This is a genomic window from Croceivirga sp. ABH4_376, from assembly GCF_056160685.1.
The window spans coordinates 920,466-966,013 of sequence record NZ_JBSWXQ010000002.1 but is presented as its reverse complement, the minus strand read 5'-3'; the positions used below and the strand labels follow the sequence as shown (position 1 = coordinate 966,013).

32 protein-coding genes (1 of these 32 only partly in view) are annotated in these 45,548 nt (G+C 37.5%); 9 read left to right on the top strand and 23 right to left on the bottom strand.

The genetic code is table 11. From position 1 onward, the window contains the following. The 10 genes from ACXAGS_RS08505 to ACXAGS_RS08460 form a co-directional block, all read right to left on the bottom strand. A partial coding sequence (locus tag ACXAGS_RS08505; RefSeq protein ID WP_474906121.1) for an Ig-like domain-containing protein occupies nt 1-8,659 on the bottom strand: 8,659 nt, incomplete at its 3' end. A 369-nt stretch (nt 8,660-9,028) separates the two neighbouring features. Beyond that, the gene (locus ACXAGS_RS08500) at nt 9,029-10,918 is read right to left on the bottom strand and encodes an OmpA family protein (protein ID WP_474906120.1); all 1,890 of its coding nucleotides are present in this window, start codon (nt 10,916-10,918) and stop codon (nt 9,029-9,031) included. A 9-nt stretch (nt 10,919-10,927) separates the two neighbouring features. Beyond that, nucleotides 10,928-11,860, bottom strand: coding sequence for a PorP/SprF family type IX secretion system membrane protein (locus ACXAGS_RS08495; RefSeq protein WP_474906119.1), 933 nt, complete (start codon nt 11,858-11,860; stop codon nt 10,928-10,930). A gap of 3 nt (nt 11,861-11,863) precedes the next feature. After that, entirely contained in the window at nt 11,864-15,889 is a 4,026-nt protein-coding gene (locus ACXAGS_RS08490; RefSeq protein WP_474906118.1) for a DUF7507 domain-containing protein, read from the bottom strand. A gap of 167 nt (nt 15,890-16,056) precedes the next feature. Beyond that, nucleotides 16,057-17,484 (bottom strand): CCA tRNA nucleotidyltransferase, encoded by a 1,428-nt coding sequence (locus ACXAGS_RS08485; protein WP_474906117.1) that lies wholly within the window; start codon nt 17,482-17,484, stop codon nt 16,057-16,059. A gap of 5 nt (nt 17,485-17,489) precedes the next feature. Continuing rightward, complete coding sequence (locus ACXAGS_RS08480) at nt 17,490-18,050, bottom strand: L-threonylcarbamoyladenylate synthase (protein WP_474906116.1); 561 nt, start codon at nt 18,048-18,050, stop codon at nt 17,490-17,492. An 11-nt stretch (nt 18,051-18,061) separates the two neighbouring features. After that, nucleotides 18,062-18,934 (bottom strand): N-acetylneuraminate synthase family protein, encoded by an 873-nt coding sequence (locus ACXAGS_RS08475; protein WP_474906115.1) that lies wholly within the window; start codon nt 18,932-18,934, stop codon nt 18,062-18,064. Beyond that, nucleotides 18,927-20,093: a cytidylyltransferase domain-containing protein gene (locus tag ACXAGS_RS08470; protein WP_474906114.1), complete on the bottom strand. Its 1,167-nt coding sequence runs from the start codon at nt 20,091-20,093 to the stop codon at nt 18,927-18,929. Before ACXAGS_RS08470 ends, ACXAGS_RS08475 begins: the two co-directional genes overlap by 8 nt. A gap of 6 nt (nt 20,094-20,099) precedes the next feature. Beyond that, a complete protein-coding gene (locus ACXAGS_RS08465; protein ID WP_474906113.1) occupies nt 20,100-21,149 on the bottom strand; it encodes a polysialyltransferase family glycosyltransferase in 1,050 nt (349 codons plus the stop codon). Between the two features lie 73 nt (nt 21,150-21,222). Continuing rightward, on the bottom strand, nt 21,223-22,050 hold the full coding sequence (locus tag ACXAGS_RS08460; protein WP_474906112.1) for a glycosyl transferase: 828 nt from the start codon (nt 22,048-22,050) through the stop codon (nt 21,223-21,225). A 137-nt stretch (nt 22,051-22,187) separates the two neighbouring features. On the opposite strand from ACXAGS_RS08460, the gene ACXAGS_RS08455 reads away from it, so the two are divergent. After that, the gene (locus tag ACXAGS_RS08455) at nt 22,188-23,024 is read left to right on the top strand and encodes a glycosyltransferase family 2 protein (protein WP_474906111.1); all 837 of its coding nucleotides are present in this window, start codon (nt 22,188-22,190) and stop codon (nt 23,022-23,024) included. Here the strand turns inward: ACXAGS_RS08455 and ACXAGS_RS08450 are convergent. Both ACXAGS_RS08450 and glf read right to left on the bottom strand, forming a co-directional pair. Next, on the bottom strand, nt 23,021-23,815 hold the full coding sequence (locus ACXAGS_RS08450; RefSeq protein ID WP_474906110.1) for a glycosyltransferase family 2 protein: 795 nt from the start codon (nt 23,813-23,815) through the stop codon (nt 23,021-23,023). The genes ACXAGS_RS08455 and ACXAGS_RS08450 overlap by 4 nt on opposite strands. Before the next feature lie 176 nt (nt 23,816-23,991). Further along, complete coding sequence (gene glf / locus ACXAGS_RS08445; protein WP_474906109.1) at nt 23,992-25,092, bottom strand: UDP-galactopyranose mutase; 1,101 nt, start codon at nt 25,090-25,092, stop codon at nt 23,992-23,994. Between the two features lie 122 nt (nt 25,093-25,214). Between glf and ACXAGS_RS08440 the strand changes: the two genes are divergently transcribed. After that, a complete protein-coding gene (locus ACXAGS_RS08440) occupies nt 25,215-26,252 on the top strand; it encodes a glycosyltransferase (protein WP_474906108.1) in 1,038 nt (345 codons plus the stop codon). Between the two features lie 3 nt (nt 26,253-26,255). Here ACXAGS_RS08440 and ACXAGS_RS08435 read toward each other — a convergent pair whose 3' ends face one another. Further along, a complete protein-coding gene (locus ACXAGS_RS08435; protein ID WP_474906107.1) occupies nt 26,256-27,071 on the bottom strand; it encodes a 2,3,4,5-tetrahydropyridine-2,6-dicarboxylate N-succinyltransferase in 816 nt (271 codons plus the stop codon). A gap of 102 nt (nt 27,072-27,173) precedes the next feature. Here ACXAGS_RS08435 and ruvX point away from each other — a divergent pair, with 102 nt between their 5' ends. The 3 genes from ruvX to ACXAGS_RS08420 are packed head-to-tail and all read left to right on the top strand — an operon-like array spanning nt 27,174 to nt 28,655. Beyond that, the gene (gene ruvX / locus ACXAGS_RS08430) at nt 27,174-27,584 is read left to right on the top strand and encodes a Holliday junction resolvase RuvX (RefSeq protein ID WP_474906106.1); all 411 of its coding nucleotides are present in this window, start codon (nt 27,174-27,176) and stop codon (nt 27,582-27,584) included. 3 nt (nt 27,585-27,587) lie between these two features. Further along, nucleotides 27,588-28,178, top strand: coding sequence for a peptide deformylase (gene def / locus ACXAGS_RS08425; protein WP_474906105.1), 591 nt, complete (start codon nt 27,588-27,590; stop codon nt 28,176-28,178). Between the two features lie 54 nt (nt 28,179-28,232). Continuing rightward, nucleotides 28,233-28,655 (top strand): DUF5606 family protein, encoded by a 423-nt coding sequence (locus tag ACXAGS_RS08420; RefSeq protein ID WP_474906104.1) that lies wholly within the window; start codon nt 28,233-28,235, stop codon nt 28,653-28,655. A gap of 12 nt (nt 28,656-28,667) precedes the next feature. Here ACXAGS_RS08420 and ACXAGS_RS08415 read toward each other — a convergent pair whose 3' ends face one another. From ACXAGS_RS08415 to rlmD, 4 genes are read right to left on the bottom strand one after another with little or no spacing between them, the layout of a single operon-like run. After that, a complete protein-coding gene (locus tag ACXAGS_RS08415) occupies nt 28,668-29,363 on the bottom strand; it encodes a carbon-nitrogen hydrolase family protein (RefSeq protein WP_474906103.1) in 696 nt (231 codons plus the stop codon). A 39-nt stretch (nt 29,364-29,402) separates the two neighbouring features. After that, a complete protein-coding gene (locus tag ACXAGS_RS08410; RefSeq protein WP_474906102.1) occupies nt 29,403-30,176 on the bottom strand; it encodes a DUF6048 family protein in 774 nt (257 codons plus the stop codon). Next, nucleotides 30,157-30,651: a DUF6452 family protein gene (locus ACXAGS_RS08405; protein WP_474906101.1), complete on the bottom strand. Its 495-nt coding sequence runs from the start codon at nt 30,649-30,651 to the stop codon at nt 30,157-30,159. Before ACXAGS_RS08405 ends, ACXAGS_RS08410 begins: the two co-directional genes overlap by 20 nt. A 7-nt stretch (nt 30,652-30,658) precedes the next feature. Then, on the bottom strand, nt 30,659-32,068 hold the full coding sequence (gene rlmD, locus ACXAGS_RS08400; RefSeq protein WP_474906100.1) for a 23S rRNA (uracil(1939)-C(5))-methyltransferase RlmD: 1,410 nt from the start codon (nt 32,066-32,068) through the stop codon (nt 30,659-30,661). Between the two features lie 167 nt (nt 32,069-32,235). On the opposite strand from rlmD, the gene rocD reads away from it, so the two are divergent. After that, the gene (rocD, locus tag ACXAGS_RS08395; RefSeq protein ID WP_474906099.1) at nt 32,236-33,513 is read left to right on the top strand and encodes an ornithine--oxo-acid transaminase; all 1,278 of its coding nucleotides are present in this window, start codon (nt 32,236-32,238) and stop codon (nt 33,511-33,513) included. 2 nt (nt 33,514-33,515) lie between these two features. Here rocD and ACXAGS_RS08390 read toward each other — a convergent pair whose 3' ends face one another. The 4 genes from ACXAGS_RS08390 to ACXAGS_RS08375 all read right to left on the bottom strand — a co-directional run bounded on the left by ACXAGS_RS08390 (nt 33,516) and on the right by ACXAGS_RS08375 (nt 38,732). After that, nucleotides 33,516-34,559, bottom strand: a complete 1,044-nt coding sequence (locus tag ACXAGS_RS08390; protein ID WP_474906098.1) for a S66 peptidase family protein — start codon at nt 34,557-34,559, stop codon at nt 33,516-33,518. Between the two features lie 5 nt (nt 34,560-34,564). Beyond that, nucleotides 34,565-35,830, bottom strand: coding sequence for a carboxypeptidase-like regulatory domain-containing protein (locus ACXAGS_RS08385; protein WP_474906097.1), 1,266 nt, complete (start codon nt 35,828-35,830; stop codon nt 34,565-34,567). A 74-nt stretch (nt 35,831-35,904) separates the two neighbouring features. Next, the gene (gene gloA2 / locus ACXAGS_RS08380) at nt 35,905-36,288 is read right to left on the bottom strand and encodes an SMU1112c/YaeR family gloxylase I-like metalloprotein (protein WP_474906096.1); all 384 of its coding nucleotides are present in this window, start codon (nt 36,286-36,288) and stop codon (nt 35,905-35,907) included. Beyond that, entirely contained in the window at nt 36,288-38,732 is a 2,445-nt protein-coding gene (locus ACXAGS_RS08375; protein ID WP_474906095.1) for a M14 family metallopeptidase, read from the bottom strand. The genes gloA2 and ACXAGS_RS08375 overlap by 1 nt, the downstream gene beginning before the upstream one ends. A gap of 126 nt (nt 38,733-38,858) precedes the next feature. Here ACXAGS_RS08375 and bshC point away from each other — a divergent pair, with 126 nt between their 5' ends. Further along, nucleotides 38,859-40,460: a bacillithiol biosynthesis cysteine-adding enzyme BshC gene (gene bshC / locus ACXAGS_RS08370; protein WP_474906094.1), complete on the top strand. Its 1,602-nt coding sequence runs from the start codon at nt 38,859-38,861 to the stop codon at nt 40,458-40,460. On the opposite strand, the gene ACXAGS_RS08365 is transcribed toward bshC, so the two are convergent. Together ACXAGS_RS08365 and pgmB are read right to left on the bottom strand one after the other, a co-directional pair. Further along, complete coding sequence (locus ACXAGS_RS08365; protein WP_474906093.1) at nt 40,449-40,988, bottom strand: pyridoxamine 5'-phosphate oxidase family protein; 540 nt, start codon at nt 40,986-40,988, stop codon at nt 40,449-40,451. The two genes, bshC and ACXAGS_RS08365, sit on opposite strands and share 12 nt — an antisense overlap. A 408-nt stretch (nt 40,989-41,396) precedes the next feature. Beyond that, on the bottom strand, nt 41,397-42,056 hold the full coding sequence (pgmB, locus tag ACXAGS_RS08360; RefSeq protein ID WP_474906092.1) for a beta-phosphoglucomutase: 660 nt from the start codon (nt 42,054-42,056) through the stop codon (nt 41,397-41,399). A 222-nt stretch (nt 42,057-42,278) separates the two neighbouring features. On the opposite strand from pgmB, the gene guaA reads away from it, so the two are divergent. Together guaA and ACXAGS_RS08350 are read left to right on the top strand one after the other, a co-directional pair. Continuing rightward, complete coding sequence (gene guaA, locus ACXAGS_RS08355) at nt 42,279-43,811, top strand: glutamine-hydrolyzing GMP synthase (protein WP_474906091.1); 1,533 nt, start codon at nt 42,279-42,281, stop codon at nt 43,809-43,811. 53 nt (nt 43,812-43,864) lie between these two features. Then, a protein-coding gene (locus ACXAGS_RS08350; RefSeq protein WP_474906090.1) for an amino acid ABC transporter substrate-binding protein crosses the window boundary here: on the top strand, nt 43,865-45,548 show its 5' portion. The gene runs 413 nt beyond the window's last position; only the first 1,684 of its 2,097 coding nucleotides appear in the window; the start codon lies at nt 43,865-43,867; the stop codon falls past the right edge of the window.

Here is a 45,548-nt window from a genome sequence, read left to right as displayed (position 1 = left end):
TATCGATGGTCGGTAGGGTATTGTCCAAAGTAATCGGGTCGTTATCGGTGGCCGGGTTGCCGGCTACGTCGGTAACATCGGCGGTCACGGTAACGGTACCGTTGTCCAAACCTGAGATATCGGCGTCCGTGGCCGTCCAAGTGTTACCAGAAACGGTAGCTGTCGTGGTAACGGTGTTGGTACCATCGGAGAAGGTAACGGTCACGATTTGTCCGTCCTCCACATCGGTAGTGGTACCGGAGATGGTCACGTCGCCATCCTCACTTGCGTTCACGATGTTGTCGCCTTCGATAGGCGTTGTGATATCGATAACAGCTAAAACGTCATGCTCAATATCTCTTGTTGCTTGTGTAGCTGTATTACCAGCCAAATCCGTAACATCCGCAGTAATTGTTTCCAAAGCATCCAAGGCCTGTGCATCTGCTGCAGGGATATCTAAACTCCATGTACCGCTAGTTACCGTTGCCGTATAACTATTACCATTTACTACTACTGTGACAATTTGGCCATCTTCTGCATCTGTTGTACCTGAAATGGTTACCGGGGCATCATCTTCAACAGCGTTTATAATATCATCACCTGCTACCACGTCTATGGTGATTACTGGCGCTGTAACATCTACGGTTAACGTTGCGGTTGCAGAAGTAAGTGGGGAGCATCCAAAAGATACATCTGTAATTATTACACGATAAACATACCCATTTTCACTTGCTGTTATACCGGTTAATGTTAAAATAGCCGTTGTGCTACCGGTATATATATCCGTTGCATTAGCGTCGTCAATAGCAACAAAGCCACCGCCTAATTGATTGTCTACTTCCCATTGATAGGTTAAATTGGAACCATTTGCAGTTACGGCAAATGTTTCGGGACTACTACCATTGGTTAGCACATCTTGGGGTTGATTGGCTGCATTTGCGATGCTCGGAGACGTTCCAGGCTGTTGAAAATCATAGTTAGGATCTGTTGCACTATCCACATTGGCAGGTTCTGTATAACCATCACTAACATTGGTTCCTGTAACTACACCATTTGCATCTACAACCAAGGGTGAATCTCCTAGTACACCATCTCCGTCGCCATCTGTAAAGCCAGCCTCAGTTACATCATTACAACCATCATTATCCGCATCTAATTCTAAATAATCTGGTGTACCGTCTGCCGTACTTTCTGAATCTGATAAGGTATAATTGACAGTACCGCTATTTTGTTGACCAGCTGCTTGCACCGTATTTGGAATACCATCTGTACCCACGGCTCCATCTACCAAGCCATTGGTATAGGCTTGGTCATGACCAGCTTCCACAGCGTCATAGATTCCATCATTATCTGCATCTAAATCAAAATGGTTTGGTACACCATCTAAATCCGTATCAAAAGCATCTACAATACCATCAGAATTGGTGTCTGGTCCTAAATCAGTATCTCTGTAATTTTCGATACCATCTGCATCATCATCCGCACTTGGGTCTGTTCCCGTAGTGCTTTCTACGGTATCTAGAATACCATCATTATCATCATCCAAATCAATAGAATCTGCTATACCATCATTGTCATTATCATCAATAGCAGCTTCTCTGTAATCTACTTCAGAAGTGGTTATTACATCGTTATTTGGTAAATCTATGGCACCGTTGTTTTGATCATCATTAGAATCAAAAACTCCACCAGTAGTATCCACATCATCATAGCCATTTAAGAGCCCGTCCCCATCTGCATCTAAATTGTTAGGGGCTGTTGTGAATCCTGCTTCTTCAGTATCTGTTTTTCCGTCGTTGTCCGAATCGGTATCCAAATAATCCAATATGCCATCTGCATCTGTATCTATGGCGGACAAACCTTGGTCTCCAGTGCCTTCATAGGCATCTAAAAGCCCATCAAAATCGCTGTCTGAAGCACCAGGAGCCGTATAGGCCGAAGTAAGTTGGGCCTCAACGTTGTCTGGGATACCATCGTTATCAGAATCGATATCCAAATCGTCTGAAATTCCATCGTTATCCGAATCAATACCATCATTTACCACAAATACAGGAGCGGTTCCAGGACCGGATGTAACTCCGGTAGGTGTGCCAGCTGTGTTGTTGCTAGAAGTTGTATTAGAAGGGTCAAATAATCCGTTTATATCACAAGTTTGGAATAATACAGAACCTAAATAACTGTTGTCTACGGCACCCGCTAAAAGTTCACCGGTAAAGGTTATTCTAAATTCATAGGTTTCATAGTAATTGAAATACATTGCTAAACGCGGACCGAAATCTACCCCAGCCCAAGACTGGTTAGGACCATTAAAGGATACAGTACCTGTAGCTAAATTTTCAGAGGTATTGATTAAGGTATTGGAATCTAGCGCATACAGCCCTGGTCTTTCTAAGGTAATCGTCTCATTAACATCTGCACCATCTATGTCATAAATAGCCCCACCAAACCTTGAAAGGTTCACTTGGAAATTTGTTCCTGCCGCTACTAGTGTTATAGAGAAAGTAACACTTCCCGTATCACCAGCTATACCATTGATGTCAAAGCTTGGCTGCCAAGCGTCATCACTACCAATGGCGTTAGAATCTATAGTGTTAAATGTTACGTTGGCATCCATTTCTGAAATGGTAACAATAGCATCTAATACCCCTAAGGAAGAATTAACCACATTAGAAAAACGATACTGCGCATTAACGGTACCGGCACCTAACCCTGTACCACCAATGTACGTACCATTGGTAAAGGAACCTGGAGGAATACCACAGTCATCTCCTTTAGTATTGGTAGGTTCAAAACCTAAGGACTCTACATAGTCTAAGATACCATCATTGTCATCATCAATATCAACATCATCATTATACCCGTCTCCATCCGTATCTATAGGTGTAAGGTGTACATTCTCATCTCTAAAATCTACCTCTGCCGTAAATGGATCTTGATCGTTTGGAAAATCTGTTGCAACCTGCCCATTGTTGGTAGCACCATTGCTATCCTCAATACCATTTGGGGCAGAAATAGAGTTGTCAAACGCGTCGTCTAGACCATCATTGTCCGTATCTACGTTCAATGGCGAAGTATCAGCGGTATTGTCCGCATTTGTATCGTACGCTTCTATGTAATCTGAAAGACCATCGTTGTCCGAATCCGAATCCCTAAAATCTGGATTATCTTGACCATCTGAGTTAACCGGTTGGTTAATGGATTGGCCAGAACCTGCGGCTGTTTCATAATTATCTGCTAAACCATTACCATCGCTATCGGTACTTGGAGGTAGATAGCTAGAAGTTGATTGCCACTCAATATTATCTACAATTCCATCATCATCACTATCTAAATCCAAGTAATCTGGATGCGTATCTGAATCCGAGTTTATTGGAGCAGTGATAAAACTTCCACCTTCGTCCGTATCAAAAGCATCATCAATACCATCTGAATCTAAATCTGTTCCGCTAGGTTGTGTTAAACTACCATCTGCCTGTGCTTCAACGGTATCCAATATACCATCGTTATCAGAATCAATATCTAAGTAATTTGGACTGCCAGAGCCATCTGAATCTACTGGTACGTTAGAAACACCATTACCATCTGTGCCACCATCTTCTGCACTATCTGGAATACCATTGGAGCCGGCCGGACTCTCTGCATCATCTATTTTTCCATTACCATTGCTATCTAAACTTGCGTTACCCGTTTCAACAATATCTGGAATACCATCATTATCACTATCCAAATCTAAACTGTTGGGCATTCCATCATTATCAAAATCTGCAGTAGTTTCTACAACATCTGGTATACCATCGTTGTCATCATCTTCATCAAAGTTGTTACAAAGCCCATCGCCATCTGTATCTTCGCCGTCGTTGGCCGTATCAAAATTTGGACCAGGTGTAAAATCATTACTAGCGGTAGCAGAACAATCGTCACAACCATCACCGTCTAAATCTTGACAGCTGGAAGGGTCTAAAGGAGCGTTGTCCGTACCATCTGGTACACCATCATTATCATCATCTGTATCTGTACTATCTGGTATCCCATCTCCATCATTATCTAAATCATATGTTTTGCTAGCAATAGCGGTATTTGAGTTTCCGTTTACATCTGTTGTGGTGATGCTACCATCTATGGTCACATCTGGATCTGCGGCCAATTCCGTACCTGGAACGGTTATGCTAAATAACCCGCCTGGGGTTACCGTTCCTGTATAATTGGTTCCATTGATTGAAATGGTTACGGTATCTCCCGTGTTGAAATCTCCCGTTACAGTTCCAGTAATAGCGATATTTCCATCTCTTTCGTCTGCACTCAATAGATTATCTGCTGTAACGTCATCTATTGTTAAAACTGGATTGGGAGGTGTATTGTCTAAAGTAATAATGTTTGCATCACTTGCAGGGTTGCCGGCTACATCCGTAACGTCTGCGGTCACGGTAATAGTACCGTTGTCCAATCCGGAGATATCGGCATCGGTAGCCGTCCAAGTGTTACCGGTCACGGTAGCCGTGGTAGTCACGGTGTTGGTACCATCTGAGAAGGTAACGGTTACGATTCGTCCGTCCTCCACATCGGTAGTGGTACCGGAAATAGTTACGTCGTTATCCTCGCTGGCATTGACGATATTGTCGCCCTCTATTGGTGTTGTGATATCTATAGTCGGTAATGTATTGTCCAAGGTAACCGGGTCGTTATCGGTTGCGGGGTTGCCGGCTACGTCTGTAACATCGGCGGTCACGGTAATAGTACCGTTGTCCAATCCGGAGATATCTGCGTCCGCGGCCGTCCAAGTATTACCAGAAACGGTAGCCGTAGTGGTCACGGTGTTGGTACCATCGGAGAAGGTAACGGTCACGGTCTGTCCGTCCTCCACATCGGTAGTGGTACCGGAGATGGTCACGTCACCATCCTCACTGGCATTTACGATGTTGTCGCCTTCGATAGGTAAATCGATATCGATAGTCGGGAGGGTATTGTCCAAGGTTACCGGGTCGTTATCGGTGGCCGGATTTCCTACCACATCCGTAACATCGGCTGTCACGGTTATGTTACCGTTGTCCAATCCAGAGATATCGGCGTCTGCCGCCGTCCAAGTATTACCGGAAACGGTAGCCGTAGTGGTAACGGTGTTGGTACCATCGGAGAAAGTAACGGTCACGGTCTGTCCGTCCTCCACATCGGTAGTGGTACCGGAGATGGTCACGTCACCATCCTCACTGGCGTTTACGATGTTGTCCCCTTCTATAGGTAAATCGATATCGATGGTCGGTAGGGTATTGTCCAAGGTAATCGGGTCGTTATCGGTGGCCGGGTTGCCGGCTACGTCGGTCACGTCCGCGGTCACGGTAACGGTACCGTTGTCCAATCCGGAGATATCGGCATCCGTGGCCGTCCAAGTATTACCAGAAACGGTAGCCGTAGTGGTAACGGTGTTGGTACCATCGGAGAAGGTAACGGTCACGATTTGTCCGTCCTCCACATCGGTAGTGGTACCGGAGATGGTCACGTCACCGTCTTCTATTGAATTAACAATATTATCACCTTCAATAGGTGTTAAAATAGTAATTGTAGGAGCAGGGGTAACGGTAAGTATTGCTTGAGCCTCTATTGGACATATGTTATCTGAATGAGATACGACAACTCTATATACATTTCCGTTCATTCCTAAAGTAACGTTGGTCAGGTTTAATGTACTTGCCGTTTCACCGCTGAGAATATTGAAGTTGCTACCCCCATCAGTACTAACAAACCATTGAAAATTTAAGCCTCCATTTACATTTGTGTCATAATTGGGTGTACCGTTTGAAAAACTAGAAGCACTCAAAGCAGATGCAACAACCTCGAAAGTGGCATTAGCACCATCTACTGTTGCTTGGTTAGCTGGGGCAGTATCTATAGTTTTCTGTACAGCCAATGTAGTACCAGTAGTGTTACCAGAATAGGCGGTAGATGCCCCAGTCACTTGTCCGTTACTGTCATACCCAGATCCGTCAACTTCACCATCTAAATCATTATCTGTGTGGCCAGCTTCCACAGCATCAAGACAACCGTCATTATCACTATCTATATCTAAGTAATCTGGTGTACCGTCTAAATCAGTGTCAACTGCTACACAATAACTAAATTCATAAAATTGCATAGTAACATTTCCTGCTCTTCCATCATTCTTACCTGCAACAATAATAATGGTGTCAACTGCGCCTTTAGAGGAAACTGAGATTGAATTGTTGGGTGCGTTGGCTCCCCCAGAAAGACTTACCACAGATTGATTTGAAATGGTAATATTAGCTGGGTTTATGTTAATATTGGAGATTTCTAGTGGTACATTGTTACCATTTAAAGAAGCAGAAAAGTCAGCTCTATCCGCATTGTCTAATCCGCCCCATTTAAACTCAGAAATTTGAATTGGAGTATCAAATGTGAAAGTATATACGGCGGCGTCTATATTATTTGCGTCTTTAGGATAAATGTATTGAGGTAAAAAACTGGTGTTAGTAGGTTGTACATTAACGTAATTACCATCAATACCTGCCGTAGGACCAGCGTTGCTTACACCGCTACTCCAAATAGCATTATTAAGCAGTTCATAAGAAAATGTACCGGTTACCCCATTATAATTATAGGTATTGACAACAGATCCATTTGTGTTTACATTATCTGAAAAAGTAGTTCCCAAATCTATATATCCAGCTGGGCAATCAAATTCGTTAGTATCTAAAATACCGTCGTTATCCTCATCTAAATCTAGATTATCCACAGTGCCATCACCATCCGTATCTTCATTTGTACCGTTTAAAGTAATTATTAGATTAGCCGTGTCCGAATTTGAACCATCGCTTAATCTGTAAAGAAAGGTTTCGGTAAGCGTATCACCAACCAATAAACCGGCTACCGCTGGGTTTGTTGTATCTGGAGTATAGGTATAGCTACCGTCTGAATTTACAACAATAGTGCCGTAAGTTCCTACGTAAGTAGTATTTACATTTGCCGCACTTGCATCTATTTCTGAGATGACAATATTGGGATTGTCTCCTTGCCAATAAATATCTGAAATACCCGCAATTTGGTAGCCTTGGTCCGCGTCAGTAGCATCTGGACCATAATTATAACTTAATACTAATTGGTCTATAGGTTCTTCAAAGAAAACATTGACATTACCTGTTGCGTCACTGGCAATTGCATTTCCTGTTCCATAATAAGTATCGTTGCCAGCCACAACCACACCTGCCGTTGTTGTAAACGTATAATTGGATGGATTGCCAGCAAGGCTACCATTAATCTGCATTTGATCTTGCCAGGAAGTACCTTGGGAAAAATCGATATCGGTAACCAGAAAGCCTAAGTTAAAAACCGGCTCACTAAAATCTATGATTAATTGGGTAGCGTTAGAAGGATTGGTTGCAGCATCTATTGCAAATAATAAATATCCAGTATGCCCACCATTGGTTCCTGTTTGAACTACTGTTTGATTTTGGTCTGGAACACCTATATTTGAGATATCCGTAGTGGTAAAATTCAAATTTACACCTGAAATAGTCCTAGTTTGTCCGTTCACTGGAGCAGAGAATCCATTAAATACTCCTCCAGGTGCACTAAATTCATTTTCCCAAATTAATTGAGAAAGCCCCCTGTCTACAAAATCCGCTCCATCAACTCCAATATCGGTAATTATGTTACCAGAAACATTTGCTTCGGTTACTACGTTAATTTGATTGGTGTTATCCAAAGCTACGGGTGCATCGTCTACCCCGTTAATTGTAATAGTTAAAATTCCATAATCAATAATTCCCGCGGCATCTTCTATGGTATATGAAACAATGTCTTGAATACTTTCCCCATTTTTTAATCCTGTAACAGCGGGGTTTGCATTATCTACATCATAAGTATAGGTACCGTTGGCATTGATTACAAAGGTACCGTATAAGGTCTGGTAGGCATTACCTACTTGTGCAGGATAAACATCTACCTCAGAAACAAAAATACCGGTACCTGTATCTGCCCCGTCTGTTAAAACATTACCGCTTACGGTACCTGAGTTGTTGGCCAAGGTGGAATTAGTATCATCTGTAGCCGAGGGCAGCTCAGAATAAACACGCATGGTTGTAACAGCAGAACTGGTATTTAAACTTACATCTGTTACGTTTACCGTAATTGTTCTAGGTGCTACCGTTGGGGTATTGGTTAGGTTGCCATAGGCAAAGTCTCCAAGAAAACTTAAAAAGTCTGCATTTGGAATAGGATTACCAAATGCCTCTGTAATGGTAAATGAAGTTAAATTATGCGAAACCCTTATGGTAGAACCAGCATAGGTATAATCCCTAGGCGCGTTTGTTGCCCCAAGACTATAGATAAATCCATCAGTAGTATGATACATTATTTCCGTAGCATCCGTATTATTGGCCACATCTATGGTGGCACTTAAAATGGTACCCGTATCTGAGGTTAATGTGGGAGAGAAAGATATAAAGGCCACCGAGGAGGTTGAAGCTTGGTAGTTTACCTCATGGTTTACACCAGTAGTAAAACCATTTAAATCTATTACGGGTGGCGCATAGAATACGGATGTTAAATCAAAAGGATCCTTATCCGTATTAAAATTGTTCTTTTCCGTTGCTTTTACGGGTAGTAAAAACAAAAATACGGTAACTAAAAACCAAAAGGCTTTTTTGCTGCGGGGAGTGTTTTTTCTCATATTGTTTTCCTAATATACCTGACACATCATAATATAATGTTAAACAAACATAAAATGTAGGTTATATACTACAGATAATTTGTTGTAAGTTATCAAAAATTCGAGGTGAATGAATGAATTTTGTATAGTGATTATGTTGAATTTTCCTAAAAAAATCGATGAAAAGAGCCATAAATTGCAGAATTGGTGTTGTAGGAATGAATTTATTGACAATATTTACCCCATAGTCCTTTAAATAATTGGTTTGCAATAAAGTGTAGGTGAATGGAAAAAAAGAAGGGATGAACTAGGAAGGGTAAATGCCTATTTCATAAACAAAAAAAGCTTTCATAAAATGAAAGCTTTTTTAATTCTGGAGGACTAGAACTATTATTTAATAATGAATTCTGATCTTCGGTTTTGTTGATGGGCTTCTTCTGAACAAGTACTGTTGTTATTGCAATTATTTACCAATCTTGTTTCGCCATAGCCCTTTGCCGTAAGCCTATTGGATGCTATGCCTTTACCTATTATGTATTCTAAAGTACGTTTTGCACGTCTATTGGATAACCAAAGATTATAGGCATCTTCTTCCCTGCTGTCTGTATGGGAGCCAATTTCTAAAACTACTTCTGGATGTTCTTGTAAGTAGGTAACTACCTTGTCTAAATTGGGATACGCATCATACCTTAGGTAAGAACTATTTAAATCAAAATAAATAGGATCTAGCTGCAACAATTTTACTAAATCCGTTCCCGTAGCACCATCATTTCCAATGGTAATGGTAACAGGCTCTATTATATTTTGCTCATCAAAATTAACCACTTCAAACGTTCCTTGTCTGTAGCCATTCTTACCAGCAATTATGGTTAACTCTTCTTGACAGGGTAGGGTAGCCGTAAAACCACCATCTGCCATTGTTGTAACAGTTAGTAGTTCTTTACCGCCATCACCAATAAACAAGATGTTTGCTTCTGAAATTGTTTTATTAGTACCTTCTTCTTTTACCCATCCCGTAATGGTTTTTTCACAATTAGCATTGGCTAATTTTAAGGCATAAATATCATCTTGTCCGGCTCCACCTGACCGGTTTGATGCTAAATACCCGTACGTAGCATTGGCATTGGTAATAAAAGAAAAATCATCTGCTTGGCTATTAACAGGAGCACCTAGATTCACAACTTTTTTAAGTTTCTCATCATATTTAAAGATGTCCATTCCTCCCAAACCAGGATGGCCATCAGAAGCAAAATGCAATACTCCATCCATTGTAATAAATGGAAAACTTTCTTTGGCTTCGGTATTAATAGTAGGGCCTAAATTTTCAGGTGAACCAAAACTTCCGTTTTTATTGATTTTTACCTTGTATAGGTCAGAAGCACCAAATGTACCGGGCATGTCTGAGGAGAAGTATAAATAGCTTTCTGTACTATCTAGCGCAGGATGCGCCGTAGAATACGTATCGCTATTGAAAGGTAGGTCTTCTGCCGGACCCCATTTACCACCCTTTAAACGCGAACGATAAATTTTTAATCTACTTATACCTTCTTTGTCCCTAATAAATTTACCTTTTCTCATGTTGTTACGGGTAAAATACATCGTTTTTCCATCTTTGGTAAATACTGCAGAACTTTCATTAGCCTCAGTATTTAAGATAATGGAAAATTGTACTGAGGTACCCTGTGGTATACCATTGGTTAATTTGGTTTTGTATAGGTTTAGGTAAGGAAGTTTTAGTTTCTTTTCGGTATCTTTTGTCTTAGCCGTAGCAAAAACTAATTCGTCCTTAAAAAGAGTAGGTGTAAAATCTGATTGTGCGGTGTTTATATTTTTTAGGTTAATTAGCTCCGTACCGTCTGAAGCTTGGTTTATTTGTTTTAGATAATCCCTATTTGCTACAAAATTCTTAGCTCTTAAGTCTGTGGGATTCAACAATACGAATTTTTCCATCCAACGGTTAGATGCTTCGTATTCTCCTATACTTTTTAAACACAAAGCCAGCCTAAAAAGGTATTGGGGGTCATAATTTTTTTCTGCCGTAAATTCCATCAGTTTATGATACCAATAAGAAGCTACATCATACTTTCCTTGCAAATAATTGGCATTGCCCAAGGTCTTGTAAATTTCTAAAGCAGGCATACCCTTATCCAATAAATTTTTGTAGGGCGCTGTATCTACCATGTAACCATAGTGGTCATAGTTTTTGGCGGTATTTTCTTTTTTTTGTCCTATTAGGGGCAAAAAAGCTATACATAATATGAGGGTAGCTAAATGCTTCATGAATTATAACTAAAAGAATCGAGGGGTTAAATCTATTTTCTCTTTCTTAATAAACTCATATCTTAAGAAAACTTCAAATGAACCGTTGTTGAAAGTTTCACCACCTAAACTGGCTGTTTCTTTATCATAGGCCAATCCCATAAGCAGCTTTTCGTTCAATTGAAAACCTAATAGGCCACTCAGTGCATTGTTTATTCTATAGGCACCCCCTAAAATAAATTTCTGATTGAACATGAAATTAGCAGATACATCTACGGCAAGAGGTGCACCATTGGTCAATTTAACCAAGGTAGCGGGTTTAAATTTGGTTTTATCGCCCAAGTCAAATACATAGCCGGTTATTCCGTACCACGTAATATTTTCTAAATAAATGCTACTGTCATTCGTGTCGTCCGTATCAAAATGTTCTGTTTTTAAAAAACTTGGGGTAGACAAGCCCACGTAGAATTTTTCGTTGTGAAAATAGACACCTGCACCTACGGTTGGGGAGAATTTTTTGTAAACATCTCCACTTCCTACCGGTGCGGTAGAAGCATCATAATTGGTAAGATTGGCAAAATTCACATTTAAAAAACTAGCTCCTGCAGATAGCCCAAAAGACAAAGTTGCTGGTCCTGCCGGTATGTGATAGGCAAATACGCCCTGAAAAAAGGAATCTTGTATGGTTCCGTTACCAATTTCGTCATTAACAAAAGAGAAACCTAAGCCAACGCGCTCGCTTACCGGAGAACTTAAACTTAGTGTTTGGCTCGTTGGTGCGCCATCCAAACCAACCCATTGTGAGCGATGAAGCCCGGTAATTCCAAGATTTTCCCTAGAACCAGTATATGCTGAATTTACAACTTGTGTATTGTACATATATTGGGTGAACTGAGCATCTTGTTGCGCCGTAACTGTTAGGGTACCAAGAATAAACAATAAGTGTAATACGTATTTTGTCATAGCTTATTTGTTAATGAACAGGTATCCTTTTTTTATTTTATAATTATCGTTAACACGATATCTGATGGTGTAATAGTAAATTCCACTAGGTAACTGCTTACTGTCATTACCTATTCCATAGAAATAATTATTCTCGTTATGATAGTGTTGCGTGTTCCAAACTAAGGATCCGTATCTGTTCAATAATTCTACGGTATTGTCAGGATAATATTCAATGTTAAAAATTCTGAACCCTCCATTGGTTAGACTAGGTGTAACCACATCGTTCTTTATATAAATATCACAAGTTGCGCCAGACAGAGGCGTACCACCAACAGAATCGCAGGGGTTTAGTGGGTCTGTACCGTCAGTTATTTCTTGTCCGTCATTTACGCCATCGTTGTCCGTGTCCGGGTTATTTAGGTCTGTTCCTAAATCTGATTCTTCCTCATCGGTTAATCCGTCACCATCTGTATCTGGATTGGATTCCATAACAAAGTTTACGGTTCCCTGCCCACGGTTGCCCACCGCATCGATAGCCGTAATTTCTAAGCTGCTTTCATAGGTTACACTTTCATATAAGCCAGAAATAGGCGTGCTATTTACATCTAAGGACCAATTACCATTAATATCCGTAGTGGTTTCATAAACCACATCTATCAATCCATCACTATCTGTATCAATTTCTATAACTAATTGTTCATTTACGTCGCCCTGTCCCGATAGAATAGGGGTTAAAGTTGGGGCAGTAAAACTATCAACAATCGGTGCATTAATATCTACATTGTAGGTGTGATACAATGTAGCGGAACCGGTATTTCCAGACACGTCTTGCGTAATAATTTGCCCTAAAATGGTCCAATCATCGTCAAGAACTAATTCTTGACCACTTATTGAAATAGTAAATGCACCAACTGCATCCACAGCAACTGTATATGTATTGTTATTAAGTTGAAGGGTTACTAAATCCCCGTTGTTAAAATCGCCGCCCACAGTACCAGTAATGTCAAGCATTGTTTCTGATTCTTCAATGTTGATAATATTATCGCTGGTAACATTGTCTAGTAGTATGGTTGGAATCAATATTACAGGAGGAGTTTCTGCGCAATCTGGAATCGAATTCCCATTTAAATCTGTTGCATCCTCTGTCACTTCTATTGCTGCGGTAGCATCTACCGTACAAGGCGAAGTAGCCGCAACGGTATAGGTATAGGTGCCGGCCCCTGCCAAAGCGGGAGACCAAGTACCTCCCAAATCCGGGGAGCCACCAAGTTGTGCAAAAAGTTGCGAAGCGGTTACCGTATCGCCCTCACAGATAATCAAAGTTCCGTTAGTACCCGCATCAGGTGCCGCTTGTTCGGTTACCACGATTTGAGCCGTAGCATCGGTGCCACAAGGTGCCATAGCCGCAACGGTGTAGGTATAGGTGCCAGCGCCTGCCAAAGCGGGAGACCATGTACCTCCAGTATCTGGGGTGCCACCAAGTTGTGCAAAAAGTTGTGAAGCGTTTACAGTATCTCCCTCACAGATAGTCAAAGTACCATTACTACCTGCATCCGGTGCCGCTTGTTCGGTTACCACAATTTGAGCCGTAGCATCGGTGCCACAAGGTGCTGTAGCCGCAACGGTGTAGGTATAGGTGCCAGCGCCTGCCAAAGCGGGAGACCATGTACCTCCGGTATCTGGGGTGCCACCAAGTTGTGCAAAAAGTTGTAAAGCGTTTACAGTATCTCCTTCACAAATGATGAGGCTACCGTTAGTACCTGCATCAGGTGCCGCTTGTTCGGTTACCACGATTTGTGCCGTTGCATCTGTGGTACAGGGTGATGTAGCCGCAACGGTATAGGTATAGGTACCAGCCCCTGCCAAAGCGGGAGACCAAGTACCTCCAGTATCCGGGGTACCACCAAGTTGTGCAAAAAGTTGCGAAGCGGTTACCGTATCGCCCTCACAGATAATCAAAGTTCCGTTAGTACCTGCATCAGGTGCCGCTTGTTCGGTTACCACGATTTGTGCCGTTGCATCTGTGGTACAGGGTGATGTAGCCGCGACGGTATAGGTATAGGTGCCGGCCCCTGAAAGTGCAGGAGACCAAGTGCCAGAAGCATCAGGTGTGCCACCAAGTTGTGCAAAGAGTTGTGAAGCGGTTACCGTATCGCCTTCACAGATAACTAAAGAACCATTAGTACCTGCATCAGGTGCCGCTTGTTCGGTTACCACGATTTGTGCCGTTGCATCGGTGCCACAAGGTGAGGTAGCCGCAACGGTATAGGTATAGGTGCCAGCCCCTGCCAAAGCGGGAGACCAAGTACCTCCGGTATCCGGGGTGCCACCAAGTTCTGCAAAAAGTTGTAAAGCATTTACGGTATCGCCCTCACAAATTATAAGGCTACCGTTAGTACCTGCATCAGGTTCCATAGTGTAGGAAACAAAAACAGTTGCAGAAGCATCTTGTGTACAAGGTAAGCTTGCTGAAACGGTGTATGTGAAAGTAGAATCCCCATTATCTACCCAAGTGCCCCCCGTATCTGGAGTTCCTCCTAGCGCATTAAATAGGTCGGCGTTTGTTGGAACGCTGTTTTCGCATAAGTTAAGAACGCCATTATTACCAGCTTCTGGACAACTATTTATTGTAATGGTTACCGTGGCGTATGAAATGTGCCCAAGTGCATCTTGTATACCATACACAAAAGTATCCGTACCACTATAATTTTCATCCGGACTGTAAGTGAAAAAATCGTCCACAGGGTTATTTGGAGTGCCATTTATATTTAATACAGCATCACCATTAGAACCTTGAGTTACAAGAAATATATCCCCTAAACCAGGTCCGTTACCACTAAAATCGTCATTGGACATAACTGGAATAGCTTTAGAAGTATCTTCATCTAAACTATCGGAATCATCACGCGCAATGGGAAAATAACTTTCTGTAGGGTCGTTTTCTGTATTTCCGTCTAAATCATTACCATCATCAGAAGTATCGGTGATATCTGCGGGTCCATACGGACTATCTGCAGTAACTGTTACTTGATTTATAAATCCCCCATGGTCTAAATCGGTAGCATTTAAAGTATAACTAGCAATATAGGTAGCCGTTTCACCAGCTTGTAGGGTTCCCATAGCAGACCCCATGGAATTATTTGTAAATGTTGGGCCTACTAGTGTTAATGTATTAGAATTGGCATCTGTAAAATTATCGCTCAATGTTACATTGGTTAATTCTACGTTGCCTGTATTAGCTACCTCTATAGTATATTGAACCATATCTACGCTTGTAACAGGTATGCTGTAGGCTTCGGTAACCGTTTTAGTTACTTCAATTTCTGGTTCTGCTATGATTAAGTTGGAAAGTAAAAATTCTACTTCATCCGGATAACCAAGAATTCCATTAATAAGATTAGCTGATAAACTTACTGAATTAGTAGTTTCATTAATTTGAAGTGATCCTGCCGCGGTTCCTGTATCTATTCCATTACCACATTCACCAAAATTATCGCCTATTAAAGAAGGAACATCTAAATTGAATGTATTGCTTGTGCTTTGAAAAATAGGTCCGTTGGTGCTTAATTCTGACCAGGTAACATTAGAGCCTGTAAATTGTGCTGTAGAACTATTTGTGCCTAATAATGGCAAAACAAGAAGCGAAAAGGTTCCTACTCTATCTACATTTAAGATAGGATTATTTATGTATATTTCTTCTGTAGGATTGCTCGCATCATAAAATTTAAAAGAGATACTTGAACTAACAAGTGGGCTATTTACAGTTAAGGCAAGTGATGGGTCACCAAACAAATTTGTGTCAAAGAATGCCGAGGGATTACATCCTAAGGTGTCTTCTCCAGTAATAGTCGTGGCTAATGCATCCACCTCGCAAACCACACGAACTTTACCGTCACTAGAAATGCTTTCCCATTCCGTAAGACTATTTTGTGTCCACGTGGTGGTTTGCTGTGCGGATATAGATTGGGTACCTCCTAAACAAATAAATAAGAGGATTGCAGTTGCCTTTATAAAAAAGGTTGTTTGTTTGGTCGGTTTTTTATCCATAAATAGATACTATAGATAAACAGATTTTAAGTGGGGGATATGCCTGTTTATACTAAGCTCCAAAAATAGATTTGAACTAAAAGGTGTAAAATATTATGTTGTAAACTGATACCTAAGGAACGTGAAAAACCTATAATATGTGGGGATTACACTTTAAAATGCTGAATTTAGGTATCTTTTTGTAGCCCCAATTCCTTTCCTTTTTTTAGCATATAGGTAAAAGCAGCTTCTCTTTCGTTGGGTATTTCGCCCTCTAAAATTGCTTCTTTAATTGCTTCTTTTATGATACCGATTTCTTTGGAAGGTTTTAGGTTAAAGGTCTGCATTATTTCTTCCCCACTAACTGGCGGTTGAAAATTTCTGATACGGTCCCGTTCTTCTACTTCCTTTATTTTTTGCCGTACCAGTTTAAAGTTATTGAGGTAACGGCGTTGCTTTTTAGGGTTTTTGGTGGTAATATCTGCCTCGCATAAAGTGAGTAAATCCTCTACATGTTCTCCAGCATCAAATACCAATCTCCTTACCGCAGAATCCGTAACATGGTCTTCGGATAAAATTATAGGCCTGGAGCTCATCAACACCATTTTCTGTACAAATTTCATCTTATCGTTCAATGGCATGTGTAGCCGTTTAAACAATTTGTAGACCATTTTACTACCCACAAATTCATGTGCATGAAAAGTCCACCCAATTTTTTTATGGAATTTTTTGGTTGGTGCCTTACCAATATCGTGCAATAATGCCGCCCAACGTAACCAAAGGTTATCTGTGGTTTTAGCAATGTTGTCTACAACTTCTAAAGTGTGCCAGAAATTATCTTTATGTCGTTGTCCCTCAATCTCTTCTATACCTTGTAGGGCTTTAAGTTCTGGTAAAATATAAGGTAAAAGGCCTGTTTTATGCATTAATGCAAAACCAATAGAAGGTTGCTTGCTATTCAGTATTTTGTGCAGCTCATCTACAATACGCTCATTAGAAATAATTTCAATACGTTCTTTATGTTCACTAATAGCTTGCAAAGAACTTAATTCAATTTCAAAATTTAATTGAGTAGCAAAGCGTATAGCGCGCATCATTCGCAACGGGTCGTCAGAATAGGTAATGCCAGGCTCTAAAGGTGTGCGTAGAATACCTTTTTGTAAATCTGCTAAACCCTTAAAAGGGTCCAATACTATTCCAAAATTATTTTTATTTAGGCCTAAAGCCAATGCATTAATAGTAAAATCTCTGCGGTCTTGGTCTTCTTGTAAGGTGCCGTCTTCTACTATAGGTTTTCTACTATCCCTATTGTAACTCTCTTTACGGGCGCCAACAAATTCAATTTCCATGCCCTTATAATTGAGCATAGCCGTACCAAAATTTTTAAAAACTTTTACGTCAGAACTACCCTCAAGCACCTTAGCTACAGCTTTTGCCAAAGCTATACCGCTACCAACGGCCACCACATCTATATCTTTTGCAGTACCTCGTTTTAAAAAAAAGTCACGCACATAACCACCAATAACATAGGCTTCTAGGCCAAGTTCATCCGCGGCAGCGCCAATAGATTTAAAAACAGGATGGGTTAATGCTTCTAGATATTTTTCCGACTTCATGTATGCTATTCCCTAATTACCTTTACCGTACCATCATTCCCTAATTTTATAATGGAAGAAGGGGATGGGTTTGTTTTTTCGCGATGCAAATTTACCACATAATCTACGCCTTCAAAAATACGTTGGTCTATTTCTGAGAATTGGGATGGTGTAGGTTCTCCAGAAATATTTGCAGAGGTAGATACAATAGGTTTTTTAAACCGCTGAATTAGGTTTCTGCAAAAATCATCCGAAGCTATGCGTATGGCCAAAGAGTTATCTGCTGCTACTAGATTTTTGGCCACTCCCTTGGGACTGTCATAGATTATTGTAGTTGGTTTTGTTGCCAAATCAATGATATCCCAAGCTACTTCTGGAACTTGTTCTACCGTGCGCTCTAACATGGCATCATTGGCTACAAGGCAGATTAATGCTTTAGAGTCTTCCCTGTTTTTAAGTGCGTATACTTTTTTAACTGCATCTGCATTTGTAGCATCGCAACCTATGCCCCAAACCGTATCTGTAGGATATAAAATTAGACCACCATTTTGCAAAGTTTCCAAACATTGTGCTAGGTCTTCCTTCATGGTAAATAACTTTATTTCTTATACTTTAATTTATCTCTTTGAACTTGTTCAATGGCAAGGATATCTTTTTCCTTGTAGGTAAGAGCTTCATAAGTTGCTCGTAAATCTCTTGTTAATTTACGTAGACCCATCGGCTCTAAAGAGGCGGCGTGGTCTGTTCCTTTCCAAGTACGGTCTAACGTATAATGCCTTTCTATAACATGTGCACCAAGGGTGTAGGCAGCAACATCTACTGCAATGCCTAAATGATGCCCAGAAAAACCAATACTTTTAACCTTATCGCCATACTTTTCTTTTAGGGTTAAAATATCGAGCAAGCAAATATCTTTAAAAGGAACCGGATAGCCAGAAGTACAATTGTACAGAACTAAGTCTTGATTTCTTCCTTTTTGGGTAAAGAATTGTATCAGTTCTTCAATTTCATCTTTTGTGGTCATTCCAGTTGAAATATGAATCTCTCCCTGATAATTCTCGCACAGGTAAGTAAGCATTTCATAATGGTTATTACACGCAGATGGAATTTTTATGAACTCAGGTTCTAGGCTACATATTTCCTTGGCCGAGGTGGTATCCCAAACCGAGGTAGCATAGGTAATACCCAACTCTTCACAATACGCTTTTAATTCTTGGTGTTGCGCTACCGTGAATTCCAAAAACTCTCTGTGGGCACCATAGGTATCTCCATAAGAGTTGGCAGGATTAGGGTGTGGCGCATTATATTGTTCCTCTGTAAGTAATTCTTTGTTGTTTCTTTTTTGAAACTTTACCGCATTGGCATTACCAAAGATTTTTGCCATATTTATTAATTCTTTGGCAATCTGCATTTCTCCTTTATGATTACAGCCAATCTCGGCAATTACATAGGGTTCTTTAAATTTATTCAAATCGTTGATTATAATTAATTATAAATTCTGATACTTCTCTTATGGCGCCATTTGCAGAATTATGGTTTAAAACTACATCTGCATGGTATTTTATTTCTTTGGTAGCATTTTTAGGGCAAAAAGACCATGCTACTCGTAACATATTGCTCAAATCATTAACATCATCTCCAACGTAAGCTGTTGCGTTCACATTAATTTTGTTTTCTGCTTGTAGTTGTTCTATCAATGAGTATTTATCTTTAACGCCCAAGTAAACATCTTTGATTTTTAGTTTTTCCATTCGTTTTTGAACCACTTTGGAGTTCTCTGAGGTCATCACAATAACTTGAACATTGTGTTGTCTTAGAATTTCGAGTCCCATACCGTCTCGCATGTCAAAGGTTTTAGAAAGTTCACCTTCTACACCAAATGTTACCCTACCATCTGTGAATACGCCGTCTACATCCAAAACCAAATAATTTAATCTCCCCGTATTTTTGTTGGTTTTGCTTGTATTGATGATTAATTGCTCAATAATTTTCCAATCGGAAATGGAGTCTATTTCTGTTAAGGTTTCCTCCGGCATTTCAATAGTTGCAATGTTACCACTTATTCTATTGCTGCTATTTTTTAAAGCTTCTTTTGTAGTGGTATATACGGCTCCATTTTCTATGTTAAGGCCTTCAAAATCTTGTCTTCTAGGTCTTTTGTAGATGTCGTAATTAAGACTTTTACCATTACCGTCCCAAATAAATCGATGTGTTTTAACTATGGACAAAGCGCTGTCATAACCTTGTTGGGTTACACAATCTAAAGCTTCGTTTATATGTTCTCTTTTAGTTAAGGGCGATGTAGCTTGTAAAAGACAGAAATAATCAAAATCCCAGTTTATTTTTGAAGCAAATTCTAACATGGCAGCTTCGGTAGATGCAGTGTCCGAAGCGTTTTCGTCCGATCTTTTTATGGCTTTGACTTTATTGGTCCAATTAAAATTAATTTCTAGGTATGAAATAATTTCATCATCGTCTGTAAATACGTAAATGGTATCTAGACTTGAGAATATGGCTTCAGTCAAAACCCATGTAAATAAGGGTCTACCCAACAATTTCTTTTTATTTTTATGAGGAATTCCTTTTGAATTTTTTCTCAATGGAATGAACCCAATACGTTTGATTGCCATGTTTTTTTACGATTGATTCGTGTGCAGAATTAATTTTTTAATTGCTTTGGACGCAAAATAGTCTAAATAATCAATTCCGGTATAGTGTCTTTCTTTTATTCTTTTTAAGTTCTCTAAAGCTGTTGAAAATAAAGTGTATCCTTTTTCAAATTCAAAATTATCTTTTAATTCTAACAACTCTATAGGGAATAATTTTGGTAAGACAACAACATTGGTAAGGTGAAGACTATAATCTGTTCTTTCTCTAGGATGTGTCTTAACTATAATTTGATACCCCTCTGGTATTTTAGCAATTATATCTTGGTATATTTTAATCTTTGTCGCTTCACTGGTTACAATATTATCTTCAGAAATAGGTTGGGTTAGTACCAATGCCTTTTTTTGTTTTTGGGATATATTTAATTGCGTATCACAGAGAAATAAATTGAATATTAGATTTTTGTGTTGCTCTTTTAAAAAAGGTAATTCTTTATTAATGTTTAGCTCTACCGCTTTTTGTTTTAGTTCTGCGGGTAGCTTATCCGGGTACTGAGCTAAAACCGAGGTAATTTCTTTATTGTAGCCACCTGCCAGTGGTGTATTGATAAAAAAGGTTTTGTATAGGTATTCTATTTTAGAATGATTTTTAACATAGGTTCTTGCCCCATCTTCTATCATACTCATACCTTTATTGGCACATAAATAATAAAAATAGCTTTTAGAAGAGTCTGTCTCACACAGGTACACATCAGAAGCCAGAATAAAAGCTTTTTCTTTTGCAAGGCATGGATGTTTCTTTTCTAAGTAAGGAACTAACGTACTTTTTCTCCTAAGACCGTAATTGAACTTACCAAGTTCTTTTTTATGTGTCTTTTTTTTAGACAAAATATGCACTTCTTTAAAAAAACTCTGTCTTAAGGCGGGTATCAATGCTTCTATTCCAGGGGTGGTCTCAATTAAAAAAAGCAGGTTTTCACCGTAAGATTCTGTATAATTAGCGTCTTTTATAAGATGTAATATAGACAGGTAAAGGTGATAAATAGTAGTAGCTACGTATGTTTTTTTCTTAACATTCAAAATAAGCAGGCAAATGCATGTAATGCGGTAAAAATAGGTAATAATTAAGGATTACCCTGTTTTGTTGTATTTTCTACGAAAGAATTAACCGCTTTAAATCATATTCGGTTTCTAAGGCATTCCATTGTTTGGTATTCAAATCTTGGCCTAAATTCACTTTTTTTAAAGAAACTTTTTGGGTGTTGGCAATTGGAATGGGTTCTTTGGGTTTTATAGTAGTTTCTAAGGATAAGGTTCCTTTTTTTAATGCCATTGCCTTAAACCATAAATCATCTGCTTTAGGGGTTAATTCTAAAAATTTAGCTGCGTTTAAAACATCTGCATGTAAACTATTTGGAGGGTATAGTACGCCCCATGCGCCAACCGGTACCTTAGCTTTACTGTTAATCGCGTTATTTTGTCTCCAAGTTTTATAGGGCAGAACGTTTCCTTTATCGTCATAATTTAAATTAACACAATGGTTTCCTAATATTACATCAGGGTTTTTCAAGTGGCACTGGTAAATTAATTCTAAGAAATTAGACCTATACATAAAATCATCATCTACGGTAACAATTATCTGTTCAGGATATTTCTCTAGCGTATGTATTAATTTTCTATGGGAGCAATTTAAATCTGAAAATGCAATTTTAAAATACTCGTTTTCCAGTTTTTTGAGTGATTTTGGGATGTTGTTTTTTAAGTCCTTATTGAGCCAGAGTATAATTTTAGCAGGCATTTTAGACTGGTCAAGAATACTTTTAATAACCAAATGTAAACTACCCAACCTAGAAGGTATAGATGTTAATGAAACAATAACAGGTACCTGCTCTTTTTTATTTAATGCCTTTCTAGGAAACGACTTTAATGTTAAATATGCGGTTTTTGCAACTGATATGGGTAGCTCTTTTACTAGTTTCATTTAAATAGGATGCCGTAATCTTTAATTTACCAACAGGTTTTGACCACAAACTTTTTTATAAGTGTTAAGTCTATTTAATATTCTTATGTTTTAAGAAAACCAAAGATATACCTTTGCGGTTTATTATTTTTGAACATATGGAGAAGAGTATTCCGGTAAATCCAAAAATTTCTATAATAGTAAGCACTTACAATTCTGAAGCATGGTTGCAAAAAGTGCTTTGGGGTTTTAATTGCCAAATATATAAAGATTTTGAAGTAGTTATTGCAGACGATGGATCTAGACCTAAGACCAAAGCTCTTTTGGATGAAATGAAAAAAGACGTTTTTTACCCAATAGTTCATGTTTGGCAAGAAGACAAAGGTTTTCAAAAATCGAGAATATTAAACAAAGCTGTGGTAGCCTGTAATACCGATTATATAATAATGACAGATGGTGATTGCATTCCTAGAGAGGATTTTGTACACGTGCACTATCTTAATAAAAAACCGGGTTATTTTATATCTGGAGGTTATTATATGTTGCCAATGAATATTTCTAAGTTGATTTCTGAGGACGACATAAAACAACAAAACTGTTTTAATATTAATTGGCTAAAAGAAAAAGGAATTCCTAAGACGTTTAAAAATAATAAACTTACGGCTAAAGGTTTGGTTTCTAGATTTCTAAATGCATTTACTCCCACCAATGCCAGTTGGAACGGGCACAACAGTTCTGGTTGGAAAAAAGATATATTGAATGTAAATGGTTTTGACGAGCGTATGCAATATGGCGGTCAGGATAGGGAATTGGGAGAACGTTTGTTCAATTTTGGAATAAAATCCAAACAATTAAGATATAGTGCTGTATGTGTGCATTTAGACCATAAGCGGGGCTATAAAACACCAGAATCTTTAGCTAAAAATGCAGCAATAAGAAAAGCTACACGTACCGAAAAAAAGGTTTGGACACCTTACGGAATCCAAAAGGATTAAGGCATTACCAATAAGTAAGCTATCTCGTTCTTTTTTCTAAGCTTTTTTAATTCGCGATATCGCTCCCATACACTTAATGCGTTTAAATAGCTAATGGTAATTCCTTTTTTACCATCTAAAATTCCTAAACGTATAAAGTAATGGTGTACAAACTTCCAAAACGGTTTAAATACTAAAAGGCAATAGTTAAACTGCTTTTCTTTGTAGAATGCTTCCTTTGCTTTTAACCTTCCGTATTTGAGCATTTTATCTTTGTAATCCGCATAACTTTTATAACAGTAATGGGTAAGTTTTTCTTTTAATATTCCAGATGTACCATCTACCTCAAGGGTTTCATGAACTAGTTTTGCATCTGTAAAACTGCATTTGCTTTTTTGGAATAACCTTATATTTTTATCGGTTTGCCAACCACTAAAACGTAATCGTTCTGTTTTGAACATAAATGTTCTATAAAACCAGTAGGCGGCGTGGGAATTGGTTTTGCCAACCGTTTCTTTAATTTCATTGGCCAACTTATCTGTAACCACTTCGTCTGCATCTATAAACAATATCCAATTGTTACTTGCTTTTTCTAATGCAAAGGACTTTTGTGCTGTAAAATTGCTAAAAGGATGCTGAATTACTTTAACGTTCTTTTGTTCCAAAAGGTATTCATAAGTACCATCTGTACTAAAAGAATCTACTACAATAATCTCATCTGCAAACCGTATGGAATCTAAACACATTTTAATGTGTTCAATTTCATTGTAGGTAATTATTAGCGCTGTAATTTTTTGGTCAGAATTGTTCAATTGCTAACGAAATTTATGGTTATGCCCGTTTGGTACTCGCAAAATTATAACTTAAAAACAACAATTAAATTGTATAACTGTTACTTTTTCTTACAAATTAATGAGTCCGTTAATAGACTCCTAAATTGTTAAAAGGTTGCGTAAGATGTTGTGAAATATATAAAACAGACTTCTATTTAAGAATCAAAAAGCTTTTTGGTTTTAGCCAGTGCACTACCAATTACTTGGTGCATGTCATAATATTTATATTCGGCCAATCTACCACCAAATAGTACATTTTTTTCATTCTTGGCTAATTCCTTGTATTTATTGTAGCGTTTGTTGTTTGGTACATCATTAACAGGATAATAGGGTTCATTTTTAATGCCAGCCTCTAGCGGATATTCTTTGGTTATGACCGTTTTTGGTTGTTTTCCAAATTCAAAATGTTTGTGCTCTAGTATCCGGGTATAAGGTATTTTGGCTTCGGTATAGTTAACCACTGCGTTACCTTGGTAGTTTGGAAGGTCTAAAATTTCATGTTCAAATCGTAGACTTCTATATTCTAACGCTCCAAATTTATAATCAAAATAAGAATCAATCTTACCCGTAAAAACAGTGTTATGTGCTAACTTTTGTAATTCTTGCTTATGTTCAAAAAAGTCAACATTGGTTTTACAGGTTATATTACTTAATAGACCATTAATTAGCTTATTGTAACCCCCAATAGGTATACCTTGATAGGTATCATTAAAATAGTTGTTATCAAATGTAAATCTTAGTGGCAAACGTTTAATAATAAATGCTGGTAACTCGGTTGCCTTGCGTCCCCATTGCTTTTCTGTATACCCTTTTATCAGTTTGGAATAAATATCATCACCAACTAAAGCTAAAGCTTGTTCTTCCAAATTGGTTGGTTGTTCATGTTTGTATTTAGCGGTCTGTTTTTCTATGATGGTAAGGGCCTCTTGTGGTGTCTTTACCTGCCAGAGCTGATAAAATGTATTCATGTTGAATGGCAAATTGTAAAGTTTCCCTTTGTAATTTGCCAAAGGCGAATTGGTATATCTATTAAATGGAACAAAAGAATTTACGTAGTCCCAGATGTTTTTATCGTTAGTATGAAAAATGTGTGCACCATATTTATGAACGTTAATACCTTCTACATTTTCACAATAAATATTACCACCTAAATGTTCCCTTTTGTCTATGACCAAACAGGTTTTTCCATTTTTTTTGGCTTCATGTGCAAATACCGCTCCATATAAACCAGCACCAACAATAAGATAATCGTACATTAAATACAGTTGTGTAATAAATTCACATCAAAGATAACCGCAAGTTTACTTTTAGATGGGCATTAGCTGCTTTAAATTGATATGTATAGTAATATCTTTGAAGAATATTTTAAAATTTAGTTGTGACTAAAAACGTTTATTATATCTCTAGGAACTATAAGTTCGCCAAAAATGCAGCATCCAAACCAAAAATGGATTGCGAAACGATTTTGGATAAAATGGGTATTGTTAATTTAGGGTTTAAGCAATCTAATTATAAAAGTTCCGCGTTAGGTGCCATAATAAGTTTTTTTGGTATAACTAAAGGGCTGTTAACATTACCAAAAAGGTCTACTTTGGTTATGCAATATCCGCTTAGCAAATTTTATGGGTACAAAACCAAATGGGCCAAAATAAAGGGCTGTAAAATAATCCTTATTGTTCACGATGTAAAAACACTCATGGGTAAGAATAAGGAAGTTGCTAAAGAAATGAAACTGTTTAATAGGGCAGACGTTTTAGTAGTGCACAACACAGCCATGTTATCTTGGTTTAAAGCCAACGGTTTTATGGGCAAGCTAGTTTCTAATTATCTATTTGATTACTTGTTAAAGGCAGGTCAGGCCCTACCGCTATTACCTTCTTCTAAAGGTACGGAAATTGTATTTGCCGGCGGTTTGGGAATGGAAAAGAGTGCGTTTTTGTACAAATTGAATGCTTTAGAAGAACCTAATTTTAAATTGGAGCTTTATGGCGGGGGTTTTCAAAAGGAAAAGGTAGGGGAAAATTCTATTTTGAATTACCATGGAAGTTTTGCTCCAGATGAGGTTTTAAACCATTTAAAAGGAAATTTTGGCTTGGTATGGAACGGTAATGCGGTTAACCGCTGCGATGGTGCTTTTGGCAACTATGTTCAATTTAATAATCCACATAAAACTTCGTTGTATTTATTGGCCGGGCTACCATTAATTATTTGGAAAAAGGCTGCGGTTGCCAAATTGGTAGAAGAAGAAGGTATTGGTTTTACTATAGATTCCTTAGAGGAATTATCCCAAAAAGTTGCAACAATTTCAGAAAATGATTACCAAACAATGGTAAGAAAGGTAGCGGTAACTAGAAAAAAAATTGCCCAAGGACATTTTTTGGAAACGGCCATGGGCAAAGCATTACAGTTAGTCTAAGGTTTAAACCGCTACATCATGTTCACGAAGGGCATCGTTTAAACTAGTTTTCTTATCGGTACTTTCCTTTCGTTTACCAATGATTAAAGCACAAGGCACTTGGTACTCACCCGCTGCAAATTTTTTAGTGTAACTGCCAGGGATTACCACAGAACGTGCAGGTACTCTCCCTTTCATTTCTAAAGGTTCATCACCTGTTACATCAATTATTTTTGTAGATGCGGTTAAAACAACGTTAGCTCCTAATACAGCCTCTTTTTCTACGCGTACCCCTTCTACAACAATACATCTAGAACCAATAAAAGCATTGTCTTCTATAATCACGGGAGCAGCTTGTAATGGCTCTAATACACCACCAATACCAACACCACCACTTAAGTGAACGTTTTTGCCTATTTGTGCACAGCTACCTACGGTGGCCCACGTATCTACCATAGTACCTTCATCTACGTAAGCACCTATGTTTACATAGCTAGGCATTAAAATAGTGCCTTTAGAAATGTAGGCCCCGTGTCTAGCAACAGCATGTGGTACTACACGAATACCTTTTTCTTTGTAACCTTTTTTCAATGGAATTTTATCGTGATATTCAAAAATACCGGCCTCCAATACTTCCATTTGTTGAATGGGAAAATAAAGCACCACGCCTTTTTTAACCCATTCGTTTATTTGCCAACCATCTGCCGTTGGTTCAGCACAACGTAAAGTACCTTCATCTATTAAATCTATTACTTTTCTTATAGCGTTTTGGGTTGCTTCTTCTTTTAATAAATCACGATTATCCCAAGCTTTTTCTATAAGTGCTTTAAGTTCTGTCATTACTTCAATTTTGACGTAAAGATAGTTTTAGAAAGACAATAAATCCCCCTAATTTTAAATGCATAACATTTTTAGGGCTATTTTTGCCAAAATTTAGATTTTGTGGCAAGGTTAATGGCATTGGATTATGGTAAGGTAAGAACAGGTATTGCCGTAACAGACGAAATACAATTGATTGCATCTGGTTTAACAACGGTACCAACCAAAGAACTAATACCTTTTCTTAAAAATTATTTTGCTCAAGAAAATGTAGAGAAGGTTATAGTAGGGGAACCTAAACAGATGGATGGTTCTGCCTCTGAATCTGAAAACCTAATTAAAGCTTTTCTGTCTAAATTTCAACAAAATTTTCCCAATTTGCCCGTAGAACGGCAAGACGAAAGGTTTACCTCTAAATTGGCAGTGCGTACCATGATAGATGGTGGATTAAAAAAGAAAAAAAGACAAGATAAGGCTTTGGTAGACCAGATAAGCGCTACCTTGATTTTACAATCTTATTTAGAGAGAAAATAGCATATGATTTTACCAATTACGGCTTACGGAGACCCAGTTTTAAGAAAAAAAGCTACTGAGATAACAAAAGAATATCCCAATTTGGATTCACTTTTGCAAAATATGTGGGAGACCATGTATAATGCTAGTGGTGTGGGTTTGGCAGCGCCACAAGTTGGATTACCAATTCGAATTTTTTTGGTAGATACTACCCCTTTTTCCAATGACGAAGATTTGTCTGAAGAAGAAAGTAAACAATTGGATGGTTTTAAAAAGGTTTTTATCAATGCAAATATTGAAGAAGAGACCGGAGAAGAATGGGGATTTAACGAAGGTTGTTTAAGTATACCGGATGTTAGGGAAGATGTGTATAGAAAACCAAAGATTAAAATAACCTACCAAGACGAAGCTTTTAACACCCATACAGAAGAGTATGATGGTTTGTTGGCGCGGGTAATACAGCACGAGTATGACCATATAGAAGGTGTGCTGTTCACGGATAAATTGTCTTCTTTAAAAAAGCGTTTGTTAAAGAGTAGATTAGACAAGATTTCAAAAGGAAAGATTAGGGTTGAGTATAAAATGCGTTTTCCTTTATTGAAAAAAGGACGTTAATACTTGGGCAGTTTTTATAAAAGCATAAATTTGCGCGCATAAATTTAGATAAACATGGCGTTGGAGAAAATATTATCTATTGGTGGAAAACCAGGATTGTACAAATTATTAACACAAACCCGTACCGGTTTTGTTGGAGAATCTTTAATTGATGGTAAAAGAATTACTGTTGGTTTTAGAAATAACGTAAGCGTACTGTCTGAAATAGCCATTTATACCTTGGAGGAAGAAGTTCCATTAAGAGAGGTTTTTCAGAAAATAAAGGATAAAGAAAATGGGGGCAAAACTGCTGTTCATCACAAAGAGGAAAAAATAAAGTTAGAAGAATACTTTTTTGAAGTATTGCCTAACTATGATGAAGATAGGGTGTATGCCAGTGATATTAAGAAAATTATACAGTGGTATAATCTACTACATGATAATGGTATTACTGAGTTTGCGCCGGTTACCGAAGAAGATACTTCAGAAGAAGAGTAAAATTCTTTTTTGTTAGAGGGAAATTCTTAAAACACCTTCTTCTTCTGCTAAAGAACTGATTAGGTTTCCATTGGTATCCCAAAAGGCACTAAGGCCACCGCCTACAAAACCCTCACAAGGCCCAACACAATTTACAATACCAATTGTGGTAGCAGTATTTTTGGCTAGTTCCTGTAAATAGTCATAACTACTTACCATAGCTTTTTTTGTTTTAGCCACAGATGCCACAACTACATCTGGATTTTCTTTTTTAATGAATTCAATAGCTTTATTTGTGAAGCTTTCATAGCAAATAAAAAATATAATCTTTTTACCCGCTATGTAAAAGGCATTAAAGTTTGGCCCGTTATCAAAAAAAGGTTGCTCATCTAAATGTAAAAGATGCTTTGTGTAGCATTCGGTTTTTTGTTGTGGATTGGTTATAACAGCAGCTATTTTTGGGTTTTTATCAGTTTCTAGCGGGCAACCTACAACTATAGTTGTATTGTATTGATTACTTAGTTTTGAAAAGATATCCCAAGTTGGATCCTCCCCAGTAAACGCTAGATTGTTAGCTTGTTTGGATGTATATCCCGTTAAGGATAATTCAGGAAAAACTATTAAATCAGTAGCTTGGATACAAGCTTTGGTTACCCATTCCTTATGTCTTTTTAGATTTTGTTGAATGGCGCCAAGCTCTGACTTTATTTGTAATAATGCTAGTTGCATATTACAAGTTTACACATACCATAGGAATATTAGTATTCTTTATTCCTCTTTTTCCGTAACCTCTTTTGGTTTTTTGATCTTTTTATATAACGGAATAAAATAGGAGATAGAATAGTTGTATCCAACACCCCATTTAGCATCTTCCGTAACTTTGTTAAAGCCCGGAATCCACAGGTTATTAAAATTATCTGCTTCCTTATTAGATAGCAAGTGCGCCATTCTAACACTCATTCCCAAATACACATTATTAAAAACCTCGTGTTTTAAGCCAAGAACAAATTCTAACCAAGTGGCACTTAATCCATCGTATTCCGTAGGGGTATTGCTCCCTAAAACAAAATCTCCTTCTGGAGCATATGTTCGGTTTTCGTTATAAAAGCTAAAATTGTTTACTGTATTGGAAAAGGAACTGTGTGCAACACGGCCACCAACGGTAATTAAATTACTCATCCCGTACCAATTGCCATAGGTGTTGTAATCTGCACCTAACTTTATATAATTCCCAGAAACGGTATAGTCGTATAAGACCGAATTACCTATGTTTTCGTCCTTTGTTTTTTCTTCATTACCTACTTCTGCTGCTAAATACCATTTATCGTTTAGCCTATAATCGGCAACTATTTCTAGTCCATTATAATTATCGTCTAAAAAACCTAATACTTGTCTACTAAGGTCTACCCCTATGCGCAGACCATAAGCATATTTTCTAGTAATGGTATCTTTTTCTTGAAGGTCAATGGTCTTGGTTTGTGCAAAGCCATTACTGCTAAACAAAACCAAGCAAAGTATTAACTTAATGAAATATCTTAACATGGGTTAACGTGTCTCTTTTAACTAATGTAACCGCTACGGCTATACTATCTATCCAATTACTGGCATCTGGTTCAACCGCTGCGGTAAGCTCGTTATAATTTGCAATGTACCCACATGCCGTAGATAAAAATTCTTCTTCTACGGTATAGGTAAACGTAACCGTGTCCGGATTTCCATTAACCGTACCATCTTCCGCAACACTATAATTATTGTTTAAGACAAAAGTAGTACTAGAGGCATCTGTACGAAGCGGTAAGCTATCAGTAGTTTTATTGCCAAGGGTATTTACCACCAAATTGGATAAAGTTTCCGTAGATCTAAGATTAGGTACAGATTTTTCTGTTTCTGGATCTTCATAGTCATAAAAGCCCAAAATCAATTCAGGTGTGTCTCCAGCCACACAGATATCATCTTTTTCACAAGACGAAAATTGAATTAGAAGTACTAAAATAAAAACAGATAGCAATCGCCTCATGTATGTATTATCTTTTTTGTAAAAGTACCACATTTTCTACATGGTGTGTCTGCGGAAACATGTCTACAGGCTGTACTTTAACTACCTTGTATTGATGATTCATCAGCGCCAAATCCCTAGCTTGTGTAGCACTGTTGCAACTTACGTAAACAATTTTTTCTGGAGCAACGTTTAACAATTGTTCAACAACTTTTTTGTGCATTCCGTCTCTAGGTGGGTCGGTGATAATTACATCTGGAACACCATTTTTGTTTATAAAATCGCCATCAAATACGTTTTTCATATCGCCCACAAAAAACGATGCGTTATTTATGTTATTTGCCTCAGCATTGGCCTTAGCGTCTATAATTGCCTCTGGTACGGATTCTATACCAATAACTTTTTTAGCTTTTTTAGCAACAAACTGTGCAATGGTACCTGTTCCCGTATACAAATCATAAACCAATTCGTTTCCAGTTAAGTCGGCAAAATCACGGGTTACTTTATACAATTCGTATGCTTGCTCTGGGTTGGTTTGATAAAATGATTTAGCGTTAATCTTAAATCGCAGACCTTCCATTTCTTCAAAAATATGATCTCTTCCTTTGTAGCAAATAATATCTTGATCGTAAATAGTGTCGTTTTGTTTACTGTTTACCACATATTGTAAGCTGGTTATTTCTGGAAAATTTGCTTCTAAATGGTCTAAAACCATTGCAATTTGTTCTTTTTCGTCCTTAAAAAATTGAATTACCACCATAACTTCACCAATAGTACTGGTTCTTATCATTAAGGTGCGTAATAACCCGGTTTGGTTTCTAGGATTAAAGAATTCTAAATTATGGTCTTGAGCAAATTGTTTGGTTTCTAAACGTATGGCATTACTTGGGTCTGGTTGCAGATGACATTTATTAATGTCTAGTATCTTATCCCACATACCAGGTATATGAAAACCAAGTGCGTTTCTGTTTTCTATCTCTTTATCAGATTGGATTTCATCTAAAGAAAGCCATCTGGAATCAGAGAAAGAAAATTCCATTTTATTACGGTAAAAATAGTGCTTTTTAGAACCGAGTATAGGTGAGATTTCTGGCAACTCTAGTTGCCCAATACGCATTAAATTCTGTTCAACCTCTTTTTGCTTATAATACAGTTGATGCTCATAACCCATATGTTGCCATTTACAGCCGCCACAGGTGCCAAAATGTTCGCATTCAGGAGTGGTGCGTTTGTCTGATAGTTCATGAAAACGAACTGCAGTTCCTTCAAAGAAGTTTTTACGTTTTTTAAAAGTTTGTATATCTACTACATCTCCGGGTACGGCATTGGATAAAAAGATTACGCGGCCATCTGGCGATTTGGCAACAGATTTACCTTTTGCCCCAGCGTCTACAACGGCGACCTTTTCAAACAGCTTTTTACGACTTTTTCTTCTCATGCCGCAAAAATACATCTTTAACGGGCTTATTAGGGTAGGCGATTTAAGTTTTATTAACTTTGGCAAAATAGGGGTGATTTCTCTCCCACGCTGCTTTTCTGGAGCATTTCAGAAAAATAAAGGTACAGAAGGAATGGTTGTTTTAACAATAATAAAAACTTTTTAAAATGGCTGTTTTACAAGATTTAACTTCACAGCAAGCAATTGATTTAGAAAACAAGTATGGTGCACACAACTACCATCCGCTACCAGTGGTTTTAACCAAAGGAGATGGTGTTTTTGTGTGGGATGTAGAGGGCAAGAAATATTTTGATTTTCTTTCTGCCTATTCTGCCGTAAACCAAGGGCATTGTCATCCTAAAATTATTAAGGCACTTACCGATCAGGCACAAAATCTTACTTTAACGTCTAGGGCATTTTATAATGACCAATTGGGTAAATTTGAAAAATTCGCTACATCGTATTTTGGGTACGATAAATTGTTACCCATGAACACAGGTGCCGAAGCTGTGGAGACGGCTTTGAAATTAGCGCGTAAATGGGGGTATGAGAAAAAAGGAATACCGGCAAATCAAGCTAAAATAATAGTCTGTGAAAATAATTTTCATGGGCGTACCATTACCATAATATCTGCTTCTAACGATCCTGTTGCTACTGAAAATTTTGGACCATTTACTCCAGGAATTGTTTCTATACCGTACAATGACATAGCGGCTTTGTCCGAAGCATTACAGGATGAACATGTAGCGGCATTTATTGCCGAACCAATACAAGGAGAGGCAGGGGTATTTGTTCCAGATGAAGGCTATATTAAAGCAGCTAGGGAATTATGTAGGGAAAAGAACGTACTCTTTATTGCAGATGAGGTGCAAACCGGCATAGCTAGAACGGGAAAACTACTCGCTACTTGCGGAAACTGTAATTGTGCGGATCGTAATTGTTCTGGAGAACCAGAAGTAAAACCAGACGTATTAATTTTAGGTAAGGCCATTTCTGGAGGTGTTTTTCCAGTATCTGCTGTTTTGGCAAATGATGAGATAATGGAGGTAATACGCCCTGGCAACCATGGATCAACATTTGGCGGTAATCCGCTGGCCTGCGCCGTGGCAACCGCTGCATTAGAAGTGGTAAGGGATGAACGTTTAGCAGAAAATGCAGCTGAGCTGGGAGAGCTATTCCGCTCTGAAATGGAAAGGATTATTGCAGAAACGGATTTAGTAGTTAAGGTTAGGGGCAAAGGTTTGCTAAATGCTATTGTTATTAACGATACCGAAGACAGTAGCACTGCTTGGGATATATGTATGGCATTAAAAGAGAATGGACTTTTAGCAAAACCAACACATGGCAACATCATACGTTTTGCACCGCCTTTGGTCATGACCAAAGAACAGCTTATGGATTGTGTTTCTATTATAGAAAAAACACTTAAAGCTTTTAAAAAGTAATCTTACAAAACCGTATTCTCTTGTAGTACAAGAGATTTTTTTTCGGCATTAAAAGAAGCATTAATTCCTGTAGGTATGGTTAGATTTTGAGAAATATGTCCAAAACTAAAACCATAAGCTACAGGGATTTTTAATGTACTTAACCTGTCTACCAAAACTTCTTTAAGCATAAAATTGGTCTTTTCTTTAGTACGGTCACAACCTTTAAAAATTCCTAATATAATTCCGGTAGCATTAGTAAAAGTGCTACTGCTCAATAGTTGTGTTAGCATACGATCTATACGGTATGGTGCTTCTTCTATCTCTTCAATAAAGACCAGTTTATTAGTAAAATCAATTTCATAAGGTGTCCCTAGAAGTGCTGTGATTAAAGTAAGACTCCCCCCAACTAGAATTCCATTTGCTTTTCCAGGATGTATACAATGTTGTTCAAATTCCGGATTTACAATCTCTTCCTGCAATTTAGGAGTAGCATTTTTTAGTTTAAGGCTATTCTTCTTTTTCATAACCAATTGCTTAAGCCATTTTTGGCTAAAAGTGTTGGATAAGGTGGTACCCACTGGGCCATGAAAACCCACCAGACCTGTTTGCTGATAAATAGGATTTAACAAAGCAGTTACATCACTAAAACCAATAAAAACTTTTGGGTTCTTTCTTATAGTATTAAAATCTATATAGTCTAATATTCGGGTGCATCCATAACCGCCTCTTGCACAAAGTATACCGTCAACATTTGGGTTGGTAAACATTTCGTTGAGGTCTGCGGCTCGTTCTTTATCCGTATTACTAAAATAGCCGTAATTGTTGTTAAGTCTATGGGTGTAGTACGGAACAAACCCCATACTTCTTACAGTTTTAAAAACATCATCTAATGCATCTTTTGACAATCTATAGCCCGGGGCAATTATACCTATAGTGTCTCCTTTTTTTAGTCGTTTTGCTTTCAGGGTTTTAATTTCCGTATTCTGTGAAAACCCCGTATGTGGTAGAACTGCAGCTGCCGCTGCTATTGCGGTTTGTTTTAAAAAGCCCCTTCTATTTTTCATTTAGTTTAAGCGCCTTTACGTTCTTCACGTTTTAATTGTCTTTGTATTTTTTTAATGGCGTTCTCAATAGATTTTTCTGGCTCAATAATGTTATATGCGCCCCAAAAATCCGGGTCTGAAAAACCATCGGCCTCATCTGCAAGTATTATAGAGCTTTTTAATTTTTCTCTATTCTTTAGGTTGGCTCCATCGGTATTGTTTTCCCAATCTGTTATGGCCATTTCTGCGGCCATACTGTAAACAGAGTTAAATAGTTTGCCTTTCCAATCTACCTTAAATTCCATTAGAATATTACTATAACCAAAATACCATTTACCATTTTGTTCCCTGTAATCTACACGGTAGGCTACCTCTGTTGGCCAAACATCTACATTGGCAGGTTTTCTGCGTACAAATAATTTTGCTGCTAAATTTCTATCGGTAATGTTTAATTGATAAATAGCACTGGTTAAGGTTTTATTGGTAGCATCTATATACAATTTACCTTTATATAAAGGAGATGTAATAGTTGCCAATTGATTAAAATCTACAATATAAATAAGCCTATTATCTATATAGGTAGTGCCGTTGAACTTAAAATCATACTCGTTCATGGCATTTTCGGAAAACACATATTGCGGATAACGTACTAAATCTACGTACAGTGTATTAAATGGACCACCTTGCAATTTTAGCGCAACGGTATCTAATTTACTATAATCTGTGCTTTTTCGAGCTTTGTAAATTTTCATAGCATCTTTACGATCCGCCTCATAAGGACTTTTATAGATGGTGACCACAGCTTCTGAAAGTGAAACATTCTTACGTCTTTTTTTTATGGTTTCCCGATAAAATGCCGTCATTATGGTAGGCTTATCAAAATACTTTTCACCTTTTTTGCTAAAAACCTCCCATACCAATCTTTCCACGTTTTTAGGCGCGTTTATATCTACTGGAGCTAATTGGGTTATGGCAACGGTTAAATAAATTTTGTTCTCCTTATTTTTTAGATTGGTTAAAGGCACTGTCTTTGTCTCGTACCCTAAAAAAGAGATTACAACTTGCGCATTTTTTGTAGTAAGCGGAACTTTAAGGCTAAACTCCCCATCCGTATTGGTAATGGTACTGGTATTGGTGTTTTCTATGCTTAAAGTAGCAAGAGCTAGTGGTTTGTTAGAGCCTTCTTCTAAAACAACCCCTCCATATTCCCTGTACGATTCTTTTTGTGCCAATATTGTAGTGCTGGTAAGTACCAAAGCAGCGATTGTGAACAAAATTTTAAACCTTTTCATGCCTAGACTTTTACTTTAAATTTACGAATAAATTTTCTTAGGCTGCCAACTGTTTAATTTGGTCTTATTCCTGGTTATTCTTCGTAAAGTTCTAAAGGTAAATAATCGGGGTCCTCAAAAAAAGTAAATCGCTTTTGCGTTATTTCGTCTACTCTTATTGGTTCTGTACTAACGTTAAATCGTTTTAATCTTAAAATACTCTCTTCCAAATTAGAAACTCTAAAAGCTAGGTGTCTTAACCCTTGTGCCTCTGGTCTAGAAGGTCTTTTAGGTGGGTTAGGAAACGAGAATAATTCTATACAATAATTGCCGTTTAAGGCTAGGTCTAATTTATAGGAATCGCGTTCTTCTCTATAGGTTTCTTTAATTATAGTAAACCCCAACACGTTTGTATAGAAGTGTTTCGATTTTTTGTAATCTGAACAAATTATTGCTATATGATGAATACCTTCTAGCATTAATCTATCATAAACAAAGCATTGGCAAAAAACAATTTTCCATTTTCCCAAAAACCTCTAAATAACGGATTGTCTACTAAGTAAATTACTTGACCACGACCCATTTTTTCTGCTCCAAATACAAGCGTATTACTTAATTTTTTTTGAGCAGAACTACCTGCAAAACCAGAAACAGGTGTGGTATTATTTTCAAGGTATACGGCGTTACCCGTTTTTAGATAATCAAAAGCTTTGGCACCTAGTTTTAGGGTAAAGTAAGTGTCTGTATAGCCAAAAGCCAATGGATGACTGTTATCTACCTTGGTTTTAAAAATGGCACCAGTAATGGCTTCTTTCATGGATTCGCGTTGTAAATCTTTATGGGCTAAAGGCTTTTCTTTCTCTTCAGATTCAATTTTTTTCTTTTTTATACCAAAACCACCTTTACTGGCTAATTGGTCAATAGCACCACTCATGGCAATAAGGTTACCGCCAGACCGCACCCATTCTTTTAAATCTTTAAGGGTGTCTTCGTCCAAGAAACGACCATAATTACCGTCTGGTAATATTAAAACATCATAGGCGGCTAAATCTACTCTTTTGGCGTATGAACTTTCTAAAATGGTAATTGGGTAGTGTAGTTGCTGTTCAAAAAAATGCCATATTTCACCAAATTGCAACGTTCTTGTTGGTTCTCCGCTCAGTACAGCAATTTTTGGGGCTTTTATCATGTCTACATAACTAGAACCAAAGTCTTTACCCTTGTCCACAAATCCAGTACTTACAGCGTGTAAAATTTTGTCGGTTTCTTTGGCCGTTTCTAGTAGTATTTGTTCAAAATCTTTTACATTTTCATTGTCAGAATGGGTTATGATTAGACTACCGCGTTCAAAAGACTGGTTGTTAATTGTAAATGGGGTAGTAGCTTTTCTAACCTTAATCTTATTTTGTAACAAGTTTGCTAAAAACCGAGCGTCTTTTAAACTGTTCCAGTTGGTAACGTAAGCATATGAATTAGGTTTAAACGGTATTGATTCTTTATTAGTAATACTATTCTGCGTATTAACCAAACTAGTAGTTGCAATGGCCTCTAAACCGTACGCATAAGGTAGCGACCATGCGGTAATGTCATAGGTTAAGGAATCACTTAACTTTGCATTTGGCTCAAAAAGAACTTTAACCATTGTACCCTTAGGTTGATCGGTAGAAACCACCAATGCATTTTGCTCCGTACTCATACTTCCAAAATTTCCATTGGTATAATTATAGCCTTTAACCGTACTGTTTTTGGTAAAACCATAGGTTATCTCATGATGGTCTAATAGTTTGGTAAGTGCATCTAGTTTATCTGTGTCTCCCTTAAGAACATAGCTTTTATACTTGTAATTTTTGTTTTGATAGAATTTTTTGAATTCTTCGTTTAGTTTTATTGAATTCTTTGAAGCGACTTCAACAGTAGACAATCCAGTGGTAAAATGATGGTCTATTCTATCTTTTAAGGTTAAGGTATCTCCATTATTGGTTATAACACCTAATCCTGCCCTACCACTGCCTCCTTGCTCGTAGGTCATACCAATAGCACCATTATACATAGGGTAGGTGTCGCCATAACTAGGATACAATAGGTCAAAAACTTCTTTTGTAAAATAGAACCAACCGTTGGCATCAAAATATTTAGCATGGTTTTTTCCAATGGTCTCTTGGAACTGACGTTGAAAATCAGTTATCACCTCATGGTATGGTTCTGCAGCTGGCGCAAAATAATATGGGTTGTTAACCCCTTGTTCATGAAAATCCACATGCACGTGCGGCATCCATTTATTGTATTGTTTTAACCGTTGTTGACTTTCAATTTGGGTTAACCAAGCCCAATCCCTATTTAAATCAAACATGTAATGATTGCTTCTGCCAGAAAGCCAGCCTTCATGGTGTTCTACACTATTGGGATCTATTTGGTTAGGTGTGTTTTTGTTTTGGTTGTACCAATTTACATAGCGATCTCTACCGTCTGGGTTAATACAAGGGTCAATTATAACTACGGTGTTTTCTAGATAAGCTTGTTTTTCTGTCAATAAAGCGTAAATGGTTTTCATAGATGCTTCGGTACTCACACTTTCATTGCCATGCACATTATAACTTAACCACACAATAGCCTTATCATTAGCACCATTATTGTTTATACTTTTTAGGTGTTCTGCTTGTATGGCGTCTAAATTGCTTATGTTTTCCTTAGATGAGACGTAAGCCAAAATTAACGGTCTTCTTTCGTTGGTTTTACCATACCTAATTAACTTAACCCTGTCTGGAGCCGTTTCTGCTAAATATTCGTAGTAATCTACCACCTCATGATGTCTACTAAATTGGGTGCCCAATTCGTACCCTAAAAATTCTGAAGGAGTTTTTATGTTTTGAGCTTTTAAAATACTCAGGAATAAAGAAAAACAAAGTAGTAAAAATAGCCTCATAGGGTTGTATGGTTTTTTGGTGTGTCTCAAATCTAGAACAAATTTTTAGTTTCGGCAATTAACGAAATTTTTAGGACGCCTAATTTTTAAGAAACTTATCTTTAACCCAATTTTTTGCGCTTTTTCATGGATGTAGATTGTATTCCTTATAAAGAAACCGGATATTTTTCTAGGTTAATTCTAGATTATTTAGAACAGAATCAAAAGTTAAAACCATTTTATGGTCGTTTTCCGGGATTAGCTAATCTAAAGGAACAAATACAAGAAAAGGCCACATCTTTTCCGGTTGAAAATAGGGCCATATTGGTAAAGGCGTTAGAAAATCAATATCAGGGTTTTTCTACTTCAGAACTTACCAAACAGCATATAGCAAGTTTAAAAGAGACTAACACGTTTACCATTGTAACTGGGCATCAACTTAATCTATTTACGGGGCCTTTGTATTTTCTCTATAAAATAATAGCAACCATTAATCTGGCAGAAACTTTAAAGAAGGAAAATCCAGAATATAATTTTGTGCCAATCTATTGGATGGCGACAGAAGATCATGATTTTGACGAAATAAATTTTTTCAACTTTAAAGGAAAAAAAATACAATGGAACAGACAAGCCTCAGGAGCTGTAGGTAGATTAAAAACCAATGGGTTATCTGATGTATACGAAGTAATAGATGCCCAAATGGGTTCCTTGGAGCGTGCACAACAATTAAAAGATTTATTTAGAACGGCCTATTTGGAGCAGGATACTCTAACAAAGGCCACCCGATATTTGGTAAACACGCTTTTTAAGCAGTACGGCTTAGTAATAGTGGATGGGGATGATATTGATTTAAAAAAACTCTTGGTGCCTTTTATGAAGGCCGATATTATTGATCAAAAACCACACGCTATAGTGTCTGAGACCATAAACGGGTTAAATGAAGCTTGTGAAGACTATAAAATTCAAGTAAATCCAAGAGAAATTAATTATTTCTACCTCAAGGACAATCTACGAGAAAGGATTGTACAGAGAGGAACTAACTATTACGTGAACGATACCGAAATAGAATTTACCAAAGAAACACTATTGCAAGAAATGGAGGTACATCCAGAACGTTTCTCACCCAACGTAATTGCCAGGCCATTGTACCAAGAAGTGATTTTGCCAAACCTTTGCTATATTGGAGGAGGAGGGGAGTTGGCTTACTGGCTTCAGTTAAAACAATATTTTAAGGCGTTGCAGGTTCCATTTCCTATTTTGTTGTTGCGTAATTCAGTTTTGATAATTACCCGAAAAGAAGAAGCGAAATTAAAGCAAATGGACCTTAGTGTTGAAGATTTGTTCTTAAAACAGAACAGACTCATCAATAAAAAAATTCGTAAAATCTCGAATATCGATATTGACTTTGCACCGCAAAAGAAAGCATTAGAAGCACAGTTTAAAGCACTTTACGAGTTAGCGAAACAGACCGATGCTTCTTTTCTAGGAGCTGTAAAGGCGCAAGAAGTGAAACAAAAAAAGGGATTGGATAATTTAGAAAAACGCTTATTGAAGGCCCAAAAACGAAAACTAAAGGATCAAGTAACTCGCTTAACAGAGCTGCAAAATCAGCTTTTTCCAAACTATTCCTTACAAGAAAGACAACTCAATTTTTCTGAAATGTATCTAGAATATGGTGCGGAGTTAATTCCAATTTTAAAGGAAAAACTGAACCCCCTTCATTTAGAATTTATGGTTTTACGGGACTAAGAACTGTTCTTCCCACCAGTCTAGTTTTGTGAATAGAATCCTTTGATGTTGTGGCTTTTCCAGTTTTAGGTATTCTATACATTCTGTTTCAATTTCAATTTGACAGAAAAAATTACGGTTTGTTAAATACTCTATTGTTTCGTTTGGCTCTTTGCTGCTACCAGGTGCTTTTTGGGTTGTGTAATCCTTTTTTGCGTTATCGGATAAAGAGGTCCAAACATTATGTAATGCTTTTGTGTCTGTTGTAATTTTTGCATTACCGGTAAATATCAATTGTAATTTTTTATCAGGATGATAAAATAGTGCAGATATAGCGGAGTTATTTCTTAATTGTTCCACTTTAGCAGAGCGTTTGTCTGTATAGAAAATTAGTTTGTAAGTATCCTTAAAGTCCCTTAAAACCACTGTCCTTTGTTTAGGCATTGAACCGTCAATACTGCTGCATACAAAATACTTAAATGGGTGTTCATGGGTATTTAAGGCGCTTTTAAGCTCTTTTTTTATTTCAGCTAAATAGATATTATTCATTCTTTCAATTAAAATTTATACACCCAATAGCAAAGGGTAACTGGCTATTACGAATACTTAAATTTAAATATAAACTATGAATCTTAATCACTTCTGTGTAGAGATTGAAACTATTTTGAATAATTTGAAAATAAACATTGATGGAAGCGATTTTAATTATATGGTGTAGTCTATTATAACTTTACCTAAGTAGGTTGCAAAGGCCAAAATTTATCAGATATAAAAATTTTCTTAGGTTTTTAGGTAGGGTATAATCTGTTTTAGTTGTTATACTATAAAAATTGCTAGGAAAAAGTTTTAAAACATAATTATATGAATTTATAATTCATGTATTTAGGTTGGTTTTGATTTTAAATTAAAAAGCCCCGGAGTGGTTCCCGGGGCTTTTGCTTTTTTAAAAACTATTTTTTAGAACAAATCTTTAAAATGTGATTTCACTTCAAAAAGAGTGGCTTCTTTCATGCTGTTAAAACAAACATTAGCATGGCCAACCCTATCTTTTGGTCCAATACCAACACTATAAAAACCACCTGCTTTAGCGGCATCTACACCACTTTCTGCATCTTCGTAAACAATACACTCTTCTGGCTTTAGGTCTAGTTTTTCTGCTCCAAAGAGAAAAATATCTGGTGCAGGTTTGCTCTTGCTAACACTATTGCCGTCTCCAATTACATCAAAGTATTTGGTGGCATCTAATTGCTGTAGCACTTTTGCAGAGTTTTTACTGGCACTGCCAAGTGCAACTTTAAACCCTTCTTGTCTTAAGTGGGTTAAAAGTTCTCTTGCACCCGGTAAATAATCCTCAGTGGTTATTTGGTCCAAGCTCGCAACATAAATATCATTTTTTTTGGTTGCTAATGCTGCTACTTCATCTGCAGGTAAACGTACTGCATTATGTTCCATTATAATTCCTATGGAATCCATTCTAGAAACACCTCTAAGTTTTTCGTTCAAATCACGGTCAAACTGCCAACCCATGTCGTCTGCCAATGCTTTCCATGCAAGGAAATGTAATTCGGCGGTGTCTGTAATAACACCATCCAAATCAAAAATAAATCCTTTAATCATTTTGATATTTGGTTTGAGACGCAAAGAAAACTCTAAAATTGTTAAGAAAAAAACTACATAAGGTTAATTAGCATGTAAAAATAAGACCGCGTTTGGTGGCATCATGGTAAAATTGCTTTAGTTTGCACAAGATAACTTATTGTAAATAAGTGTTTTTTAAAAGATGTAATAAATATCCTTAAAAGGTACTTTTGGTACTCTATCAATTTGCTATTTTTGCCCATGCATAATCAAGTTTTAATCCTAGACTTTGGTTCCCAGTATACTCAGTTAATCGCAAGACGCGTTAGGGAACTTAATATTTACTCAGAAATTAAACCGTATAACAATCCTCCAGAAGATTTATCTGTTTATCAGGCAGTTATTTTATCTGGTTCGCCGCATTCCGTAAGGTCAGAACAAGCGCCGCATCCAGATTTATCTGCCATAAAAGGAAAAAAACCGCTGTTAGGTATTTGTTATGGCGCGCAATATTTGGCACATTTTAATGGTGGTAATGTAGCTCCTTCCGCTACGCGAGAATATGGTAGGGCACATTTAAGCAACTTTAAGGAAAATGAGCCATTTTTAGATGGTCTAGTACCCGGTTCCCAGGTATGGATGAGCCATAGTGATACGATTAAGGAATTGCCAGAAGGCGCTGCGTTATTAGCTAGCACGGAAGATGTAGAAAATGCTGCTTTTAAACTGAAGGACGAAAAAACATATGCTATTCAATTTCATCCAGAAGTATATCATACAACAGAAGGTAGTAAATTGTTGAAAAACTTTTTAGTAAATATTGCGGGTTTAAAACAAGATTGGACACCTGCTGCCTTTGTAGAGGAAACGGTAGATGAACTAAAAGAAAAAATAGGTGATGATCAGGTTATTCTTGGTCTCTCAGGTGGGGTAGATTCTAGTGTTGCGGCTATGTTGTTGCATAAAGCTATAGGCAATCAGTTGTATTGTATTTTTGTGAATAACGGTTTATTGCGTAAAAATGAATACGAACAGGTACTAGAGCAATATAAAGGAATGGGGCTTAATGTTAAGGGTGTAGATGCTTCGGCACGTTTTTTGGACGCCCTTAAAGGAGAATCGGATCCAGAAGGAAAAAGAAAAATTATTGGCAAGGTTTTTATAGACGTTTTTGACGATGAGTCGCAACAGGTAGAAAATGCTACTTGGCTGGCACAGGGTACCATTTATCCAGATAGGATAGAGTCTGTTTCTGCAAGTGGAGGGCCTTCGGTTACCATTAAAAGTCATCATAATGTAGGCGGTTTGCCAGACTATATGAAGTTAAAAATAGTAGAGCCATTGCATCTACTTTTTAAAGATGAGGTTAGGCGAGTGGGAAAAAGTCTTGGAATGCCAGAGAACATTTTGGGTAGGCATCCTTTTCCGGGCCCAGGTCTTGGAATTCGTATTTTAGGAGATATAACCCCAGAAAAGGTGCGCATGTTACAAGAGGTAGACGCCATTTTTATTGAAGGTCTAAAAAAATATGGCCTGTATGACAAGGTATGGCAGGCCGGCGCAATGCTTTTACCCGTAAATAGTGTGGGAGTAATGGGAGACGAGCGTACTTATGAGAAATGTGTAGCTTTAAGGGCGGTAGAAAGTACGGATGGTATGACGGCAGATTGGGTTAATCTACCTTATGAGTTTTTACAGAAAATTTCTAACGAGATTATAAATAAAGTAAAAGGTGTAAATAGAGTAGTTTATGATATAAGCTCTAAACCGCCAGCAACAATAGAATGGGAATAATGGTTAAAAAAGTAATTTTTTCAATTTTATCTTTTGGTTTCTTCTTTTTGGGCATGATAGCCCTTCAGGCACAGCAAAAGTATACCACACATGCTGTAGAAAAAGGAGAGACTTTATATAGTATTGCCAAAAAATATAAGGTAACACCTGCATCTATACTTAAGCAAAATCCAGAGATAAAAAACAAAGAAGAAATAAAACCCAATACCATTTTGGTAATTTCTTTAAGTGGTGTAACCAACGTCTCGGATAGTAATAATTTGCCAGAAAATGAGGTTGTGCAAGAAGTAAAACCAATTGGTTACACTAGGCATAAAGTACGTAGAAAGGAAACGCTGTTTGGAATTACCCAAGAATATAAGATTACAGAAGATCAGCTTAAGCGTTACAATAAAAGATTGTACGCAGAACCCTTACAAAAGGGAATGGTGCTGCAAATACCAAAGTATCCAGAGGTAGAAGAAGAGGAAGAAACCGATATAGCGTTTTTAACGTACACCGTGCAGCCCAAGGAAACTAGATGGAGTATTGCCAATAAATATGGAATTACTATAGATAGCCTTTTAAGTTTGAATCCTGAATTACCTAAGAATACGGCTTATCTTTCTGTTGGCCAAACCTTGAAGTTACCAAGACCAAAGGGAGATAGTTTAAAAGAACAACAAGTTGGCTTGTTTGAGTCGTATACCGTACCTAAATCTATAGGTATTTTTAGGATTAGCCAGAATTATGGTATTTCTGTGGATTCTGTAATTACCTTAAATCCGGAGATAAAAGAGTTAGGCGGTTTAAAAGAAGGTATGGTACTTAGGTTGCCCAAAAAGCAGCCAACCAAGGGCACGGTTAATACGGATAATTATATTTTTTATCAGGTAAAACCAAAGCAAACGGTTTTTAACTTAACTCAAAATCTCAAGATCAGTAGGGATTCTTTGTTCACTTTAAACCCAGAATTAGAAAACGGTTTAAAAGCAGGTATGGTTCTAAAATTACCAAGATTAAAAGAGAATCAGCTACAGGTTAAAAATGCACTTGTAATAGATCAGATTAATTTGCTGGATAGTATTAAAGTAGAGAACAAGCCCAATTTAATGTTCTTGTTACCTTTTAGAATAGACCGCATCGATTTTAATAATACTTCGCAAACAAAGAATCAATTAACCAAGCGTAAAGATATGTCTATTGCTATGGGCATGTATACGGGTGCCATGGTAGCCATAGATTCTATGAAACGAAGAGGTATTTCTGTAAATGTAAAGGTTTTTGATACCGAAATGAGCCAAGAGAAGGTAAAGGCTATTATGGAAACACAATCGCTTTACGGCGTAGACGCTATTGTAGGGCCAATAGCTCCTAAATTAATTAGTACGGTGGCTACAACGGCATCTCAGTCCAATGTGCCTGTTATTGTACCTTTTGCTTCAGATAATGATTTAAATTTTAATAATGTCTTCTACACCGTACCCCACGATTCTATTTTGAGAAATCGCATATTAGAAAAGGTGGCAGATCTTCGCAAAGACGAACAAATAATTGTAATTGCAGATGCCAAGCACAATACGGCAAAAGAAGCCATAATCAAAAAGTTTCCAAAAGCAAGGGTGGCTAAAATGAGCAAAGATGGTTCCCTGCACCTGGTAGACTTCAAGGCAATGCTTTCTAAATATGTGCCTAATTGGGTTTTTGTAGAAACAGAAGACGATAATCTAGCAGCAAGTTTGGTGTCAATTGTAAACT

Excerpts from the sequence above, each read along its gene's own strand:
- ACXAGS_RS08420 (WP_474906104.1), top strand. The coding sequence starts at position 28,233 with ATGGCGTTGGAGAAAATATTATCTATTGGTGGAAAACCAGGATTGTAC.
- ACXAGS_RS08365 (WP_474906093.1), bottom strand. The coding sequence starts at position 40,988 with ATGAATAATATCTATTTAGCTGAAATAAAAAAAGAGCTTAAAAGCGCC.
- ACXAGS_RS08495 (WP_474906119.1), bottom strand. The coding sequence starts at position 11,860 with ATGACAAAATACGTATTACACTTATTGTTTATTCTTGGTACCCTAACA.
- gloA2 (WP_474906096.1), bottom strand. The coding sequence starts at position 36,288 with ATGCTAGAAGGTATTCATCATATAGCAATAATTTGTTCAGATTACAAA.
- ACXAGS_RS08490 (WP_474906118.1), bottom strand. The coding sequence starts at position 15,889 with ATGGATAAAAAACCGACCAAACAAACAACCTTTTTTATAAAGGCAACT.
- ACXAGS_RS08455 (WP_474906111.1), top strand. The coding sequence starts at position 22,188 with ATGGAGAAGAGTATTCCGGTAAATCCAAAAATTTCTATAATAGTAAGC.
- def (WP_474906105.1), top strand. The coding sequence starts at position 27,588 with ATGATTTTACCAATTACGGCTTACGGAGACCCAGTTTTAAGAAAAAAA.
- ACXAGS_RS08385 (WP_474906097.1), bottom strand. The coding sequence starts at position 35,830 with ATGAAAAGGTTTAAAATTTTGTTCACAATCGCTGCTTTGGTACTTACC.
- ACXAGS_RS08460 (WP_474906112.1), bottom strand. The coding sequence starts at position 22,050 with ATGAAACTAGTAAAAGAGCTACCCATATCAGTTGCAAAAACCGCATAT.
- ACXAGS_RS08485 (WP_474906117.1), bottom strand. The coding sequence starts at position 17,484 with ATGAAGTCGGAAAAATATCTAGAAGCATTAACCCATCCTGTTTTTAAA.
- ACXAGS_RS08435 (WP_474906107.1), bottom strand. The coding sequence starts at position 27,071 with ATGACAGAACTTAAAGCACTTATAGAAAAAGCTTGGGATAATCGTGAT.
- ACXAGS_RS08375 (WP_474906095.1), bottom strand. The coding sequence starts at position 38,732 with ATGAGGCTATTTTTACTACTTTGTTTTTCTTTATTCCTGAGTATTTTA.
- ACXAGS_RS08470 (WP_474906114.1), bottom strand. The coding sequence starts at position 20,093 with ATGGCAATCAAACGTATTGGGTTCATTCCATTGAGAAAAAATTCAAAA.
- ACXAGS_RS08405 (WP_474906101.1), bottom strand. The coding sequence starts at position 30,651 with ATGAGGCGATTGCTATCTGTTTTTATTTTAGTACTTCTAATTCAATTT.
- bshC (WP_474906094.1), top strand. The coding sequence starts at position 38,859 with ATGGATGTAGATTGTATTCCTTATAAAGAAACCGGATATTTTTCTAGG.
- ACXAGS_RS08410 (WP_474906102.1), bottom strand. The coding sequence starts at position 30,176 with ATGTTAAGATATTTCATTAAGTTAATACTTTGCTTGGTTTTGTTTAGC.
- rocD (WP_474906099.1), top strand. The coding sequence starts at position 32,236 with ATGGCTGTTTTACAAGATTTAACTTCACAGCAAGCAATTGATTTAGAA.
- ACXAGS_RS08500 (WP_474906120.1), bottom strand. The coding sequence starts at position 10,918 with ATGAAGCATTTAGCTACCCTCATATTATGTATAGCTTTTTTGCCCCTA.
- ACXAGS_RS08480 (WP_474906116.1), bottom strand. The coding sequence starts at position 18,050 with ATGAAGGAAGACCTAGCACAATGTTTGGAAACTTTGCAAAATGGTGGT.
- guaA (WP_474906091.1), top strand. The coding sequence starts at position 42,279 with ATGCATAATCAAGTTTTAATCCTAGACTTTGGTTCCCAGTATACTCAG.
- ACXAGS_RS08415 (WP_474906103.1), bottom strand. The coding sequence starts at position 29,363 with ATGCAACTAGCATTATTACAAATAAAGTCAGAGCTTGGCGCCATTCAA.
- pgmB (WP_474906092.1), bottom strand. The coding sequence starts at position 42,056 with ATGATTAAAGGATTTATTTTTGATTTGGATGGTGTTATTACAGACACC.
- glf (WP_474906109.1), bottom strand. The coding sequence starts at position 25,092 with ATGTACGATTATCTTATTGTTGGTGCTGGTTTATATGGAGCGGTATTT.
- rlmD (WP_474906100.1), bottom strand. The coding sequence starts at position 32,068 with ATGAGAAGAAAAAGTCGTAAAAAGCTGTTTGAAAAGGTCGCCGTTGTA.
- ACXAGS_RS08390 (WP_474906098.1), bottom strand. The coding sequence starts at position 34,559 with ATGAAAAATAGAAGGGGCTTTTTAAAACAAACCGCAATAGCAGCGGCA.